This is a genomic window from Bifidobacterium sp. M3-N-101, assembly GCF_023656805.1.
GTDB classification, from domain to species: domain Bacteria; phylum Actinomycetota; class Actinomycetes; order Actinomycetales; family Bifidobacteriaceae; genus Bifidobacterium; species Bifidobacterium breve.
In genome coordinates, this window is sequence record NZ_JAMOKQ010000001.1 from 230,687 (window position 1) to 288,357 (window position 57,671).

Consider the following 57,671-nt stretch of genomic DNA (forward strand, 5'->3'; position numbering starts at 1 on the left):
CCAGTTCACTCTGGAACAGGGCATCACCCCGTGCCGGAACTACTTCGGCCTGACCGCCAGCGTGCGCGATGAAGGCAAAGGCCTCAAGGCGCTCGGCTCCGAAGAACTACATGACAGCGACTGGCAGAACCATCTCGATGACGTGGCCACCATGCGCGCCCTGATCAGCAAGCTGAGCATCGGCGAACGCCTGAAATGCGCGGTACTTGCCACGATTCGCTCCTGCGAAAATGTCGTATATGATAACCGCATTCACTCGATGAAGTAGAGCAATAGCCGAGCCAGCAAACCCTTATCATCAGCAAGCTAGGGCGCGCTGGCTTACCTTCCTATCGTCAACTATGACTAGTCCCAGCAGGAATACTGGCAACACCGGGAGCACATACCGTCCCTGTATTCCTTGGAACACTCCGAATCGACTCATCGATTCCAAGTCATTCCAAGTCATTCCCACAAAGAGCACGAACGCTGCTATCTCAGCAGCTGCAATCACTAGGGCCAAGATCAGGAACCGATACTTTCCCACCCATGCGGACGGTGCCATACGAACAGCCCCAGTTGTCTTCACCGTATACACCAACGCCGCAAGCCAAACCAGTACAAGCACAACCGACATCACGGTATACCAGACTGGAAGCTGAGTGAGGTGATAAGTCCCAAGAAATATCATGGAACGAACTATCTTGCCGATGGTGAGTATCGGATGGGACAGCGCAACGCTCATGTTATGCGATACATTCACTTGCGCCAACGAACTACTAAACAGCACGCTCCAGGGAAGGTACAACACCCCCATCAGCACCGCCGCAATGCCAACAAATTCCACTTTGCGCCGCACAGTCATTACCGCAGATGGCAGGAATAGCGCGGCACCCGCCACAAACGCATAGGACAGCTTCTCACATGCCAGAGCCCATGCCAGCACTCCCAATGCCACAGTGCATGGCAGAGAAATCACATGTTTGTTCCCTGCAATCGTAGCGATGGCCGCCACCATACAGGCCGAAAGCGCCACAATCATGCCGTCAATCATCAGACTCGATGCCACAAACGCCACCGGTGGAATAACTAATAGCAACGCCATCAGCGATTTCCAACGCGGCAACAGTGCAATAGCAAAGCATCCCATAATCGCATACAGTATGCTGTTGGATATTCGCGCCGCCTGCCACTGCGCATATGGCGACAGGTTCACCAGCATGGCTATTTTCATGCCAATGGCCTGAGGCAGATAATCAAGCGGGAAATATGCGTTGGACCGGTTGGATCGTGTCTCATTCGGAACAACAATCTGACTAGCTGGCATAATATCAGCGGATCGCTGCCCGTCTTGCAACGAATCACCACGCCAAGCTCGCTCCAATGCATCGAAAACCAATATATTCCCGGCACCGGGAATCATCAGCAAGCGATCATCACCCTTGAGGTACTGCTTTCTTATGGCATTACCATGTTTGTCCTTGCCCTTTACGGGAGGATTCAACGATTGACCGGTAGCCAACGCATACGTAGACAACGGATGCATGTCGGGATCTGGAATGGTAAGAGGACCGACCTGAACAACGAACATGCAGGCCTGCAGTGTGAACAACACCAGAAAAATCGCGATATTACAGGAAGACCCCTTTAACACATGCGCCACACGTTTCATGCCATCCCACCTTCCTGTTAGTCGTCCACAGTCTACCGCAAGCGTGCACCCCAACATCATCCGCCCAGTGTATCTTGAATGACTTTATCCCGGGCTTTTTATTACAATGCGCAAGTACGTTGTTTATAGAAATGAGCGAGCAGAGTGGACGACATCCAAAACGACCAGGAGCCCTCAGCGCCAGAAACTGGCACAGACTTGGAGAAAACCGGAGTCCCAGCTGTTCCCTCAAACCAGGATGGCGACCAGCAGAACAGCAAATTACCGCTGCCTTTCGCGTTGAATTTCAGCTTACTAATGGCCTCAAGGCCTATGTCCACGCTGGCCAAAGCCGTATCTCTCCTGTATGCCCTGCTAAAAAAGCGGCCCAAATGCCCCTATACGTTGTACGTAGTGGTACTGGCACTCATCGACTCCGCAGCAGTGCCGTTCATTCAGTGGGGAATGTACAAAGAGCCCACCTATGCTGACCCGGATGCCATAGACGCCAATACTAAACTCTTTGACAGCATTCCCGGCCAACTCACCAAGTTCGTATCCCAGATGTGGATGGAACAAAAGTATATATGGCTGCTCAACTTCCTAGTGTTGGGCATGGTGCACCTCGCACTGGTGTTCGTGCTAAATCGCTTCTGGGTGGCGACCGCCATATTCTCCATTGTCATGTCTGTATTCGCCGTGGCGAACAGCATCAAGGTTTCTCTTCGCAATGAGCCGGTTATCCCTTCTGATCTGGGATTTTTCTCCAGCGGCAATGGCGGAGAAATTACGTCATTCATTCCCAAGAACAGACAGTCTTTGGTCAACGGAACCATCACCATGCTCATTTGGCTGACCATTATTTGCTTGGCTCTGCAACTCATCGACGGTCGCCGTTGCGTGATTCCTTGCCATTGGTGGCGTCCATTTCGCAACGTAAAAACTATCATTGGCAACTGCATTCGCATCATCGCCGCAGTGCTCAGCGTTACCTTGTTATGGTCGTTCACATGGAATCTGGGAATCAATGATTCATGGTCCTATAACTGGGCCAAGAGCTTAGGAGATAACCCCAAACCGTGGAGCACGGTGGCCGATGCCACCGGCAACGGACCGACCATGAATTTTCTGCGATTAGCCCATACCAAAACCATGGATAAGCCCGAAGATTACAGTGAAGAGACCATGGCAGCGCTGGCCAAACGCTATAAGAAGAGCGCAAAAATCACCAACGAATCCCGCGCCAATAAACTCACTGATAACACCGTGATCATGATTCTTTCAGAATCGTTCTCCGATCCAACGCGAGTGCCGGGTATTACATTTACCGAAGACCCGATGCCCAATATTCGCGCGTTGAAAAACACGACCACCGCTGGTTTGATGCTTTCTCCAAGCATCAGTGGAGGCACCGCGAATATCGAACATCAGGCCTTAACCGGACTCAGTCTGGCATTGTTCGATAATTCCATGCAATCCCCCTACCAAGAGCTGGTTCCACATCAAAAGTCACCATACACATTCAATCAAATTTGGAATAGCGTATACGGCAAAAATGGTTCTGTGGCATTCCATCCTTTCTACAAGCACATGTATTTGCGTGATAGCGACTACAAGAAATTCGGTTTCAGCAAACTGTATACGTTGGACAGCAAACCAGAAATCACACATCAAGATCACCTCGGAACCTCACCTTATGTGAGCGATGCTGCCTCATACCAAAATGTCCTTGATGCGCTCGGCAACAGCGGCCACGCACAATTCATTCAGTTGGTCACTATGCAAAATCACACACCGTATGATGACTATTATCCTGACAATCAGTTCAGAGAAGCCGATGTTTCTGAACTTTCCGATGATGAAAAATGGGATATCGACAGTTATGCCAAAGGTGTTGATATCACAGATCAGGCTACTGAAGACTTTTTGAATCAGCTTAATTCGACGGATAAGCCAATCACTGTTATCTTCTACGGCGATCATCTACCCGGCGTTTACAATACTGCAGCAGCCGACGAAAACAATGCAATTCCGCTGCATGAAACTGATTACTTCATCTGGTCGAATCAGGCTTCCGTGTCCGCTGGCACCAAACTCGATTCACAGACTTCCAGCTACACATCATCAAACTATTTCATGGCCCTAGCCGCTGAACATCTCGACGCCAAAGTATCGCCCTATCTGGCAATGCTTACACAAGCGCAAACGCAAATTCCAGCGATTAGCCGTCTGGTTAGCTCTAATGCCTCATGGGGTGATGGTAGTACCGTTTACCTAGATGCCGAAGGCAATCACGTGACAAGCAAGAACCTCTCAAAAGAGGCAAAGCAGATGCTCCATGATTACCGTTTGGTGCAGTATGACATGACTAAGGGCAAAAACTACCTCAGCAATTACGGATTCTTCGACGTTCAATAGATCTTGAATAGTCTGACTGTATTTCGGACTTCCTATTACAATATTCAGGTACGTTATTGAAGAAATGAGTGAGCATAGTGGGCGATACCCAGGATAATCAGGAGTTCACAGTAGAAGAAGCCGACACAAACGGTACGACTTCGGCGGAAAGCAGCCAATCCTCTGCTCATTCAGACCGAGACGATAATTCTCAAGAGGCTCAAAAGAGTAAACCGTCGCTGCCTCCAATCTTCCAGCAGATCCGAGCACAGCTCAACACGTTGATGGCCTCTCAAACTATGACTGCGCTTTCCAAAGCCCTGACAGTCTTGCACTCCGTATTCAAGAAACGACCTCGATTCCCTTACCTCCTGTACATAATGGTGATGGCAATCGTCGATTCAGCCGCGGTGCTGTTCATTCAATGGGGAACCTATACGGAGCCGACCTATACCGCCCCGAGCACAGTGGACGAAACCACACGGCTGCTGAACAGCATCCGCGGTCAACTCACGCGCTTCGTCGCACAGATGTGGATGGAGCAAAAATACATCTGGCTGCTTAATTTCTGTGTTCTGGGCATGGTCTACCTGGTGCTGATTTTTGTGCTGAACCGATTCTGGGTGGCAACAGCCTTATTTGCGATTATCACGAGCGTATTCGCTGTGGCGAATCACATCAAAATCCAGTTGCGCAATGAACCGGTCATTCCCTCGGATTTGAGCTTCATTTCCAGCGGCAACGGAGGAGAAGTCGCATCATTTATCCCCAAAGACAGCCAGGCATTAGTAAACAACACCATCACCATGCTCGTCTGGCTTACGATTGCATGCCTGCTGCTTCAATTTATCGATGGTCGCCGTTGTGTGATTTCCTTCCACTGGCGTCGTCCATTACGCAACACAAAAACAATAATCGGTAACTGCACACGTATTGTTGCAGTCATTGTCAGCACATCCCTGCTGTGCTCGTTCACCTTGAACCTCAACACGGTAGGTTCATGGAGCCACAATTGGGCACAGGCGTTGGGTGATAGCCCTACCTTATGGGACGCTGCCGGCGATGCCAGTCTGAATGGCCCCACAATCAATTTCTTGCGCTTGGCGAATCCAAAAACCATGACGAAGCCAAGCGACTACAGTCAAGCGACCATGCAGGAAATCGCTCAACGATATAACAAGATAGCCGAAAAAACCAACCAGTCCCGCAGCAATAATCTCACGGACAATACCATGATCATGATTCTGTCGGAATCGTTCTCTGACCCAACGCGCGTTCCCGGCATCACCTTGTCGGAAGACCCGATGCCTGATATTCGAGCGCTCAAAAATACCACCACTTCCGGCCTAATGCTTTCGCCTGGGTACGGCGGAGGCACAGCCAACATCGAATACCAAGCTCTCACCGGCTGGGATTTGGCACTATTCGACAATTCAATGCAGGTGCCCTATCAGCAGCTCGTCCCACACCAGAAAGTCACAGAAACTTTCAATCAGCTCTGGAATGACCGATACGGTGCTAGCGGATCCATCGCTTTCCACCCGTATTACAAAAACATGTATTTGCGTGACATCGACTATAAGAAGTTCGGTTTCAGCCATTTTTATACGCTGGACAGTAATCCGCCAATCACGCATCATGATGGATTAGACAACTCTCCATATGCCAGCGACGCGGAAGCCTATCAAAATGTAGTTGATGAACTGCAGAACAGCAATCATCCGCAGTTCATCCAATTAGCGACGATGCAAAACCATCCTCCATACAGCGATTGGTATTCTGATAATCAGTTCAAGGATGCCGACACCACCAATTTGCCGGCCGATGAAAAAACAGGAGTCGATACATACATCAAGGGCGTCAGCATTACCGATCAAGCAACCACCGATTTCCTCAACCAGCTTGATGCAATTGACCAGCCGATTACCGTCATATTCTATGGAGACCATCTACCCGGCGTGTACACGACTGCACGCGCCAGCTCGAAAAATACCATTACCATGCAGGAGACAGATTATTTCATCTGGTCCAATGAGGCATCAGCGTCAGCCGGGACGAAACTCGATCCGGCAGCTGCCGCTACTAGCTACACCTCTCCAAACTATTTCATGGCCATGGCCAGCGACCATATGAACACCAAAGTATCTGCTTATATTGCGTTCCTCTCCGCAATGCGGGCTGAGATACCCGCCACGGAGCGACTCACGCTTGGTGTCAGCGGCGTCACCGACAATACACCAACTGTCTATTTAGACGCGAACGGCAACGTTGTAAGCAAGAAAGAACTGTCCTCACAGCAGAAGAAGCTACTCAACGATTATCGTCTTATTCAATACGACATGACTGCTGGGAAAAACTATCTCAGCAGCACAAAGTTCTTCGACGTGAAGTAAACCGGCAAGCCACACCACAAAATTGGTTATCTGCGTAGTGAATTCAAAATTGCCTTGATTTTGCGCGGTATAGCGGTAATCAGCAAACCAACCTTGAACGATGTCGACTCTTTTACGGACTGAATCTCCATGCTCTTGGAAGACAACGACTGTTCTAATAGCGCTTGATTCGAGCACAAAGAATTTATGCGCTCCTCATAACTCTTCGAGGATGCAATACGCGCATCAATCATCAAGTCAACCATCACATCATCATCGGCACTAGAGGCAGTTGAGGAACCCAGTGAATCGAATATTCCTCTCCACAGGCGCGCGAAATCATAATTGGACATACCCACCATGCTGTTGAAGGCAATATCCCCCAACTGCTTCATCTTTTCGGGGTTCTGCCACAAACCACAAATAGCAGATGCCGCTGCAGATCGGTTTCCTTGCCCCACCTGGATAACGCTCTCGTCTTGAACCAAAGTCAGATACGGCAAAGCGTATATAACGCTTGGAATGCCCACTGTTTTCGCTTCGGCCAGAGCAATACCGTAGCCCTCATATAGAGATGTATGAAGATACACACTGGCTTTCTGTAGGTAAGGAAGTACATTATCCTGAGCACCTACAAAACTCACAGCATCAGATAGATCAAGAGAATCTCGCAACTGACGAAGCTGTTGTTCCGTTGCATCATCTGCAAAAGGACCAACCATAATCAGATGTGCATCAGGACACTGTTTGACCACTTCAGCCATAACCCGCAATGCCTCATCCGGACGCTTATCGAATAATGACAGGCGCCCAACCCATACAATGTTATAAGAATCAAGCGCCGCGCGTTTCGACGAATCCGGCTCGATGGTTAATGGATTAATGGTCTGCCATACATGAGCATTGAATAGTTGCCAGAAACGTGTATTCACATCAGATAACGTTATGACGCCATCTGAGTATCGATACGTCAAAGCCAACTCGGCGCGCATACAATCTGCGTCGAACATGCAACGCATGACGCCATGAGTGTAGATGAGGAAAGATACGCCGCTCATCTTGCAGAGCAGCATATCCCAGGGAAGCGTTTGTCCAAGCCATTGCCCGTACACTAGAGCGTCAACTTGCTCCGCATTGAGGATATCCGCTAACGCTTTTGCCCGGTTCTCGTAGTTCTCCGCATTCGCTTTGCAGTAACTCGGAATAATGCGGCGCTCAACAATCTGGTTCACTTCGTACTCATATGCACTAGTGTCATCGTCGGTAATCAGCACTACCCGATATCCCATGCCGGCCCAAAGGTTGGCAAGGAATGCCGTCACGCGTTCAGCACCGCCGATGGATAGCCCCGAGTAATAGAGCGCAACTGTATGAACAGTCCTTTTTGGCTGTGCCAGGCCCGCTATCGGCCCTAATGCTCGCACGGCCTCTACCGAATTAATCCAGTATTTGGAAGCAACGGCAGATACGATTCCCGCGATCCCGTACTTATTGGAAGCTTCAACAAGTAAAGATTTTCGTAATGATGGCTCACCGCTCACCAATGCGTCAGCATATTCAGCAATATCCAATACATGCCTCTATCGAAGATAAGATCAATCGAGTCTATTAATCTGAATCGCTCGGCTGCTCAGCATGCCAGCCTCACCGTTGCGATCATTGCGAATAGCAAAATAACCGCTGTTCTCATCGTTCGTGAATGCGATCATTTGCGGATCATCGCCGGGTTTTTCAACAGATCGCAGAGTGGCATAAATCTTGAACTCACCATTGTTGAAGATATCAAGCGGCATTTCAAAACGCATAGTCCGGTGCCCACGCTGCGTGATGACCATGCCAAGATTGTCGGTCTGCGATCCCGCATCATAAGCATGTCCACTGCGACGAGAATCAAGCAATGCAATACCGATGTACGCTTCTCGGTCTTCATTAAACTCATATTCGATTTCAAATTCGAGCGGCTCAACACCATCAGCCACCGATGAACTCGATATATTGACCTTAAGGGTGGGCACTCGTTCACTAAGACCCGTAGGATACTCTTTATCGTCTGTTTCATTATTGGCATCATCACCAAGGGGACCTGCATTCTTCTTGAAGTTCTCCAGCGTGTAACGATCTGCTACATCGTCCTGGTTTCCGGACGCAATAATCTCTCCATCCTTTATGAGGATAGCCTTATTGCAATATTTCTTAACCGAATCCATGGAGTGAGTTACCAAAATAACTGTCTTCGTGGGATCTTGCTTCACTTCGGTGAAGAAATTATCACACTTACGTTGGAACGCTTCATCGCCCACAGCCAATACTTCATCCAAGACCAGTATGTCGCCCTTAGCCTTAATGGCGACCGCAAATGCCAAACGCACCTGCATACCACTGGAATAGTTCTTTAGCTTCTGGTCCATGAATTCGCTAAGCTCTGAAAACTCAACAATGTCGTCATACATTGCATCGATTTCTTCTTGGCTAAATCCTAAAAGGGCACCGTTAAGGTACACATTCTCTCGACCGGTCAGTTCAGGATTGAAACCAACGCCAAGCTCAATGAATGAGACCAGTTTCCCGTCAACAGAGATTGAACCTTGATCCGGCATATAAATGCCCGAAATCAACTTCAACAGTGTCGATTTTCCGCTTCCGTTTCGACCGACAACGCCAAAGAAATCCCCTTCTTTGACCTCAAAGTTGATATCGCGCAGCACATGCTGCATCTTGTATCCGCTAATTCCTTTAGTCCAGTTGATAACGGCCTGTTTCAGGCCTGACGCCTGCTCCGTCGGCAACCGAAATGATTTGGCTACGTGCTCAACTTTCAGTACAGTCTTACGATTGTCCATCGTGCCCTCTTGTGCGTTATTCATCACAGCACCTCCGCGAATTTCTGACTGTACTTACGGAATATATGAATACCCAACCATAGGATAAAGAAAGTCAAGGCAACAGGGATGAGACGAATACCCCAGTTGCTGATCTCTTTCCACACTGTTGGCGTGGTATCCGGCGCGATGAGGTTATGCCTAATATCCTGAATAATCTGGGCCGGCGGGCTCAGCAACATAATTTTCGCGAAAATAGGATTATTCGTTTTTTCAGTTACCAGCGACAGAGGATAGATAATAGGCGTTGCATAGAAGAACACCTGCATGAGCACTTCCCAAATATGCTGCATATCACGGAAATACACATTCAATGCGGCTAGCAACAGGGCCGTTCCCAAAGCAAGAGCATAGAATTCTATGAAATTAAGCGGGAGCCACAACACATTCCAGGTGAAGTGCACCTGATTAAAAATACAAAAAACCAGCACTACACACATGTTGATGGCCAAGCTGATTAAAGCGCCGACCGTTGCAGAGACGACAATAATGTAGTTGGGGAAATGAATCTTACGCAGAATGTCCCCTCTGCCTACGATAGCCGTCAATCCCATATTCGTCGCCTCAGCGAAGAAATTCCACAAGCTGATACCCAGCAGCAAGACCAGCGGGAAAGTCGGCGTGCCATCGGTAAACTTCAGGAATTTGACGAACACCACATACATCACACAGAACAGCATTAACGGCTTCAAGACCGACCACGCAATTCCTAGAAATGATCCCTGATAGCGCAGCTTAAAATCAGTTCTCACCATTTCTTTAAGCACAATGAACGAATAGCGGTAGCGCTCTTTTAGCTTTATCAGCATCGTATTCATATCCTCATTTGCCATCAACTATTATTTTTTAGGTGCACTTTTGTGCTTGAAATCACCACGAAGCACCGCCCTGATTTGTCCAATCACAAATCGTACCGCGGTAATTGGAGCCCATGCTGCAGTGTAGATGACGCTCTGTGCTGGCTTAGGAAGCTTAAGCACAGTTCGTGACGTGATCCATTGAAGTCCTAAATGTGTGCGATGCTTGGCTATTTTCAGTGTTCTCCAACGAGAAGTCGCCAAATTCAAACCACGCAAATTCGTCAGCAATGATTCTCCGCGACGTGCTTCTGCAGACGAGCCCATCATCATGGCAGCGGTATAGAACAACGAATCCACTTCAATGCGAGCATATCGATCTGAAAGCACCCATGACGGATAATATCCACGCGATTGACATATATATCCGTTGGCTCGTTCGATGGCATGCGAAATAGTACCGTCTTCGCCCATCTGTCCTTCGGGCAAGAAGTCTTCATACTTCCACCCATACTCGAACAACGGTTTTAATGCCTCAACACGGAACCAATAGCACGACCCCATCGCGGATGCAGTTGGCTTAGTGGGAGAGAGCGGCACATGAATGCCCAGCCTGTCTTCCAAAAGCTCCTTCGTGATCTCATAATTTGCGCCCCAATCGTGAGGAATGGTGTGCGCAAAGTACAAAGCGTGATATGGCGGCGGAGGCGCCACCTGACCAAGACGCGGGTTCTCCGCAAATAACGTCAGAATGTTCTTGACATATGCCTCACTGCCAAGCGTATTCTCCATAAGCTTGTACGCGAATCCTTGGCTCTCGGTGCCATGATGTCCATTTTCCTGATTCTGGCTGGATTTCTTATCATGAGCGAAACCAATGACGTCATATTTTCCGCTCAACACCACCGGGCAAGCGGCCACAAGCAGAGCCGAGACATCACGACCACGATTGATAACGGGGATGAATGTCGCCTGATGAGAAATCCCACGCTGTTGCATGTATTCCCGAATCTGGGGAATCTTATCTTCGGTAGAGGTGATGTATAGATCTGTTTCTTCCGGCAACGATGCAATGTAGTGGCAAGTGTCTTCTAGCAAATCCATGAAGTAGACGTGATAGATGAACGCCGAACGAGGATGATCATGCGTCTGTGGATTGATGGCCTGTGAGGGCAGCACATAATCAAGATGCATGGCCTTGCGGATATCGTCAATGTTGTAGGACGGCAAAATAGCATCCCAGATCATATCCACGTCATAGTCAGTATGATCTCGAAGGTACTCGTACAAATCCAGAGCTGGCTGACCGGCCGTCTGGTCGAAATAAGCACTGTAATCCACGAAGAAAGAACGGCGCTTGAAAATAGGGCATCGATCATCTCGCACGATTTGCATCGGCATGTACAGCAACGGATATGAAGAATATCCCTGATATTTTCGACAATCGATGTACGAGGCCCAGGTGAAGCCCAAATCAGCGAAATGCTTGGTGAAGGTCATCTCGTGTTTGCGGGTAACCTCTGCGTAGTCTTTCCACAAAGGCATGGTCTCCCAGTACTCGTGGAACGCCGGGGAAGACACTAAAGAGCGCCTGTACGCATGCCAATAGGCCTGAAGATGCGTTGGAATCTGCTCCTTATCAACTGTCTCACCCACATACGCAGTGATACCCCAAAAATCCACATCCTTGCGATCCATGCACGCAAACATTTCACGGAACGGATACACCGGTCCCATAACTGTGTCATTCAGGCAAATGACTTCATCATATGACTCAAGTTTTTCCCAACCGAGTGTGAGAATGGCCTGCTTGTACGCAGCGACGTCAAGTCCTTTATTCTCTCTAACGATGATCGTCTTCGTGTATTCAGAGAACAGTTGACGAGCCTGATCGCTAAGTTGCCCGTTTACAACTACGACTAGATCATCTAAGTTATCCATCAAATCATCAAGAAAGGTCTTGATAAAGGATGCAGCATGACCATACTTGTCATAGAAACAGTAGATACCCAGTCGCTGTTTATGCCCGCTATTAACGCTCATCTCCGTCCTTTCACGCACTACATCATTCTGCAAAATGCTATCTTTCCCTCTTCGCACGCTGTGCATGTGAGCGTATCACAGATACCAAATCTCGGTTCAGCGAACCTGCCGGCATGACTTTGTCAATCACGCGACGCATGAGTGTACCTTTTTTGAATCTCGCTTGCGCCTCTATCCGTTCTTGTTCTGCCTGCAGCGCCTGCTGCTCTTTCAATTGGATTTCCGCCACATGATGCTCTACAGCTTGTTCCAACTGCCGGTATTGATCATACCTAGGTAAATTCCGGCCGTCATCAACCAAAGGAATTATCTTGGCGAGAATCTGCCCCCACCGGTAAAACTCATCGTTCCCGGGAGGAATCGAATTCTTGCTCAACAAACTCTCACCACGTGCAATAAGGGGATCAAATAACATGATTGCTGCGTCAGCAGCACCCCATGTTTCAACGATAGCCGTATATCCTTTATCTTGATCCGCCGCTGGCAAACGAGTTACCCAGTCAGTAACAAGCATGAGAAGATATTGCCGTTTCATCCAAAGGCTTGTGCGACTGTAGAAATCGGTATCGTCTCGCTGAGAGTTGCAATACTCACACAGCAAAAGATACATTTCGTGCACTTCTCGTTGCCGTTTCGAGAACTCCTCTGCCGAATACAATCTTCGCCCGGATCTGCCCGCTCCAATACGGTACTTCAGGGCATGAAAATCAGCGTAATTCTGTAATGTCTGAGACTCATTTGCGATGACAAAAAATTCGTAGGTGTCTTCCATATACCCAAGACGCTTGGATGTCATCTTGGAAAAAGACTCTCTGATGGAATCACCTCGATAAGTGCATACCGTAACGCTCCATACGTCACGAGGGGAAATTATGTCGCTGAATGCAGTCTCTATAATTTCCCTAGAGGTCCTCATGCCTTGGGCATTATTAAAGACCGCTTCCACAGCTATTGCCGTGCCATCGTCCGCACCGCTTTCGGGAAAGGCATCCAATCCAAAGCGGATAATGTCAGGAGATGAGGCACGAGTCAGCATGGATACCTGTTCGCATAGTAAGGCACTTATACTGTCATCACCATCAACGAAGTACACATACTGTCCTTTGGTCGCCAACGCACCAGTTCGCCGGGCAAGGTGTGCACCTTCATTTTCCGATTTTGCGATTATATGGAACCGCTGATCATCCGCTACTTCACGAGTAATGCATTCCAGCGTACCGTCAGTACTCGCGTCATCTACTACGATGACCTCGAAATCATCCAAAGTTTGGGCCTTGACGCTTTGCAAACATTGAATAATGTAGGGCTGCACGTTATAGGCAATAACGACAAAAGATAGCAACGGCACAGCAACCACGACCCAACAACATCATCGAGCGTCGTGCGGCTTAACAATAATCTTGTTCTCCGCCACATCCTTCAGATGCTTGCCATACGGCGACTTACCGTACTTCACAGCGGCCTCCATCAGCTCATCACGAGTAATCCAACCGTTCTCAAAAGCGATTTCTTCGGCAACGGCGATCGGCAGGCCCTGAGCACGCTGCACGGTGCGCACGAATTCGCCTGCCTCATACAGGGAGTCCATGGTACCGGTATCCAGCCAGGCATAGCCGCGGCCAAGCGTCTGCACGTTGAGGGTGCCGTCTTCCAGATACATCTTGTTCAGATCGGTAATCTCCAGCTCGCCACGGGGGGACGGCTTGACCTGCTTGGCGAACTCGGTGACGCGTTCGTCGTAGAAGTACAGGCCGGTCACCGCATAGTTGCTGGCCGGGTGCTCCGGCTTCTCAACGATGGAGATGGCCTTCTTGTTCTCATCGAATTCGACCACGCCGTATCGCTCAGGATCGTCGACGTAGTAGCCGAACACTGTGGCACCATGTTCCACCGTGGCGGCCTTGCGCAGTGTCCTGCCCAAACCGTTGCCGTAGAAGATGTTGTCGCCGAGCACCAGCGCGCACGGCTCACCATCGATGAACTCCTCGCCGAGGATGAATGCCTGGGCCAGGCCATCCGGGGAAGGCTGCACCTTGTAAGAGAAGCTCACGCCATACTGGGAGCCGTCTCCCAACAAACGTTCGAAGTTCGGCAGATCCTTCGGCGTGGAGATGATCAGAATGTCACGGATGCCCGCCATCATCAGCACGCTCAACGGGTAGTAGATCATCGGCTTGTCATATACGGGAAGCAGCTGCTTCGAGGTCACCGTGGTCAGAGGGTACAGTCTCGTGCCCGAACCTCCAGCGAGAATAATGCCTTTCATGAAAAACCTGCTTTCCACAACGTTTTACTCATTATTCGTCTACAAACATATTCAGCTTAGCTAACTCTTATTCAAAATGAAAAACCGCGCAGAGAGCCTGCGCGGTTTTATCACTTGAGGTCAACTGTTATGAACAGCTATCAGCCGAGTTCCTTCTGCACGTAGGTCTTGAGGGTCTCCTCCCAGTCGGCGGGCACGTATCCGGCTTCACCGATCTTGGCAAGATCCAGTGCGGAGTTGACCGGACGCGGAGATACCGGGTTGGTCGCGTTCGCGAAGTACTCGGCGGTGCTGATGGGCTTGACTTTGCTGCCGTTGCCGTTCGTCAGGTCGAACACCTCGGCCGCGATATCAGCCCAGGACTTCACGGCGCCGGAGCCGGTCAGGTTGTAGGTGCCGTAGGGGGCATGGCTGTCGAGCAGGTGGAAGATCGCCTCAGCCATGTCGCGGGTGAAGGTCAGGCGACCGTACTGGTCGTCCACCACGGTGACCTGTTCCAGCTTGTCGGCCGGGTCGGCGACCTTGTTGGACAGCATCATCATGGTCTTCACGAAGTTGTGCCCCTCGCCGATCACCCAGCTGGAACGCAGGATGTAATGCTCAGGTGCGTTGGCCACGGCGATGTCGCCCGCAGCCTTGGTCTGGCCGTACACGCCAAGCGGGGCGAACGCCTCCGTCTCCGTGTGTTCCTTGGCGGTGCCGTCGAACACATAATCCGAACTCACGTGCACGAGGGTGATGTGGTGGTCCTTGGCCACCTTGGCCAGCAGAGCCGGACCCTGGGCATTCGCCTTCCACGCGGTCGGACGGCCTTCGGCGGTCTCGGCCTTGTCGACGGCCGTGTAGGCACCGGCGTTGATGATCGTGCCGTACAGGCTCCAATCGTATGCCTCGTATGCCTTCGGGTCGGAGAAGTCGAACTCGTCGATGTCCGTGTACTCGAAGCCCTCCAGACCATGCGCTTCCGCGTAGGCGCGGATCGCGTGGCCCAGCTGGCCGTTGCAGCCCGTCACCAGGGTGCGCTTGGGAGCCATGGGCTTGGCGTCCTTGAGCATCGGGTGGTGCAGGTCGGCCTCGCTGCGTTCGGACTCCTCCAGCGGAATCGGCCACTGGATGTTCAGTTCCGGATCCGCAAGGTTCACGAACGTGTAGGTCTTCTTCTGTTCGAGCGACCAGTGCGCGTTCACCAGATACGTGTACACCGTGCCGTCCTGCAGTGCCTGGAAGCTGTTGCCCACGCCGCGAGGCACGTAGATTGCCTTGGACGGATCCAAACGGGTCGTGTACACCTGGCCGAAGCTCTCGCCCGGGCGCAGGTCAACCCATGCGCCGAAGATCTCGCCGGCCGCGATGCTGATGTACTTGTCCCACGGCTCCGCGTGGATGCCACGGGTGACGCCCTTGGTGGCGTTGTAGCTGATGTTGTTCTGCACCGGGCCGAAGTCCGGCAGACCCAGGCCCATCATCTTGGCGCGCTGCCAGTTTTCCTTGAACCAGCCACGGTTGTCGCCATGCACCGGCAGGTCGAACACCAGAAGGCCCGGGATGTTCGTCTTCTCGACCTTCAGTTCCTTCTCGAATTCAAATGCCATGATCGGATCACTGTCCCTGCTGCTTGTACCTGGCCTCGGTGGCGGCCTTCGCCGGCTCCCACCAGGCACGGTTGTCCGTGTACCACTTGATGGTCTGCTCCAGGCCCTTCTGGAAGTCCGTGTGCGTCGGCTTCCAGCCGAGCTCGGTCCGCAGCTTGGTGGAGTCGATCGCGTAGCGGCGGTCATGGCCCGGACGGTCCTTCACCCAGTCGAACGCGTCCGGGTCCTGGCCCATCACGGTCAGGATGTCGCGCAGCACCGTGATGTTGTTGCGTTCCCCGTCCGCGCCGATCAGATACGTCTCGCCCAGACGGCCCTTGGTCAGGATGGTCCACACGCCCGTGGAGTGGTCGTCCGTATGGATCCAGTCGCGCACGTTCTCGCCGTTGCCGTACAGCTTCGGGCGCAGGCCCTCGAGGACGTTCGTGATCTGGCGCGGGATGAACTTCTCCACATGCTGGAAGGGGCCGTAGTTGTTCGAGCAGTTGCTGATCGTGGCGCGGATGCCGAACGTGCGGTGCCACGCGCGCACCAGCAGGTCCGAGCTCGCCTTCGTCGAGCTGTACGGGCTGGACGGATGGTACGGGGTCCGCTCCGTGAACTTGGCCGGATCGTCCAAAGCCAGGTCGCCGTACACCTCGTCCGTGCTCACGTGGTGGTAGCGCACGTCGTACTTGCGGGCCGCCTCCAACAGGCGGAACGTGCCCTCCACGTTCGTCTTCAGGAACGGCTCCGGGTTCGCGATCGAGTTGTCGTTATGCGACTCCGCCGCGTAATGCACGATCGCGTCATGACCCGGCACAATCCTGTCGAGCAGCTCGGCGTCGCAGATGTTGCCGTGCACGAACTCCACACGATCGCCCAGGATCGGACGGATGTTCTCCAAGTTGCCCGCATACGTCAACGCATCCAACACCGTCACATGAACATCGGGATGATTGTTATACACGTAATGCACGAAATTCGAACCAATGAAACCACAACCACCGGTCACAATGATGTTATGGGGAGTAAACAGTTCTTCAGCCATAACCTACAGCATACCGTCAGGCATACCGAGACGGCGAGAAAAGACATTGTTACTGGTGTTGAACAATTCGATATGGGGTTCGCCCATCAATCGTTTCGCCAATGCGCTCGAACGAATACCCATTGAACTGCATCGCATCCAGTTTCTGCGGAGAAAGCACATTGCTCACACCTAGCTTGCGCAATTGCTCCGGCGCGACATGCACGGTAAACGAATCAGGCGCGACTAATGTGAACACATCGGCCGACTCCTGTTCCACGACGTTCACAGAAACAAATGCATACCGATTGTAGATTTCTTCCCATTGTCCATTGGGATCAAGCTTCTTCCATGTGGCAAGATCAGGAGTGACTTCCAACGCATTCAATGTGTTTATTCCATTTGCCACTGCAAGATTCGCCAGCTGAGAGCCGAATGCGTCATCTATTGCCCACATTCCTGGATTCTCAGATTGCAGCGACTGCACTTGTTGTATCAGCGGCTGCTTAGTCACGGGCGCACTCCCATACTGCACAGGATTCACAGACAAACCTGATACCAACAGCCCAACGGACACAATTGGCGCCACAACTGTGCGAGCAATTACGCCGTTATTCAGAACAGCGAAACTGAGCAAACCCGCTATGGCAAAACACACCACGACCAGCAGCCGCCCAATGTACGAGAGATACATCGCATGATTAGCCCATGCCAATATCGCGGCAAACACAAAAGTCACCAGTAATGACTGCTTCCAAGAAAGTTCGCCATCGATAATGGCCGCCGCACGCACCAACACTGCGATATTCGCAACGCCCAAAACCACCACGCATCGGCCGCTAGTCACAGAAGTCAGCATCATTATCTTAGAAAGCCAAAGCGGCATACCCACGCAGGCAAATATTGAGAACAACGCTATGACTGTAATAAGCCAGGCACTAAGCACATCCACTTTTTTGCGCTTTATCATGCCGAATACGGCAAGAATTATTCCGAGCGGGAATAGATCTACGAAACGTGATGCCTCAACCATATTTGTTGTTACAGAGTCAACGACATAATCCTTGAACGGGAAAAAGAGAGTGCCCACGGATGATATCAGCGACAGAGGGGGCAGCCCTCCTCCGATGGATTGCCTTGCGCCCGGATATGCCGTGTGCAGCATGGATTGAATCGTGCCCCACGAAGTCACCACTGCAGAACCAAGAATCACACAGAATAAGGCAATTTCGCCCACAAAAATCAGGGCGTCTTTCCGTGAAATTCGAATATGTCCCCAATGCCGTATGACAATACAAAGAATCAGCACCGCAAGAAGATAACCCAGAGAGATTTGCCATGCGGGATACAAGGTCAGTGCAAACATCCCGGCGCATATCAGAATCACTGCGGCATATGCGGCCCTATGGCCAGACTCGGTATCGCCAAGATATCGATCAAAGCACACGATGGACACGAATATTGCGATAAGCATCTCAGGCAGTGCGTTGACCGCGAACCACCATTGCACCAACGGGGCACATGCAATGAGGATTGCACCAACGAACGCTACACCCTTGTGTTTCTCCTGCCGGCGATCATTGCTGATGCAGAGGAAGAACTCATATGCGGCCAAGAAAAGTACCACTAGGCGCGCAGACCAATAAAAAGCAAGTCCTCGGCTACTGCCGAAGAGGATATACCCCCAATGGAACGGCCTAAACAACTCGGCAAGAGCCAGCACAGGTGCATCCTTGACGATGAACATGTCCGCCGGTTTATTGCCAAACAAATCATTAAAGTAGCTATACCCGGAGTAGCTTTGCGAAAAAGCCAGAGGAGTGCCCACCACATATTCGTCGGTTCGTATTATGCGAGGGGTTCCCCATACCACGTCCGTAGACATGTCATGTCCCAGCCAGTAATTCCACATGCCTATGGATGAGCCGCTAATATTCAACAGCACGCAAGCCGCTATGACACTTGCTCCGAGCATGAAGCGATGGCGGTGCATCCACATACCCACCGGCTTCACGCCAAAAGCAATCATGGCGCCAATCACCAGCAGAGGCATCAATATCAGCAGGAACCGGATGCACAGCACCGGAACAGACTCCGTTGAAGCAACAGGAGCCAGCCGAAACAGACGTTCGCGAATGCTTGGATACGCCGACATAACCATGCTTGACGCCACTGCTGCGCATATGAATACCGCTATCAGGCGGATAAGAAAACCTCGGGCAGCAAGAGGTGATGGCTTAGAGTAACGCGTCCCTTGCAGTCGCTTTGTTGCCAAAATACTTCCTTAAGTGTCGTACACGGGTACTGGCCAACAAGTATAGTAACCACCATGTTCGAGAATAATCAGCCTTCCGTTGCGGTGCTTCTTCCTTGTTTTAACGAGGAGGTCACAATCGGCAAGGTGGTGCGCGACTTCAAGGCCGCGCTGCCGGATGCTACGGTCTACGTGTACGACAACAACTCCACCGACCACACCGCCGAGATTGCCGCAGCCGAAGGCGCCATCGTGCGCCGCGAGCCCCGCCAGGGCAAGGGCAACGTGATCCGCGCCATGTTCGAGGACATCGACGCGGACGTCTACGTCATGGCCGACGGCGACGACACCTACCCGGCCGACGCGTCCCCGGCCATGGTCGCCAAGGTGCTCGACGGATACGACATGGTCATCGGCGACCGGCTTTCCTCCACCTACTTCCAAGAGAACAAGCGGCCCTTCCACAACTTCGGCAACCGGCTGGTCCGCGGTTCCATCAACGGCCTGTTCAATGCGCATGTCACCGATATCATGACCGGATACCGGGCGTTCAGCTTCACGTTCGTCAAGACCTATCCCGTGCTCTCGCGCGGCTTCGAAGTCGAGACCGAGATGACCATCCACTCGCTGAACAACAACCTACGGCTCTATGAGATGCCCATCCAGTACCGGGACCGGCCCGCCGGATCGGTATCCAAGCTCGACACCGTGGGCGACGGCATCAAGGTCATGGGCACCATATTCCGCATGATCCGCGAATACAAGCCCCTGCCCTTCTTCGGTACCATCGGCCTTCTCATTGGCATCGTCGGCATCGCGCTCTGTGGAGGGGTGACCTACGAATTCGCCACGACCGGATTCGTGGCCCACTTCCCCACGCTCATCGGCGCCATCATGCTCGTCATTGTCGGTCTGCTGCTATTTGTTACTGGGATAATCCTTGACGTCATCGCGAAGAACAACCGCAAGACCTTCATCATTGACACCAATCAGTTTGCATACCTCAAGCGTCACTGAGTAACAATGCAGCAAAAATAGCAATCCTGTTCAGGAATAATCAGCTCCGCCAGGCGATACCCTCTTTTGTCCATCCCTGTGAGCCGCGAATATTATATTCGTTGCGATTTGATGTATAGAAGTGTTCATAGTTGGATCCGTTATACAAACGGTAAACAGCTGTACCCCCATTAGGGTTGCTGTACCAAGCGACACCTTCATATATCCATCCGCGTTGCTTGCTGAGCACATTCCTCTCATGCTGAGAAAGAGTGAAAACGTGCTGTTTAATACCCGGATGATAGAGACGGTACACAGGCTGTCCGGAAGTAGGGGTCTTGAACATGATTCCCTCATACACCCATCCACGCTGGTTCACGAGCACTGACATTTCATGCGCGTCAGCAGTGTAGTGATGCACACGAATACCAGGATGATACAAACGGTATACAGATCCAGTAGCCCCAACCGGAGCGGTTGAAGTCTTATTGCCGAACGCACTCAGATCCACGGTGCCGCTAATGCCATTCACACGGCCCTTGCTGGTGTACTGCCAACCGCGATCATTGGTGGGAAATGCAGTGTACTCCATTGAAGAACCGTACTGCGCTACCCAGCGGGTCTTGGAGTGAATATTGCTGCTGTTGAGTTCTTTGTTCAAATAAGAGGTGTACGAGTATACGGCAAGATTGGTGTATCCAGCAGACTTCAATTTGCTGTACCAAGCATTGACGATACCGTTGTACGTTCCAGGATTGTTCGGTACCTCATGGCCTGCCCATGTCCACTTTTCCAAGTCGTAATACACCGGATAGCCCAAATCGCTTGAGCTCACACCGGCTTTCTGCAGCAGGTTCACTAAACTGGATCCCTCAGCAGCACCGGTATTGGCGTCATAAGCGTACGAATAGAGGTATACGCCAAACGGAATACCCAAACGCCTGCACTCGCTGATATTGCGCAGTGCCTGATTATCGAAGCCGTTGTCCCATCCGTAAGCAATGCGGATGATTGCGCCTTCTACTCCCGAGTTCTTCACAGCTTGCCAGTCGATAGTACCTTGCCATGCAGAAACGTCAATCACGCCCTTGGCCTGCTGAACGAACAGGCTATTCGATGCATCAAAAAACGCTGCGGTACCGTTGTAGGAACCCCAGTGAGCGCCATATTCATTGTTCTGCAGTGCAGCAAGTCGCACAGAGCCCTCAGCAGTGGCCTTGGCCGTGCCACTCGTAGCGGCTGAACTGTCTGAAGTGTTACCAGAGTCAGGAACATCGCCGGAATTGGCGGCTTCATCTGAGTCAAAAGTTTCGCCGGAATTGAAAGCATTACCTGAATCCGACGGTGCTGGAGAATCAGACTGATTGGACTGGTCAGGCTGACTGGGCTGGTCATATTTGCTCGAATCATTAGGCCGGGTCTGCTCGGGCTGAGTATCAGACGTGTCTGGAGCGGTCTGCGCATCAGCCGCTCCCGCATTCGCGTCGCCGCCGTTGGCCGCAACCTTCTGTTTGACCTCATCGGCTTGTACCGGAATAAACGATTCACCGTCAGTCTTGGCAAGCGGATCAGGCTGAGAATCCTGCGTACCCACAAGCGCAGGATCAGTCACGGTCTCACCGGTGGTGATGTTCTTCAGTTCGCCGTCGGCGGTAACGGCATGATCTTCGGAGACCACAGTTGCATCGTCCGGAATCGCAGCAGAAACCTGATCCGGCAAGGCAGCGTCCGGGTTATCCGGCATGGCATCAGCAGCGGTGTCATCGGAGATTGTCTGTGTCCTGAACGGATCCGTCGACGCATTTGCACGCGCGTCCACGCTCACATCGCTCAATGCACTAGCCGGTGCTGCGCACACCGCACTTACCAGCGTCATTGACGCAAGTACCGCAACCGCACTCATCATTCTCTTCGCTGACATAAGCGTCCCTTACCGTTTCTTATTTCCGCACCGAGTATTTAGACATTCATACCAGCAATGCTCTATTTGCGTCCAGCAAGCACTTCGCTTGCCCGCACACCACAGTCAAGTCACCACCATGCCCGGCACGTTGCATAAAACAGAACCAGTGACCTTGCCTCAGCAAATTGCACGCAACTTTTCCCGCAATCGTTACGATTCGAGCGCGGCAAGCAAAGCACGGTGATCGGAACCTGAGGTTTGCCATGCGAGCTGTCAATAGTGTTAATAAGTGTTAGTAGGTCACGCCGCAGTAGGTCACTTCGATGTAACGGTTGTTCATACCGATGAACTGGCCAGTCACAGAACTGCGGATTGCTCCGGTCTCAGGATCGATGATGCCGCCGGTCTGGGCGTCAATCAAGGTACCGTCAGCCTGGGTGATCACGCCGATCTTTTCGTTGTAGGTGGAACTGTCGGTGACAGTTCCGTCAGCAGTGGTTCCATCGGCGGTCGCACCATCAGCGGTCGTACCGTCCGTAGTGGTAGTGCCATCAACGGTGGCCGCTGTCTCGGCCTTATCCACCAGCGGCTGCCCCTTGCGCAACTTCTCCCACACGGCATCTGCACCGTCGGCCAGCTGGCTGCGATTGGGATCTTCCACCCACGGGGTAATCGGAATCGTCATGGAATAAAGGTTATCCATGCTGAAGTTCTTCAAGCTAGTAGCCAGACCAGCCAATGTACCTACATTAGCCAGGCCTTCGCTCATCTGCACCGAGTCCAGCGCCGACTTTGCCAGCTGATACAGCTCGCTCGTCTGTGTGAAGTAGTTTTTAGACAATGCCGTCTTCACCAGCTGCCTGATCAGATACTGCTGCCTCGTGGTACGCATGGTGTCCGAGCCGTCCGTGCCCGTACCGTGGCGCATACGTGCATATTGTGTTGCCAGGCCACCGGTCAAATGCTGCATGCCTGGGGAAAGGTTCAATCCGGTGTAGACATCCGTCATCTGCGTAGGGATGCAGATATCCACACCTCCGATGGCATCAATCATGTTGACCAAGCCGCCGAAGTCAACCACCATGAAGTTCTGGATGTCCAGGCCGCTCAGATGGTTCACCTCGTTCATGGTGCAGCTGGCAGCCGAGGCCACGTCGCCGCCCTGCGAGTAGCCGTTGGCAAAAATGGAGTTGAACATCACCGAAGACTGCGCGGCAATCTCGCCGTTAGTGGTCTGGCAGCCCGGAGTGGAGACCATGAGATCGCGCGGTATCGATACCAGATTCATGCTCTTACGGTCTGCGGCGATCTGCAGAATCATCGTGGTATCGGAATTATGCAGATCCGCAACGTCGCTGCCGCTACCGCCAATCGCGGAGTTACCCGCACCATCACGCGTATCCTGACCAATCAACAGAATGTTGATTACCTTATTGGCATACGGATCCACCGGTGAGTCATCTACTTTCTTGGCACCCTTCTGCTGGATGACCTGCACCTTCTGGCTGCTGACCGCGCCAGACACATCGGCCCAAGTGGCAGCGGCGAACGTTCCCACAAACACCAGCACGGCAATAACAGCCATGGACACGGCTGCAGCGGCCTTGCGGCTCGTCCGGTATGCCATGATGTGATGGGGGCCGCGCACCTTCTGCCAACCAAAATTAGGCAGATTGTTCTGTGCGTGCCGGTTCGCCATATCCTTTGCCTCCCTGTTTCGCAAGACGGATGCATCAGGCATGTGCTGCAACCGTCCAAGACGAGCTATGCTCTTGCCGATATCGAGGCCGTTCCGCACTGCGCGGCAGCCTCACAAGAGCACGTCGACTCTGCGAATAATAGGTGTTATACGTCGTGGGTAAGTGTAACAGAATGCGATGAACCTATTCCTGATACGACGAATCGCAACAGAATTTCCATGTTCCGCGCGATTATGCGCAGTTTTTTGCATCGCTTTTACCCACATTGACCATGTTTGTTCCCAGCACATTCCCAGACTTCATTGAGGGGTATAACAGTATTGCGCAAGAAAACGGTCACGAAGCGCAACAATAGTAGAGCCGTATTGATTTGTTCGGCTTAGGAGAACGGGAGAGGTACACATGTTCGTCCTCAGCAACGCCTGGCGGGCTTTGATGCGTTCCAAGGGACGCACCACCCTAACCGCATTCATCACTCTGGCGGTCACGTTCGGCACGGTTGCCGGGCTGGCCATTGTGCAGGAAAACACCACCGCACACACCACCACATACAATTCGCAGAAAGCCAATATGGCGATTCGCCCGAGCGCGGCCACTTGGAAGAAGGTCTCCGCCACCGACTCGGCCACCACCAAGCATTACATGACCTGGTCGTCGTACACCGATTACGCCTCGGCTATTCAGACCGCCGGTACCACGCTCGACTTCACCGTTACCGGAACAGTGCCCGCCCGCGTGAGTGGCGATTTGAAAGCGCTCGATGGCGGCTCGCTCGGCTCCGCTTCCGACGATAAGACCGGCGGCCAGCTGGTTTGGCGCGCATTCTGGACCAAGGACGCGGCCAAAGCAAGCGATCTTGGCACCTTTGAAATCGTGGACGGCAAGGGCCTGAGCTATAACAACAAATCCGCCAACCCAGACACCACTGGCGCATTGGTCTCTGAAGCGTTTGCCAAGGCCAATAATCTTAAGGTGGGCGATACGTTCAAGGTAGCCACTGCCACCAGCGCATCAGACACCGCAGAGCTCAAGGTGCGCGGCATCTACAAGTACACCTCCGAATCCACCGTGGACAACCCGGTGGTTGCCGCCCGCAATCGCGAGAACGCGATCTTCACGAACTACCAGACCTTCTCCAAGGCCGGGCTCGACCCGCAGTACAGCAATGAAACCGCCTCCGGGTGGGAGCTGCCTGACCTGAACGTGGTGTTCAACGTCACGGATTCTGCTACATATGATTCTCTGCTGAAAACGCTGAAGAAAGCCAAGCTGCCGGCCAAGGGCTACACCATCTCTTCCCCCTCGCTCGAGGCTTACACCAAGTCGCTTGAGCCGTTGGATACCTTGGCTGCTCGTGCCAAGACCGGCGTGATCGTGCTGCTCACCGTGGGTGGCGTGCTGTTGCTTGCCCTAGTGCTGCTGGCCGTGTGGACGCCGAAGCGCAATGATGAAATCGGCATGGCGCTGGTTTCCGGCGTAACTCGCGGCCGCCTTGGCTGGCAATTCATGCTTGAGGTGTTCTTCGCCACCCTGCCGTTCTATGTGATCGGCCTGGTCGGTGGCGCCTTTGCGGCAAAGCCCATCGGCGCGGCATTGATCTCCGGCCACACTACCGCAGTCACCTCTAGCCTGATTTGGCAGATGGTCTGGGGCGGGCTCGGCGCCATTCTGGTGCTGGCTATTCTTGCGGCCTTGCGACTTGCATTCTTCAGCGCAGCCAAGCTCTTTGCCGCTGATGGCGACTGGGGCACAGTCAGCGAAATCGAGACCATTGAAGAAGCTGACGACGAGGTTGCCGAACTCGGCAAGGCTGTGACCACTACCACGACTACGACCAACGACGATGCGGAGGCGAAGGCATGAGCGAGAGGAACGAACAGGAACTCAGCAAGGACGAAGCCCTGAAGAACACGGCCGAATCGGCCATGGCATCCAAGGATGCCATCAAGCCCGCTCCGGCCGATTCCATCCAGTTCAGCGTCATCTTTGACGATGCGGATGGCCTTGACCCCGAGGGTGCGGATGACGTTGACGACAATGCCTCCGGTGATATCTACAGCATCATGGCCAGCGCCGAAAGCGCCGCGGATGTCACTGAGGCCTCAGACGCCACCGCCGAGGACAACGCGGGCGCAGAACTCAGCGAGGCAGAAGCGGACGCTCTGGCTTCCGCAGACACCTCCGCCGCAGCGACCAAGCGCAATGCGGACCGCGTCAACGAGACGCTGAACCTGGCTAAATCTGGCGGCAAAGACGAATTGGTCGAACACGCAGCGCCGGCGTCCAAGACCGCCGAACCGACCATGACGCTCGCCTCGCGCATCGACCGCGTGCTCGTGGGCGGCGGCGCGGATGACATCCTGCTCAAGACCTACCCGACCTTTGCGCTGAACAAAGTCACCGTTCCCGGCGCCAAAGGCAAAATCAACGTACTCGGCAGCGTGGAATTCGCCTGCTACGTGGGTCACGCCTACGCACTGCTCATCACCGACGACCCTGACTCGGGACTGACCGCAGACACCAAGCGCCGCGCGCTTATGGGCGTGATGAGCGGCCTTGTACAGCCGAAGTCCGGCACGGTGATGAATAAGAGCGCCAACATCGCCGAACTGGAGCCTGTGGATCTGCGTGGTCACCGTCTGGGCATCGTGCCGCAGCTGCACGCCGTGCAGCCCGATCTGGACGCCGAGCAGAACGTGCTCTATGCCATGAATGCTTCCAACCGTAACTTCCTGAAGCCCAAGCCGGTGATCGCTCGTGAACTGCTGGCCAAGGTCGGCTTCTCGGAGGCGACCAGCGGCGTTGCCGTGAGCAAGCTACCCGTGGTGCAGCAGCGCTTGGCGGCCATTGCCCGCGCCATCAGCACGGAAGCGGAAGTGCTGATTCTCGACGAACCGACCCGCGGCTTGAACGTGGACGACACAGTGACCGTGTTCGCCGCCCTTGCCAAGCTGGCGCATAGCGGCGACCCGAAGCACTGCATCATCGTGCTCACCGCCTCGCGCGAGATCGCCGAAGCCGCAGACCAGATGTTCGAGATCTGATTTCAAGTCGTCGAGAAGGCCTCTGCGATTCGGCAATATCGAATCGCAGAGGCCTTCTCGACTTCAAGGGGCTGATTCGCGCATCTCAGGAAGTCTACTTCCGTTTCGAGGGGCTGGTCATTCAGTCAAACGCATGTAGAAACGGCTTGGCGCAACGCCATTTCGCCATTGTCGGACATTGCCTGCCTAGACACCAGCCCCTCGAGACGCAAGTAGATCTCCGGAGAAGATCGAATCAGCCCCTCGAAACGCAAGTAGACGTCAAACAAGGCCCAAATCTGTTCCCACTGACATCAACGTGGCTTATTCCCGAGCTAATCTAGGGGTAATCCTGACCTTACGAAACGAAACTTGACGATCATGACCGGATATATTCCCACACTTGAGCAGATTGACGAGCTGCATCGCAAGATTGCGCCGTCCGAGGCGGCCTATGAGCTGGTTCACACGCATTGCGTGATTGTGGCAACCATCGGATGCCAGATTGTGCGACGGCAGAATGCACTGTTCACGCGTCGTTGCACGCTGTCGAAAGATGCACCCGAGCGGGGAAGCAATCGTCGCACAGAGAATACGGTAGATGCTGCTGTGTCGGCTACGCCCATGCCACCCACTGCGGGCGTCACGGGCGGCCAGGTGCCGCCACGCCTACTGGACGAGCATCTGGTGCTCATCGGCGGGCTGCTGCACGATATCGGCACGTATCGCGTATTCAAGCATGACGGCTCGGACGGCGAACCGCTCAAATTTAGCAAGAAACGATACATCCTGCACGGACTGAAGGGTTATGAGTATTTGCTCGATGAGGGTGTGGACGAGTACATCGCCCAGTTCTGCCGTAATCACACTGGCGTGGGTCTCACGCGTGAGGACATCATACGGCAAGAGCTTCCTCTGCCCCCGACCGACTATGTGCCGATGAATCTTGAGCAGGAAGTGGTGATGTACGCCGATAAGTTCCACAGCAAGTCGGTGCCGCCGAAGTTCTTGCAAGTCGAGGCGTATACGGCTCGAGCCGAACGATTTGGCGAGGATAATAAGCGGCGTTGGCTGGATCTGGTGGCCAAATATGGCGTACCGGATATTCCGGCGTTGGCTGAGAAGTACGGGATGCGAGTGATCTGAGCTCCCGCTGGCGGGGGCTGTCAGCGAAGCTGACTGGGGGTGGTTCGTTTCCACCAATCAGACCACCCTCAGTCTCGCTTCGCGAGCCAGCTCCCGTCAGCGGGAGTCGAGGAACGGTCGAGGAACGGTTCAGATGGAACGCAGACGGTAGGTACCGTTGCGGTTGGACGCGATGATCATCTGATCATTCTCCAGCACGTCCCAGCCTTCCTGCTCATAGCCAGAGGAAGACACCACTACACCGGCCGGATCGCCATTCTCGTCATTCAGCGCGCGGTAGCGCATCACACGGTAATCGGCGGCCTGCTTGCCGCGGCCATACTCGTCGTAGATCTCCACAATGCGTGGGCTGGTCTTCTCACGGCCGGCAGCGCACAAGGCAATCAGCTGATCCTCGGATTGAATCATGCAGTTGTAGCTGGATTTCGGGTAGGCCTGGCGAAGCTCGCGCACCGCCTGAGCCACAGCCTCGTCAAGCGGGAATCCGAAGCCGACGTACTCCAGAATCACCGCGAAGAAGATGGCGGAGTCGGAGCGTCCGCCGGTGGACAGAAACACGCTGTGATCCACGGGGTAGGAACGATTGGTCACAATGTTGCGGCCATTGGCATCGGAAATATCGCCATTGTGGATAAAGCTCAAACCGTTGGCATAGAACGGGTGCTGGTTCTCCATAATGAGCGGCAGATTGGAGCTGGCCAGACGCAGATGCCAAATGGCGCCGCGAGCCGGCTCGCTAGCCAAAGCTTCAAACGTGCTATCGGCGCGTGCGGCGATGGTGGACTTGTAGATTTTCGTGCCGGTTTCCGGAGTGGGTGCACCGCCGTCGCGCACGTACGGCGCCGACGTGGGATCAGCGAGCTGGGCCACACCCCAGCCATCGTTGTGGATCTCGGACAATTCGCGGAAATCCTCGACATTGCCCTGACCCAACACGGCGTTAAGGCTCAGGTTGAACCCCGCCGTCGCGTATCCCAATAATCTGCACATAGTCAGATAACTTACCCGAGCCATATTTCGACGTGCGGCCACCGTTATAGGCATTCTTTATAGAGCGCGTCAGCCTATACACGGCGGTAACTCAGTTGAAAGGGGTACATTGCGACTTCTGCAGAATGCTAACTGCTTTCAGCAGGGGTACCCGATATGGAAGAGCCCAAGTACAAACGGCAGAATAACGCCATTCATACTTGGGTTCTCAACACTTAGGCACCCCTCTGAGAGCAGTTATTATTCCGCAAGAGGGTTCAAGTACCCCTTTCAACCGAGATACCTACTTTTTCTCCTCTGCAGACATCGCGGCATCGAGCTCTTGGACCAAGCGACTCAGGCCGGCGGTGGTGTCCATGGGATCGGGAACGGCCGCAGGATCAGCCACACTTCGAGTCGGGGCCGGCGCAGGAACCGTCTTGGTCCCATCCGTGCGCTTCAGACGCGGCGGGCGGCGGGTGGAGACGAATAGCGGCTGCACTTCAATCAACGGGTTGTAGGGCGCCAAGCCGAACCACTTGACCGGAGAACCGGCCACATGGCGAATCGCGTACTTGGCTTGCAGCGAGAGCGCACCGCGAGCGGAGACCTTGGATTCCGGCATCAGCGCCTTGTGCACCAGCACGTAACGAACTGTGCCAATATCCGGGTCGGCGTCCACCTTGGGGTAGATCGACTTCTGCTTGGGCAGTTCTCCGGTCTTGGACAGGTCATGCATGATCTGGTGAATATACGCCGGAATGGACTGCGAGACCTTGAACCCCAGGCGGAACCGCACACGGAAGATGTAGTTGGTGCCGAAATTCTCCACCGAGTATTCGCGGGTGAACGGCTCATCGGTGGTCTCCACACTCACTGCCCACCATGCGCGGGCGCGCTTGGGGTGGTCGGCGAAGATGGAGAAGAAGATATCCGTATCGAGTCGCTTGGTCTCCGAATCGGAAGTCAGGTAGACGATGTTGTCCGCAAAGTAGGGGATGCGGAAGTCTCCGTGCAGCTTGTCGAGGGCGGGCAGGAAGTCCTTGGGCCGCATGTGGCGACGCTGCGCACGCTCCAGCTTGGTGCCTTCGTTCCACGTGTACATGACAAACAGAATCGCGATGGTGAGCAGGCAGGTGAACCAACCACCATGCAGGAACTTGGCCATGGAGGCGATGAAGAACATGATCTGGATGGCCAGGAACAGCACGGTGAACACGATGGCGCCCACGCGCTTGCGGTCATACCAGAGATACACGCCGAGCAGCACGGTGGTGGTGATCATGGTGATGGTCAGCGCCAAGCCGTATGCGGCGGAGATGTGCTCCGAATCCTTGAAGATGGCAAGCACGGCCAGAGTGGAGACGCACAGCACGCCGTTGACCACCGGAATGTACAGCTGGCCGCGTGTACGGGCCGGGTAACGCACCTGCAGATGCGGCATCCAGTTGAGGCGGGTGGCCTCGGAAACCATGGTGAATGCGCCGGTGATCAGGGCCTGGGAGGCAATCACGCCGGCCGTGACAGAGAGAATCACCGCCAGATAGCGCACGTTCGGCGTCATCATCTGGAAGAACGGGTTCAGCGACTTCATAGTGTTGAACTGCGGGTTGCGGGCGTTGTTCAGCATCCACGCGCCTTGGCCGAAGTAGTTGAGCACCAGCGCAATCTTGATGAATGGCCAGGTGAAGTAGATGTTGCCACGGCCCACATGACCCATGTCGGAGTAGAGCGCCTCGGCACCGGTGGTGGAGAGGAACACCGTGCCCATCAGTGCGATACCGGCCGCGTTATGCGGGCTGAACAGGAATTTGACACCGTACACCGGGTTGAGGGCGGCGAACACCGACCAGTCGTTGTTGAGATTCACCACGCCCACAACGGCGAGGAAGCTGAACCAGACCAGCACCATCGAGCCGAAGACCTTGCCGATGCTTTCGGTGCCACGAGACTGCACGGAGAACAGAATCACGATGATCACCACGGTGATCATGAGGGTCAGGCTCGGATTCTCGTCAAACAGCTGCTCGAGCGGCGGCAAAGTCTGCAGACCTTCGACTGCGGAGCTGATAGACACGGCCGGTGTGAGCACGGAATCGGCCAGGAAGGCCGCGCCGCCGAGCATGGCGGGAATGGCGAGCCAGGCTCCGTATTTGCGGATCAACGAGTAGAGTGCAAAGATGCCGCCTTCGCCGTTGTTGTCGATGCGCATGGCAATCAGCACATATTTGACGGTGGTAATCAGCGTGATCGACCAGAAGACCAGTGAGAGCATACCGAGCACGGCCTCGCGATCCACGTTGCCGAGGCCGCCTTGCCCGGCAAGGAAGGTCTGCGCGGTGTACAGAGGCGAAGTACCGATGTCGCCATAGACTACGCCAAGGGCCACGATCGCCATGCCCCACGTGACCTTATCTGGTCCGGATTGCAGGCGAGCCCACCAACGGCCAAGACGGCCTTTGGAAGAGGCGCTGGCGATTTTCTCGGCTTCTCGCGTCTCGGCCTCGCGCTGTTTGGCGATGGCCTCGCGCTCCTCCTTGGTAAGGGTGCGGCGGGAAACCTTGGGAGCGTTAGTGAAGGTGTCGGCCCTCAGCAGGGCTTCTTCTTCCTGCTTAGCCTTTGCCTTATTGGCACCAGCCTTGGCATTAGTTTTCTGGGCCTTTTGGGGCTTTGCCACTTTTTGGGCACGTTCAGCCTGTTTATCTGACTCAGCCATACGTTCAGTCCTCCATTGAGGTGGAGATCCTCCCCCTCGCTTATGTCAAGCAACATATCGTAGACCTCGTTGGCGATTCTTACAAATTCTGCTCAATTCCAAGTCAACACATCGCCACAAAAGGGGCAAATCAACACGTCATTGCCCACTTCTGCGGCCTGCGCGGCGCATCCCAAGGAATAATGGCAGCGAGCTCGCTCACACCCCGTAGACCACACGGGTGGTGTTGCGGGTGCCGCGGGCCACATCGGCAATGGGCAGGTCAAGCGTATCGGCCATGGCACGCAGTGTGTAAGGAATCATGTAGGGTGCATTGGTGCGGCCACGGTACGGCATAGGCGTGAGGTACGGCGCATCGGTTTCCACCATCGCGTGGTCCAGTCCCACAATGCGCAGCGATTCGCGGATGCCATCGTTGCCCTTATAACTCACTGTGCCGGAGAAGCTCAGGTACCATCCATGCTCGCGCGCGATCTCACCCATCTCGCGGTCGCCGGAGTAGGAGTGGAACACGGTACGCTCGGGAGCGCCGTCGGCCAGCAGAGTCTCGATGACTTCGCGATGAGAGTCGCGGTCATGAATCTGCATGGGCAGGTTCAGTTCCTTGGCCAAAGCGATATGCGCGCGGAAAGCCTCACGTTGCAGCTCCTTAGCCCCCTCGCCGGTACGGAACAGGTCCATGCCGGTCTCCCCGATGGCCACCACCTGTTCGGGGTACGTGGTGGCAAGACGATGCACTTCAGCGAGAGCGTCCTCAAAGCTGGTGTCGTGGTACGGCTTGTATTTGAGCGGCAGCCCATCCGGCCCCGGCACACCGCGATGACCGTGGAGCACGGATTCGTTGGGATGTATTGCGAGCGCCGCGTGCACATTACCTGGATGATCGAGGGCCATCTGGACGGCGGTCATCAGGTGCGGCAGCTCGCAACCGCAGTCGATAATACCCCCAATACCGACGGCTTGCGCCTGTGCAAGCAACTGGTCGACGTCGTACACCGGGACTTCGGGCTGCCCTTTTTCCTGCGCCTCGTGGCTCATGGCCCGCGCAAACGGTATGACGGAGGCCACGTGGGTGTGGTTGTCGATGGTCTGGGCGTCTTGCGGCAGCGGTTCAGGTGCCGGTGCCCAGCTACGGTCGCGATGGTGGTGCTTGCTCATAGCTCCCCAGTGTAGGCAGACACCCTACCGTGCCCATCACCACCTCGATGCCCTTCCCGAATATGTACCACTGACAACGTCGTAGCGTCACATATTCAGGAAACAACCCCACACCTCCCGAATATGTACCACTGACGATCGCTAGACGTCACAAATTCGGGAACATCCCCATCTCCCGAATTCGTACTACTCAGTAACGGCCAGCAGTACAAATTCGGGAGATTTGGGATATGGGGCAGCTACGGGTGGCCGAGCTACTCAGTAGCCCCGGTGGCCACGCGAATCATCGCGTATTGGGACTCGTAGAGGCGGTAGTACGCGCCCTTGGCCTCCAGCAGTTCGGCGTGCGTGCCGTGCTCCACGATCTGGCCGTGGTCGATGTAGAAGATCTGGTCCGCGTTCTCGATGGTGGACAGCCGGTGGGCGATGATGAAGCTCGTGCGACCCTTGAGCAGATGCCGCAAGCCGGCCTGCAACGCCTCCTCGGTGCGGGTGTCGATGTTCGAGGTCGCCTCGTCCAGAATCAGGATGCGCGGGTCGGCGAGCAGCACACGCGCGAACGCGATGAGCTGGCGCTGCCCGGCGGACAAGGTCGAGCCGCGCTCCTCCACCGTGGTGTCGTAGCCATCAGGCAGCTCCATGATGAACTCGTGCGCGTGCACGGCCTTCGCCGCCGCCTCGATCTCCTCGTCGGTGGCGTCGAGCTTGCCGTAGCGGATGTTGTCACGTACGTTGCCGGAGAAGATGAACGTGTCCTGCAGCATCACGCCCATCTGCCGGCGCAACGATTCAAGCGTCACGTCGCGCACGTCGTGGCCATCAATGGTCACCGAACCTTCCGACACGTCGTAGAACCGGGACAGCAGGCTCACGATGGTGGTCTTGCCGGCGCCGGTCGGGCCGACCAGGGCGATGGTCTTGCCCGGGGTGACGTGGAAGTCGACCAAGTTCAGGATGTTACGGCCGTCGTCCTCGTACCGGAACACGACGTCGTTGAAATCGACCTTGCCTTGAATGGCGGGCAGCTCGGTGGCACCCGGCTTGTTCGCGATCTCGGGCTTGACGTCCAGCGTCTCGAAGATGCGTTCGAGGTAGGCGGAGCAGGTGACCAGCTGGTTGTAGAAGTTGCCGATGTTGATCACCGGGTTCCAGAAGTTGTTCGCGTAGCCCACGAACGCGATAAGCATACCGGTGGTCACGCTCACGCCGCCGAAGCCGGTGATGCCCACGAAGTAGATGAACGCGATGGTCATCACGGAGATGGTCTGCACGCCCGGCCACATCAGGAATTCAATGTGCTTGGCGGCCATCCAGGCGGTACGTACGTCGTCTTGCTGCTGCTGGAAGGTGTCGAACTGCTCCTTCTCGCGGGCGAAGGTCTGCGTGGTCTTCACGCCGGCGATTGACTCGTGGATGAAGGCGTTCAGATTGCTCTGCTTGTTGGACAGCACCTGATAAGCCTTGCGCTGGAAGTACTGCAGCACACGCACCCAGATGATGAGCACCGGGAACAGTACGAGGCTCCACAATGCCAGCTGCCAGTCGATGGCGAACATGACGATCAGCGTCACGAAGAATGTGAAGATGTCGGAGAACACGTTGATCAGACCCGAGGAGAGCGTGTCCGAAAGGGTGTTCACATAGTTGACCACGCGGATCAGGATCTTGCCGTGCGGGCGCGAGTCAAAGTAGCTGAACGGCAGGGTCTGGATGTGTGTGAACAGATCGCGGCGCATGTCCTTGAGCATGAGCTGGCCCACGCGAGTAATGGCCACCGTGCGGTAGCGCAGCGCGAGTTCGTAGATCACGATCAGGCAGAACAGCCCGCCGGCCAGCATGGCCAGTTTGCCGAGATCCTTGTTCGGAATCGCGTCGTCAATCATAATCTTGGTCAGGTACGGGACGCTGACCACGATGCAGCTCATCGAGACCACGACCGCCAGGATGCGCACAATGCGCGAAATGTACGGTTTGAGATATTTGCCGACGCGAGCGATGTCGTGGAGGTTGATGGACTCCTCCAGCTCCTCATCCTCGCGGAATGTATTGCGTTGTGCCATAAGTCCTCTTCCCAAGCCCCCTCCGGCGAGGGGGCTGTCAGCGAAGCTGCCTGGGGGAGAGATATGTCGTCAAAATCTCTCCCCCGTCATCGCTTCCTTTATTTATTGCTCACCTATCGGTTCGCCCTCGCCTAAAAACAGCCCACAGGGCTGTTTTCTTCACGGCTCAGCCCTCGTCAGAGGGAGGTTGAACGACGGTTAAAACCCCTGTGCGGCGCCGGACTGGAGTCCGAGCTGCTTGTGGTAGATGCCCCAGTAGCGGCCGTGTGCGGCCACGAGTTCGGCGTGGGTGCCGCGTTCGACGATGCGTCCGTGTTCGAGCACCAGAATCAGGTCGGAATCCTTGACCGACGAGATGCGGTGGGCGATGGTGACGATGGTCTTGCCGCTGTCCATCTCCTTGAGGTGCTTCTGGATTTCCGCCTCGGTCTCCATATCGACGGCCGAGGTCGTATCATCCATAATCAGGATCGACGGATCATCCGCGAGCGCGCGGGCCAGCGACAGGCGCTGTTTCTGCCCGCCGGACAGGCCCACGCCGCGTTCGCCCACGACGGTGTCATAACCCTGCGGCATCGACCTGATGAAATTGTCCGCGCCGGCGATCTGGGCCATTTTCTGGATATATCGGTCGTCGCTATCATCGCTGGCACCAAAGCCGATATTGCCACCGATGGTGTCGGAGAACAGGAAGGTGTCCTGCGCCACGATGCACACCTGCGAGCGCAAGGTGGCCAGCGGCCAGTCGCGTGCGTCGATGCCGTCGATGAGCACATGGCCCACGGTTGGGTCGTAGAAGCGGGAGATGAGGCTGACGAGCGTGGACTTGCCGGCACCGGTCTCGCCGAGGATGCCGAGTTTGGAGCCGGCAGGCACGGTGAAGTCGAGGTCTTTGAGGATCGGGGTTTCCGGGTCGTCCGGGAAGGCGAAACTGACGTGGGCAAAGCGGATGTCGCCTTTGATGCGCAGCGGGCAGGACTTGCGTTCGGCGGACTGCTGGGCACCGGATGTTCCGGAAGCCCCGGGCGCTCCGGTAGCACCGGTAGCCTCATCATCGCGCTTGACCTGCTCGACGATTGTGACCGCCTGCTTGACGGCTTCGGCCGCGTCGGGCTTCTCCACGATGCGCGGCTGTTCGGTGAGCAGCTTGCGAATCTTGATACAGCTGGCGTTGAATCGCTGCCAGTCGTTGATGAGCCAGCCGGAGGCACGCACCGGGCCGTCGATCATCCACAGGAAGGAGTTGAAGCTCACTAAGTTGCCAAGGGTCATGTAGCCCTTGATGACCAGGAAGCCGCCGAGGCCGAGCGTGATGAGCTGCAGCGAAAAGCCGAGGCCGTCCAGCCAGGGCATGTACTTGCGCGAGTTGTAGGCCAGGGCCATGTTGCGCTGCATGTAGTCGTCGTTGTGTTCGTCGAACTTTTCGGTTTCGTACGGTTCGCGCACGAATGCCTTGACCACACGGTTGCCCTCGATGTTCTCCTCGACCATGGAGTTGAGGGAGGCCAGCGAGTTGCGGATGGCGAAGAACAGCGGGTGGGCGTGCGTGGACAGGCCGCGCGTGAGCACAAAAATGAACGGCGTGGCGCAGGCCAGGGCGAGCGCAAGTCGCCAGTCGATGGCAAACATCACACACAGGGCACCGATGAACATGACCACGCAGTCGGCGATCTGATAGCTCACCCAACTCAGGCAGTGGCGGATCGCGTCGGTGTCGGAGGTCAGGCGGCTCATGATGTCGCCGGTGCGTGTGTGGTTGAAGTACGTGAAGTCGAGCTCGTGCAGCTTCTCGTATTCGTCGGAGACGAGGCGGTAGACCGAGTTCTGGCCGAAACGCTCCATCCACATCTGGTAGCCGTATCGCGCGCCCACGCGGATGATGGTCATGAGGATCATCAGTCCGCACAGACGTGGCAGTTCGTCGGTATGCCCGCCGACGATGACACGGTCCACAATGATGCCGGACAGAATCGGAATGGTCAGGGCCATCGTGTTATTGACGATGAACAGTAGGAGCGCGCCTGCCACGCGGGGCAGGTCTGGTTTGCAGTATGGCAGCACCCATTTGAGGTTGCTTGCGCTGGTATTGATTCCCGGATCGACGTACATGTGAGGAGATCACCGTTTCTTGGGGATTGTTTGCTTGTGGTATGGTGCGGCATGCTCCTGCGCCGCACGCGGCAATCGCTGCCGCCACGATTCACGATCAGCCGTGCTTCGTACTGCGACAATCATTGGCGATTGGTCGCACGACCGGAGCTCTCCTTCACCGGTCGAAGCACGTTCGACTTTCGTAAACGCGTACTAGTCTAGGCGGCTTGCGTCCAATCGCAACAGCCCACAACCCTGCGTGTTCCCCGCATTCGCAACGATACGCGGCTCTCTAAGCGCAATATTCCCCGGAATGCGTCGCGAAACGTTGCGCATGCGGCAATGCACGCTCGAGACCTGTTGCATACCAGTCGACCAAATTATAGAATCATAATTAAGTAAATTACGATTCTATTCTGCGAATGCAAATGGCGCAGCATGCCATCCGGTCTGCAGCAGTTGGAAGTGCTGCGCAATCGCGCCAGACTGCTGCACCCCGAAACCAGCCATTACATGCTGTTCTCCAAATCAGGCTTCGACGAGCATGTCGCCGCCCGCGCGGCGCAAGACGGTACAGTGACGCTTGTCGATTTTGCGGATATGGATTAGTCGGCTCACTCCATTGCGGACGGTAAGGGTGAAGTAACAGACTGGGTCAATGGACCGAACCGCTAGGCCGGGCAACAGACCCAATCAGCGACACGTTCCCGGGAAAGTGGCGCATGTCATATCACGCTCAAACAACCCAGCATGTATATGGGCAGGTATTCGGTTCGTCCAACAGTCTCCACGTTGCCATCATGGAACACGTAGGCATGGGCAAACCGATAATTGTCGCTATCCAGTAGGTTGTTCATGGCCCGATGCCGCGTATAGTCCTTGCCCGATTTGATTTCAACCAGTGAAATATCATCCAGACCTTGCTGCACTACAAAATCAACTTCACCAATACGGTTCTGGTTGAAGTAATGCAGTTCCAATCCCTGTGCAAACAGTTCCTGAGCCGCTGCATTCTCGAAAATCGACCCGTAATTCATACTGGATCGGTGATTCACAATCTCTAAGTCCACACTGCGCATCAAACGGGAGGTCAGCAAACCGACATCGTTCATGTACAGTTTAAACGTGTTCTCGTCGGCATGCTCCGTCAGCGGGTATTCAGGGTCTTGCACGCGCGAAGTAGGCAAGGCGATACCTGCGTTCGCCAACCAATCGAACGCCGTCTGCATATGAGCGAACCTGATATTCTTGCCCAACTTGGAGAACTTGAGTCGTTTGTTTTCCGCATTGAGCTGACTTGGAATCGCCTCGTAAATGCTCTTGATATGACGACGTTCCACCAAATCGGAGACATATTTGGTGATGTCGTATTCATAGGTATCGAATATGGCTTGCTGAGTATTGCGGACCTTGACAATATCGGCAGAATCCACGAATGACTGCACTGCGTCGGGCATGCCACCAATCAGCAGATACTTGTACCACAGGTCGGTGAGCCGTTCATGTAGATAATCGGGGACCTCCCGTCGATCCACATAACATTCACGCAACGTATCGAGAGCGGGCTGAGGCAGCCGGCATGCAGCGCAGAACTCATAGAAATTGAGCGGATACATACGCATCGTCTGCAGGAAGCCCACCGGGATCGAACGCACATTGAACACATCAATGCCCAGCAGGGAGCCAGAAACGATGACGTCCAATCCTTTGGCGCCAGACAGGAATTTGGTCCACGTGAGCATGTCCTCACACGCTTGCATCTCGTCAAGAAACAGCAGAGTCTTGCCCGGCGTAATTTCCGTGCCGGAAAGTACCGATAACCGCAGTATCAGGTCTTCGGTGTCCTTGGCCTTGCTTACCGTTTCGACCGCCTGAGGCATTTCGATGAAATTCACCTTAGCCACATGCTCATAATGGTCTGCACCGAACTGCTCAATCAGCGTGGTCTTGCCCACCTGCCGGGCACCCGTGATCAGCAAGCCCTGCTTGGTTTTACGGTTCTTCCAATTCAGCAACTGGTCATATGCATAGCGCTTGAGCATATTCCCCTCCTCTTTTGTGGAGAATGACTGAAAACACTCAGGTCATCACACAATCACATACTGATATCATCTTAGCATTCACGTTTTTACATATGCAAAACACACTCTGAGTCACAAAAAACATAAGAATAGTGAGTGGTTCATTCACGTTTTACGTATTGTGCGACGGAATCGGCATCTCCCGCAACACGTGAGATATGCAAAAGTGCCGCACGCTGAATGGTGATCAGCGTACGGCACTGCGCGAAACGCGTGAAATCCGCAGAACGCACGAAACTCACGAAACAGATAAAACGTACAAAACGCAAGCAAGGCGAAGACAACGAACAGACAGAGACAGACAGCCTACAGGTCAGAACGCCAGCGAACGCACGTAGGAACCAACTTGCGGGCGGACGGGAACCAGCGAGCCGTCAGGATTGTAGTCAAGCGGCGCGAATACCACTTCGCGATGACAGCCATCGCCTCCAGCCCAGCGACCGGCCGGATTGTAGGCGAACCGGTGATACGCGATAATCCATTCGTCGGTGCCGGGAACGTTCACGATGTTGTGATGACCGGTGGCATACAGCTTGCGCGCCGGGTCTTGTTCAAGCAGCACGCACATATATCCTCATCGGCGAACAATGCAAAAATTCAACGCCGTCTGTTCAGCTACCGCGAATAAGCCGGACCCGTCAATCTACTACAGAGTGCAACACACCCATTAATCGTGCGCCTGCGCGGGCAGCAAGGTGGACAAATCGTTGCTGGGGTGGAATCGCGGCAAGTATGCAAAAACCTCCCGTTCGCGCGCGGCGCATAAGCGCGCAAACGGGAGGCTTCCCAACCGCAGCATCATATGCAGAAATAAGGAGTGTAAGGCATATGCTGCCGCGGTCACACCCCGCCGGGAACCGCTGCAGGCCGCGTCCGGCATCGAAAGCCATGCAGTCGATGCGTGCGGCCGACCGTTCCCGGCGCGGTGGCCATGTCAGTCAGACATCAGTCAGATGCCAATAGACATCCGATCAGACATCATCACTTCTGCCAGCCGATGTCCTGCGGCAGGTTGCCGGCGAAGCCGGACGGGCCGTAGTTGGCCAGGCCCTTCTTCGCACCGAGGTACGAAGCCGGGTTGGAGACCGGGATGGTGCCGTACAGCTTGAGGGCTTCCTTCTCGGCGGCGTTCACGGCCTTGGTCTGCTCGTCATAGTCGGAGAGGCTGCCAGCCTTCTTGACGAGCTCGTCGATCTTCTTGCTGCCCACGTAGGTGAAGTTGGACGGACCGTCGGAGGTGTACAGCTGCGGAGCGGACACCACGAAGGTCATGGCGCTCGGAGCCTGCCAAGCCATCGGCAGCACCTGGTAGTTGCCGGAAGACACGGTGTCGGAGAACTTGGACTCGGCCACGTTCACGACCTTGACCTTGATGCCGGCCTTCTTCATCATCGCCTGGTAGGCGTTGGCGAGGGCCTGCTGGGTGGCGTCGTCACCGAAGAAAGTGAAGGAGATCTCAAGGGTCTTGCCGCCCTTGGCGTAGTAGCCGTCCTTACCCATCTTGTAGCCGTCGGCCTCAAGGGTCTTCTTGGCGTTATCCACGTTGTACTTGGCTTCGGCGGGCAGGTTGTTCTCGTAACCCTTCTGGAACGGCAGCAGCAGCTCGGAGCCCGGCTGCTCGGCCTTCCAGTTCAGGCCTTGGAACTGCACGTTGTTGTAGGTGTTCACGTCGAAGGCCTGAGTGATGGCCTTACGCACCTGCAGGTCGTCAAGCGGCTTGGACTTGCCGTTGTACTCCAGCACGCGGGTCTTGGTGCTGTAGCCGATGCGCAGCTGGGCGTCCTTGACGGAACGGATGGCCTTGATGTCGTCCTTGGTGGAGGCCTCCACGGCGTCGATCTCGCCGTTCTGGAAGGCGTTGAGGGAGGCGGTGTCGGCCATCTGCTTGTAGACGATCTTGTCCAGCTTCGGCTTGTTGCCCCACCACTTCTCGTTCGGCACGAAGGTGACCTGGGAGTCGGAGAAGGAATCGACCTTGTACGGACCGGCGGTCCACTCGTTGTGCGGGTTCTTCACCCAGCCCTGGGTGAAGGTCTTCGGGTCGGCGGCCTTCGGGTTCACCAGAGCGCCGAAGACTTCCTGCCACGGGTAGTACGGGGTCTTGTAGGTCACCTTGACTTGCTTCGGGCTGTCGCCCTGCTCAACGCTAGCGATACGGTCGAAGCCGTCGGTGCTCGGCGGGTTGTAGTCCGGGTTGGAGCCGTTGTTGGCTTCCCACGTGGCCTTGAAGGCGGTCCAGTCGATGTCGGAGCCGTCGTTCCACTTGGCCTTCGGGTTGATGTCGTACTGCACGACCATCGGGTCCTTGCTCACGAGCTTCATGTCGGTCAGGAAGTCCGGGTTCACCTTAATCGGGGAGCCATTGACCTGGTCGGTCATGAGCAGGCTGGGCTGGTACCAGCTCCACAGCTCGGACATGTAGCCGGTGTTGCCGTCGGAAGACAGGTAGTTCCAGTTCGGGCCGATTTCGACGATGGACAGGGTCAGCGTGCCGCCGTCCTTGACGTTGTCACGGCTCTGGTGGTTGTCGTAACGCTCGGTGACCTTCGGCATGGGCAGGTCGCCGGTGTATGACGAATCGATGCCGGCCGGCGGTTCGACGGCGCTCGAGGCGTTGCTGGAACCGTTGCCATTGCCCGCGCCGCAGCCGGCAAGCAGCATGGCAAGCGCCGCAGTGGCCGCGGCAAGCGCGGTCAGCTTACGTGTCTTGTTCATTGTTATTTCCTCCTCTATATGGTTCCGACCGTCATGCGAAATGGCATGCAACCTGATGGCCGCTCGGTCGGGAAGTGTCATACGGCCGCAGCGCCGGGCGTTCGCCGCGGCAGCGGGCCTGTTGTTCGGCGCTCAGCTTGGGCATGAGCGGGCAGCGGCCCATGAACGGGCAGCCTTCGAACGTCTCGGTGGGGCTGGGCACCTCGCCCTGCAGCACGATGCGCTGGCGGGTGCGTTCCGCCTTCGGATCCGGCACCGGCACGGCGCTGATGAGCGCCTGGGTGTACGGGTGCAACGGGTGCTCGAACACGTCTTCGGTGTCGCCGGATTCCACGATGCGACCCAGGTACATCACCGCCACGCGGCTGGAGATGTGGCGCACCACCGACAGGTTGTGGGCCACGAACAGGTAGGCCACGCCCAGCTTGTTCTGCAGGTCCTCAAGCAGGTTGATCACGCCGGCCTGGATGGACACGTCCAGTGCGGAGACCGGCTCGTCGAGCAGCACGAGCTTCGGGTTGACCGACAGCGCACGCGCGATGGCGATGCGCTGGCGCTGACCGCCGGAGAACTGCGTGGGGAAGCGGTCCACCTGGTCGGGGTTCAGTTCCACCAGACGCATGAGTTCACCGATGCGTTCGCGGATCTGCTCTTTGGAGTAGTGCTGGACCTTCATCGGCTCGGCCAGGATGTCGTAGATCGGCAGGCGCGGGTCGAGCGAACTCATCGGGTCTTGGAAGACGTACTGCACGGCCGAACGCAGCTCGCGGCGCTTCTCGCGCGGAATCTTGTGTTCGAGCTTGGTGCCGAACATCTCGATCTCGCCGTCCTGCGGCTGCTTGAACTCCATGATCTCCATGAGCGTGGTGGACTTGCCCGAGCCGGACTCGCCCACGAGCGCCACGGTCTCGCCTTCGCGCACGTCCAGCGTCACGTCGTCCACGGCCTTGACCTCGCCGATCTTGCGACGCAGGAAGCCGCCGGCGGTCAGCGGGAAGGTCTTGCGCATGTGCTTGACGTCGAGCACCATCTTGCGTTCGTCGCGCGGGATGCCGGCGAACTTTGACCTGGCGGCCTCGGCCACCGTGTACACGTCGTGGAAGGTCAGGCCCTTGCTCACGATCTCCTGGGTGCGGTGGCAGGCCACGAACTGGCCCGGGCGGCCCGGCACCGGCTCCATGGCCGGCTCGGTGGTGTGGCATATGTCGGTGGCCAGCGGGCAGCGCGGCGCGAACGGGCAGCCCTTGGGCATGTTGACCAGGTTCATCGGGGAACCCGGAATCGGCACCAGACGGCTGTTACGTTCGCGGTCGGAACGCGGCACGGCACCCAGCAGGCCCATGGTGTACGGCATGGCCGGGTGGTCGAAGATGGAGTCGACGTCCGCCTTCTCGACCGGGCGGCCGGCGTACATGACGACGATGTCGTCGGCCACGCCGGCGATCACGCCCAAATCGTGGGTGATGAAGATGACGGCCGCGCCGGTCTCGCGCTGGGCCTTGCGCAGCACTTCGAGCACCTGGGCCTGAATCGTCACGTCCAGTGCGGTGGTCGGCTCGTCGGCGATGATCACGTCCGGGTCGTTGGCGATGGCCATGGCGATCATCACGCGCTGGCGCATGCCGCCGGAGAACTCGTGCGGGAAGGACTTCAGGCGGCCCTCCGGGTCCGGGATGCCGACCAGGTTCATGAGCTCGATGGAGCGGTCGTGAATCTGCTGTTCGGTCATCTTCGGATTGTGGGTGACCAGCGCTTCCTTGATCTGGTCGCCGATGGAGAACACCGGGGTCAGCGCGGAGAGCGGGTCCTGGAAGACCATGGCGATGCCCTTGCCGCGGATCTCGCTCATCTCAAAATCGGACTTGTTGAGCAGCTCCTCGCCGTGGTAGGTGATGGAGCCCTTGACGCTGGCGTTCTTGTCCAGCAGGCCCATGATGGCCATGGAGGTCACGGACTTGCCGGAGCCGGACTCGCCCACGATGCCGAGGGTCTTGCCGGGGTACAGGTCGAAGTTCATGCCGCGCACCGCGCGCACGGTGCCGGCTTCGGAAGCGAAGCTGACGGTGAGGTCGCGTACTGAAATCACCGGTTCGGATGCCATGCCTTGCGCTCCTGTGGTGTCGGGGTTGGTGTTGGTTGTTACGTTGCTTGCGTTGCGTTCGTCGCTCATGATGCCCGTCTCCCCTCTCACTCGGCCTTGCCGCCGGAGCGGGAGTACGGGTCGATGGCGTCGCGCAGGCCGTCGCCGATCAGCTGCACGGAGAAGGTCAGGACGATCAGCACCACGGACGGGAAGACCAGCACCCACGGCGAGGTCTGCACCACGGACTGGCCGGCGTTGAGCAGCGTACCGAGCGAGGTGTCGGGCGCCTTGATGCCCAGGCCCAGGAAGCTCAGCGAGGTCTCGCTGTTGACCGCGCCAATCACGCCGAGCACGGTGTTGATGACCAGCACCGACCCCAGGTTCGGCACCAGGTGGCGCACGATGATGGTGAAGGACGGCACGCCCATGAACTTCGCCGCGCGGATGTATTCGCGGTCGCGCAGGCTCAGGGTCAGCGTGCGCAGCGTACGGGCGTAGCCAATCCAACCGAATGCGGTCAGGCCGATGGCCAGCCACAGCCAGTCGCTGCCGCCGGCCGCCATGCCGACGATCAGGGCGATGAGCAGGAAGGACGGCACGACGAGCAGCATATCCAGCAGCCACATGCCCACGCGCTCGAACCAGCCTTCGAAGAAGGCCACGGCCGTGCCCACCAGGGCAGCGATAATCGTGGTGCCGAACGAGCTGAAGATACCGATGGTCAACGAACGGCCGAGGCCGCGGATGATCATCGCGTACATATCCGAGCCACCGACCGTGGTGCCCAGCCAGTGCTGGGCGGACGGCGGCGAGGCGAGGGCGGCGAAATCGGGCTCGTCGTAGCTCCACTGGGAGAATTTCGAGCCGAAAATCGCCAAAAGAATCAGCAGAATCAGCACTACCAGACCCACCACGGCCGAGGGGCGGCGCATGAAGCGGCGCACGTACAGCTGCATGCGGCCGGTGCGGTGGAAGTCGTCGGCGCTGGAAGCCTCCTGGGCATTCCTGGCGTCGGCGGACTGCGGTTCGCTGCCCTGCGGATCGGTGAGTTCCATATCCTGGGCGGCGGCGTCGGAGACCATGTTCTCGTTGTCGTTCATCATGTTAGATCGTCCTTTGCGCGGGGCTCAGCTCAGTCGGATACGCGGGTCAAGCCAGGCGGAGAAGATATCCGCCAGCAGCGCGCCGGTCAGCGTGCACACGCCACCGAACGCGGCCACGGCCACGGCACCGTTGATGTCGTTGTTGGCGATGGTCTGGGTGAAGTACATGCCCAAGCCGTTGATAGCGAACACGTTTTCGGTGATCACCGCGCCGGTGAACACACCGGCGATGGAGAAGGCCACATCCACGGCGGTCGGGATCAGCGAGGTGCGCAGTGCGTGGCGGCGAATGGCCGCGTTGAGCGTCAGGCCCTTGGCGCGGGCGGTGCGTACGTAGTCGGCGTTCATGGTGTCGAGCAGGTACGTGCGCTGGGTGAGGTGGTAGCCCACCATGCCCGGAATCGTCATCACGATGGTGGGCAGGATCAGGTGCTGCAGATAGTCAAACACCCAAAGCACCGGGTTGGAGCCTTGGTAGGAGTGCAGGCCGGTCACGTAGAACGCGCGGCTGCCCACGATGTTGTTGAAGTTGATGGCCAGCAGCACCACCATCAGGCCCATGACGGCGGCCGGGACCACCAGGAAGAACGTTGCGGTGGTGTTGAGCACGCGGTCCTGCCACTTGTACTGACGGATGGCCGTGTACACGCCGATGCTCACGCCGAAGAGGATGGAGAGCACGGTGGCGAGCGTCACCAGCTGCAGCGAAGCGGAGATACGGGAGGCGATGGCCGGCGCCACCGGCGACTGATCCGGGCTCAGGCCCCAGTTCCACTGGGTGAGGATGCCCTTGAGCCAGCGGAAATAGCGGATGACGACCGGCGTCTGGTCGTTGATGTTGGCCAGATCGAGCGACCGGTTAATCGACGCGATCGGCGGATGCGGATTGCGCGACATGTAGTTCGAACGCGGATCCATGAATGCGCTGGCCAGGAAATACGTCATCGATACTGCCACGAACAGCATGATCACGTAGTTCACAATGCGCTTGATGATGTACTTGAACACCCAACCACCTCCCAAATAACTGGAAAAGTGATACCCCCCCCCCGCTCAAAACCACAAATTAAGTTCAATATATGGAATATGGGTATTGACTTTTCCGACTTTTTCCTGTACGGAAAACCGCGAAAACACTTACTGCATATTGGGCAAACATCCGTTTGTTAATTTTGTATTTCCTGAGCCTTTGCTGGACATGCCTTATACTTTCGTGTCAGCAGTCCGCCGGCCCGGATGGTGACAGTCCCCGCCGCCGGCAACGGATTATCCATCAGCATCATCAGCATCAGACAGGGGCATCATGACGACAGACGCCAGCGCACGGGCCATCAAACCCGAACTTCTGCGTACGTACACCGAAGACTTCAACAAGGACCGCGCCAACCTGATCGCGGCGGACGCGGCGGTTTCAGCCGGCGTGCTCAAGGCGGCCACCGACTATCGCGGCGTACGTGCGCTGCCGCGCGACTTCTCCATCGAACTCAAGCAGGGTTCGATCACCAATCAGGAGCGTTCCGGCCGCTGCTGGATGTTCGCCTCCCTGAACACACTGCGTTACGAACTCATGCATCGCTGGAACCTTGAGGACTTCGAGTTCTCCGAGACCTACCTGTTCTTCTGGGATGCGATGGAGAAGTCGAACACCTACCTGGAGAACGTGCTGCGCACGCTCGACGAGCCCACCGACTCGCGCCTGTTCGAGGCCATCAACTGGGGACCGTCCGACGACGGCGGCTGGTGGCAAATGTTCGCCGCGCTGGTGAACAAGTACGGTCTGGTGCCCAAGAGCGCTTACCCGGAGTCCGAGAACTCCCGTAATTCCGACGATTTCAAGCAGTGCCTCAACTCCAAGCTGCGCGAGTTCGCGGCCGAGCTGCGCCGCCGTTCGGCTGCGGGCGCTGGCGAGGACGAGCTGCGCACGCTGAAGGACGAGTACATGGGCACCGTGTACCGCATCTGCGCCGTGTCGCTTGGCGAGCCGCCGGAGAAGTTCGACTTCTTCGCGCGCACCAAGGATGACGCCGAGGACGATAAGAAGTGCGACGGCAAGGCCTGCAAGTGCAAGGCCGACGCAGACGGCAAGGCCGAATCCTGCAAATGCGGCGACTCCTGCAAATGCGAGGGCAAATCCGACGCCAAGGCCTGCAAGTGCAATAAGGACAAGTCCGACAAGCCGAAAACCGGCAAGGACGAGCGCCCGCAGATTCGCGAGATCGGCATCACCCCGCTTGAGTTCTACAAGAAGTACGTGCCGGTGGACGTCAACGATTTCGCGACGCTGGCCAACGCCCCGCTCAAGAACCGTCCGTTCAACCAGCGCTACCGCATCCGCTTCAGCGCGAACGTGGCCGAGGCGGGCGATATGGAGTTCGTCAACGTGCCGCTGGACGTGTTCAAGAAGGCCGCGCTTGACCAGCTCACCGCCGGTCACCCAATCTGGTTCGCCTGCGACTGCACGCAGTTCGCGCTGCGCAAGGACGGCTTCTTCGACCAGTCCGTGGTGCGCGTCGACCAGCTGTTCGGCACCGAGTTCACCGGCGACAAGGCCCACGGCCTTGAATACGGCGACAGCCCGAGCAACCACGCCATGACTTTCACCGGCGTGAACCTCGGCGAGGACGGCAAGCCGAACCGCTGGAAGGTGGAGAACAGCTGGGGCAAGGACGCCGGCAAGGACGGCTACTACGTCATGTCCGACGCCTGGTTCGACCGCTACGTCACCGAGCTCATCATCCGCAAGGAATACCTCGACGACGCCACCCGCGCCCTGCTCACCGCCGAACCGGTCGAGCTCGACCCCTGGCAGCCACTCACCCGCCGCTGCCGCTGACGTTTTCTCTTAGCTCCCGCTGGCGGGAGCATATATTCGAATGCCCCTTCTCTCTGTTCAGAGAGGAGGGGCATTCACGTTTATTTACTGAGCTTTGGCGCCTCGTGCTTGGTGTAGCGGACCACGGCATCGGGAAATCCGGCGTGGATGTAGTCGGACAGCATCCGCAATAGTCGCTCGTCAAAGGTGTTCTGTTCATCGCTGCTGGCGTCGACCAGGATGAAATCCCATGAGTATTCGATGTCGCCGTCGTTGATGATGAGACCGCGGCCGGTGATCTTTGCGGCCAGCAACGCGGCAATCTGTATGGTGCCTCGCTTGACCAAGGCCGATTCCGCTTGAGTCAGGTTGCCCGGAAATGTGACGGTATACATGGTCTTCCCTTCGTTCAATGAACGCAACAGTTCCTCACCATAGGTAGAAGAAAACTCCGCCACAATTCGGGTCTCATCACGCAACCAGCAGTCAAAAAGAAGAAACCCGGCGGAGGGGGCCGCCGGGTGAGAGAGAAGAGAGAAGAAGGGTTCAGTTATGGGGTTCGGAAGAACCTCGCCACCGGTATGAACTTCATTCCGTTGACATGTTCTATATAACCGTCTCATTCTTGGGGATTCGATGTGCTTGTCTGGGAAAAGTCTTGGCAAACTGTGACGGGTTTGTAACGCTGCCCGACAACCGGCACAACTATGTCGGGTCTTACGCTCTGGGCATTCTCGTGTCCAAAGCCGAATGACACTATGAGCACAGGGGGCACCCCGCATCAAGAGCATGGACGCACAATGTGCCGGTCCTAATCGCACATAATGAAACGGGCCGCACCCCATCGCCACGCAATGCGGCGAAAGGAATGCGGCCCGTCAGCTATGGACTAACGACGTCGAATCACTCGGCGGCGAGCTTGGCCTTCTCGGCGGCCAGACGCTCGGCCTCGGCGGCGCGGCGAGCAGCCAACGCTTCATCGAAGCGAGCCAGCTCCTCTTTCACGGCCTCGGTCGGAATCTTGGCGAAGATCGGCGTGGGCTTAGGCACCACGGCGCCGACCTCGATCGCCTCGCTCTTCCACGGGTGCACGTTCACACCGAGCTCGTAGTTGCCGGTGATGATCGGGTACGTGAAGCCGGGCTTGTCGAGATCCTCGACTTCCTTGAGCTCGGGCAGCGGCGAGAACGTGCCGGCGCCGCCGAGCGCCTCCCACACTTTCTGCGCGGAATGCGGCAGGAACGGCGCGAGCAGATGGTTCGCGTCGGCCACGGCCTGAGCGGCCACGTGCAGCACGGTGCCGAGACGAGCCTGGTCGTCCTTAATCTTCCACGGTTCGGTGGCGGAAATGTACTTGTTGATGTCGCCGACCACGCGCATCGCCTCGGATAGGGCGTGCTTCTGGTGGTGGGTTTCGATGGAGGAGCCGACCACGTCGAACGCGGCGGAAGTCTCTTCCAGAAGGCCACGGTCTTCGTTGGTCATCGAATCCTCGTCCAGCGGCGGAATCTCGCCGAAGTTCTTGTTGATGAGGTTGGCCACGCGGTTGACCAGGTTGCCCCAGGAGGAAGCGAGCTCCTCGTTGTTGTGGCGCACGAACTCGGCCCAGGTGAAGTCGGAATCAGAGGATTCGGGGCCGGCCACGGAAATGTAGTAGCGCACGGCGTCCACGGGGTAGCGGGCGAGGATGTCCTTGACGTAGATCACGATGCCGCGGGAGGAGCTGAACTTCTTGCCTTCCATGGTCATGAACTCGCTGGCCACCACCTGCTCAGGCAGGTTGAGCGGACCCATCGGGCCGGTTTCGCCGCCCTTGGAGCCCTTGCCGTTGTATGCGAGCATTTCGGACGGCCAGATCTGGGAGTGGAAGGTGATGTTGTCCTTGCCCATGAAGTAGTAGGCCGGGCACTTCGGGTCGTTCCACCATTCGCGCCACTTCTCCGGGTCGCCTTGGCGGCGGGCCCATTCGATGGAGGCCGATAGGTAGCCGATCACGGCGTCGAACCACACGTACAGCTTCTTGTTCGGGTTGTCGATCCAACCCTTGACCGGCACCGGAATACCCCAGTCGATGTCGCGGGTGATGGCGCGCGGCTTGACTTCCTTGAACAGGCCAAGTGAGAAATTGATGACGTTGGTACGCCAGCCCTTGCGGGTCTCCAGCCAAGCCTTGTTGGCTTCGGCGAGCGCCGGCAGGTCGAGGAAGTAGTGTTCGGTCTGCTCAAAGCGCGGGGTTTCGCCGTTAATCTTGGAAACCGGGTTGATGAGATCGTCCGGGTCGAGTTCGTTGCCGCAGGCGTCGCACTGGTCGCCGCGCGCGCCTTCGGCATGACAGATCGGGCACTCGCCCTCGATGTAGCGGTCGGGCAGGGTACGGCCGGTGGAGGGGCTGATGGCCACCTGCTGGGTGCCCTTGTAGATGTAGCCGTTCTCCAAGCACTGCTTGAACATCTCCTGCACCACGTGCTCGTGATTGCCGGTGGTGGTGCGGGTGAACAGGTCGTAGCTCAGGCCGAGGTCGCACAGGTCCTTGGCGATCACACGGTTGTAGCGGTTGGCCAGCTCCTGGGCCGTGAGACCTTCCTTCTCCGCCTCAACGAGAATCGGGGTACCGTGCTCATCGGTGCCGGAGACCATGAGCACATCATTGCCTTTCATGCGCTCGTAACGCGCGTAAACGTCGGAGGGCACACCAAATCCTGCGACATGACCAATATGACGGGGGCCGTTAGCATACGGCCAAGCAACATTCACCAAAACATGACTCATAATGTTTGATTATCCGGCGCGGCGGGGACACGCCGGGCACACGCATAAGCAACGCGCGGAAAGCCCATCGAAATGCCGATGCACAGCACAAAGAGCATGCCTAAACATGTGGATTACCGACCATTGCGCAGCCCCTCAACAAACCGCCCACAGCATTGTCCACAATCTCGGCGCGGCAGTCGGAATTATCCACTTATCCACCGTTTTCGCCTATCCGGTAGCGCCCGAGCGCAAACTATGCGTATGGTCGGGCACATGAATGCACCAAATCGCTCGATGACGAGCACCATAGCCAACGCCGGCACCGCTCGGCACACCACCGTCAGCCCATCAGTGCCGCCCGTGCTGTTCACCAAAGATCTGCCCGGACCGCTCAGCTTAAGCCGGCTGGAAACATTCGGCACCATACGAAAGTTCGACGAATCCGCTGGCTACTGGAACGAACACGCCAGCACACTATATGGCCGCGCGATGATTGTCTCCACGGTCGCCCCGTTCGGAACCGTGGCGTGCGCGCTGACTGCCGCCTGGGTATGGCTTGGCGGTCCGGATTTTCCGAGAACCATTGACGTGATTTCCACTTCGCATTTTCGTTCGACTTCCGCAGGCCGCCGCATCCGCGTATTCAGGCGGGTCACGTCGCCAGAGCACATTATTCGACTGGGCAATCTTCCTGTCACCACACCGCAGCGTACAGCCTGTGATCTGGTGATGGGCATGGACGATGCGCCGGACCCGTCCGCCATCAATACGTTGGTATGCCGCTTGATGACCGCATACAGTTTCCGTGCCAGCGAATGCCTGCAAATCATCAAAGAGCACCGGCATCATAAGCATGCCGGTCGCGCACGGATATTTTTCGAATCATTACAACGGGAGTCCGAACCGGCCTTAGGGCAATGCGCATAACCGGCCGCCACGCTTCCCGGCGACTTGACCGTCTGCATCAAGCGCAGCGGCTACCGCGCGCTTCTGATATTCAATCGCATAGCCCACACGCGAGCGCTGCTGTCAATCATGATGCCCCACCATCGCCGCCAATCGCATTGACCCCATCCGTAGCCTGTTCGCCGGATACGCCAATCGAAGTGCTGTGGCATATCGCCCAGCATGCGCCCGAACTCAGGCGCTGGCTTATTGCCAATCCTCGGGCGGATGCGGCATTGTTGGAATTCATCTCGCAGGCGGGCGGACCAGGAGTGAAGCGGGCGCTGGCGGTTCTACTGGAATCGATGGAGGAGGAATAATGCTGCCGCAAGTCTCATCCCCCGGCAAATTACCGCGGAATCTCAATCATTACAGATGCCATCAATTATCCACGTCAATCGCAAGCGCCAACCAACGGCATCATGTAAATACGCGGATCCTACCCCTTAATCTCCAACACCGCCGCATACACTTGCTTGCGATTGGCCAGCGAACCATCGGCCAACGGATGCTCCTGCACCACCTGCGCGATGGCGTCCTTGATACGCAGGCCATCCTCCAACGCACGGTCGATAGCCAGCACGGCCATATCTTCCACGCTCAACGTGCTGGGCGCGGCGGCCTCGGACTCTTCACTGGAAGCGCCGCCGATGACCAGTACCATCTCGCCGCGCGGCGGATCGTCAATCACACTCTGGCGAATCTCTCCGATTGGACCTCGCCGGATTTGCTCATAATCCTTGGTGAGCTCCCGACACAGCGCCATCGGACGGTTCGGGCCGAATGCGTCAAGCAGATCATCCATCGAATCGGCGATGCGGTGAGGCGTCTCGTAAAACACAATGGTGCGGCGTTCGCCCAACAGTGTGCGTAGATATTGCACTCGTTCGGCATGCTTGCGCGGCAGGAATCCCTCGTAGCAGAAGCGATCGGTGGGCAGGCCGGAAAGGGCAAGCGCGTCAAGCACGGCAGAGGGGCCAGGCGCGCAGGTGACGGGCAGGCCGCGTTCAATGGCGCGGCGCACAATGGCCAGGCCTGGATCGTTGATGGTGGGCATGCCGGCGTCGGAAACGACGAGCACGGTCGCACCGGTTTCGACCTGATCAAGCAAACCGTCGGCCTTGTCTCGCTCGTTGTGATCGTGGTAGGCGACGACTCGACCGTTCACATAGACGCCGAGGCGGCGAGCCAGGTCGAACAGGCGGCGGGTGTCTTCTGCGGCTACGATGTCGGCGCGTTCCAAAAGAGCCACCAGACGAGCAGAAGCGTCGCCGACGTTGCCGATTGGGGTCGCAGCGAGTACCACAGTGCCAGCAGGAATAGTCACAGCCGACTCGCGAGTTTGGGAAGCGGCAGGTTCGCCGGCATCAATCCCATCGTTCCCATCGTTGCGTTCAAACACTTGTGCGACGCTCTGTTCAGCGTCACGCTGTTCATTCAACTCATCTGCGCTTGTCATACTCCCAGTATTGCCCAAGCCAAAGAGCAATCTACTGTGGGATCAGGAGCATTCTGCACTTCGAGGGGTTGATTTCACATGTTCCGGAGATCTACTTCCGTTTCGAGGGGCTCCCCAAACGTCAAAACGTGAGTAGGAACGGCCTGCTATCAATGATATTTCGCCGTTTTGGAGACATGTCTACTTAACGACCAGCCCCTTGAAACGGAGGTAGACCTCCAGCAAACACCAAATCAGCCCCTCGAAGTGCAGAATGACCCTTCACCAACGAGTTTTTTCTGCGCTTTGCATTTTTGAGGTCTACTTTCAAAATGAAAAGACCCTCTGCGGTGGAATGAATGCAGAGGGTCTCGTGGAGCTGACGGTAGTCGAAACCGCGACCTCTTCGATGCGAACGAAGCGCTCTACCAACTGAGCTACAGCCCCTTGGATGTTACTTTGCTCCGCAAAGCAACTCGCACAAATATAATACGGGGTGCAGTCAAACGCAATTCGGGCAGGGCGTCGGCAGACAGACTATTTTCCCAAAAATCTGGAAGAACGCACACTGAGCACACAGCAGTGCACATTTTCCAGACAAGAGCCGAAATAGTCTGAAAAACGTATGCCAGCTGGCTGGTCGAATCAATCAAGCCAATCCAGCCGCAACTGCACTATGCCTATGCCCCCAGCACGTGCAACACCTTCTTCTCGTTATAGAACGCGAACACAATGCCGCCCAATCCACACAGCACAGCCGCGCACACGGCGGCGATACGGTAGCCCGCGCCGGATGTCATGCCGATGGTGGACACTCCGGTGAACAGCAACATGGCCACGGACTGCCCCATTTTCATGGCAAAAGTACGAGCCGCGTAGAACATGCCCTGACGATCTTGGCCCGTGGTCTTGGAACTGGCATCGGCGATATTCGCCACGATGGCCTGCGGCAGGATGCCGAATGCAGCCATCGGAATCGCACCCACCACTGAAAGCGTCAGACCCTGGGCCATGGCCGGCATGAGGGCGAGTACACCGGAGCCGAGTGCACCGGCAAAGGCGAACGCGCAGGTGAAAATCACAAAAGCGATAAGCAACAAGCGCTTTTTGCCCACACGGTTAGCCAGGATATTGACCGGCAGATAGAACAGCACCGAGACGCCGGTCATGAGTACAAAGTAGATGGTCGTGGTGGTTTCCGGCAGTTTCAGCAGACTGGTCACGAAGAACGGCAGGCCGGTCTGGAACGTGGTGATGGCCACCCAGTAGACCACGTCGGAGCATACGAACTTGCGGAATTCACCGTCGGAAAAGGTCTGCTTCAGGGATTCAATGGTCGATTCGGAGGTGGGCTGCGAGTTGACGTAGTCCTTCTCACGAATGGCCAGCGGCGGCACAAGCATGCAGGCGAACGCCACGGCAGCCATGATGGTAAAGGTCACGCGGATGGCGGTGATGCGCCCCATCATCGGCACGAATGCGCCCCAAATCACCGGCGCCACATAGGCGATGGCGGTGCCGGCCACCCAGGTGAAGGAGATGGCGGTGGAGATGGTCAACTGCTGCTTGGAATCGTGACCGAGCTCGGCGATGAGCGCGTTGTACGGCGTGCAGTAGAACGTGAGGGCAATGTAGTAGCCGATAACAGTGACGAACAGGAATGCCGCGTTGACCCAACTGGTGCCGTTGATCGGACTCCAGAACACGAGTACGGTGACCACGGCGAGCGGCAGGGCCGCGAATTTCAGGAAGGGCATGCGGCGGCCGGCTTTGGAATCGCAGCGGTCGGACAGGGAGGCCACGGCCGGGTCCACGAAAGCATCAAAGAATCGGGCGAATGCGGTGATGCCTCCCACCACGGTTACTAGCCCAAGCACCACGAGACCCTGCGGCACGAACACGGTCTGGCCTTGGGAGATGGTCTCCTGATCGGGCTGGTAGAAGTAGACGAGCCAGTTGGAGATGATGCCGGAAAGCAGCGCCCAGCCGAACTGGCCGACCGCGAAGGCCCACACTTTGGCAATGGGCAAATCCTTGATAGTCGATTGCAACGAGCCACCGGACACATTCGTTGCACTTACCGCTGTTGCATTGTCCATTCTCATACCCTCCGAATCAACATTGACACAGTGTCAAGATTCAGTATACACCGCACAGCGCAGCGCCTTGCAGCCGCGCAGCCACACGCCCTACGATAGTAGGCATGACAGGCCTAACCGAGCAATTGCCGCACACCGCCGCATTCCCCAATGCCTTGGGAACCGGCCTGCTGTTGCATACCGCGAGCGCGCTGGGCGGTGACCTGCACCAGCACATCGAAGACCTCATTTCCGATTACGAAAACGTACTGTCTCGATTTAAAGGTGACTCGATTGTGGGTCAGATGCGCGTGGCCACGCACGGCGGCACATTCGATTTTCCTGACTGGACGCTGAATCTATTTGACCTGTATGACCACTTGTTTTCTGCTACCAATGGGGCGATTGACCCATGCGTGGGCGAAGATCTGATTCGGCTGGGATATGACAAATCATATTCATCTGTGAACGAACCCAATGCCGCTGAACACACAGGTGCGATTCATGGGCGGGCCACATGGGATCACGCCATCGAGCACCATGGCACAACGTTGGTTACGCATGGCCCGGTCGCACTCGACTTCGGCGCATGCGGCAAGGGCCATCTGGTGGATCTGATTGCGGAAAGGCTGGGGGTGGCCCAGAGCGACCTCCGATATGTCATCGACGCCGGCGGCGATTTGCTGGTGCACACGAGCGAACCAATCACCATCGCCCTTGAAGATCCCTCCGACCCGGCTAACGCCGTCGGTGTGGCAGAGATTAGCCAAGGCGCGTTCTGCGCAAGCTCCCCCAGCCGCCGACACTGGACCGATGCCGCCGGCCATCAACTCCACCATCTGCTCAACGCCATCGACGGTGTGCCGGTTAACAGCGTAGCCGCCACATGGGTTGCCGCTACGCCGCCATCTTTGGCTACCGCCCAAGCTGACGGCCTTGCCACCGCCCTCTTCACCACCCCGGCCGCCCAACTGCGCGCACACTTTCCATTCGAATGCGCCATCCTCACCGCCGACCGCTCCGCTGCCCAGTCTCCCGATTTTCCGGGCAGCTTTTTCATGCGATAGTTCAGCCGTCAGCCCGCCAACGCGAACTGGCTGTTGTATAAATCAGCGTAGAAGCCATCAGCAGCCAGCAACTCCTCATGCGTGCCGCGTTCGATCACATCGCCGTGATTCATGACGAGAATCATGTCGGCGTCGCGAATCGTGGAGAGGCGGTGCGCAATCACGAAGGAGGTACGGTCCACGGTCAACGCGTCCATGGCCTTCTGAATCAACTCTTCAGTACGGGTATCGACCGAAGATGTGGCCTCATCGAGGATCAGAATCGGTGCGTCCTGTACCATTGCGCGGGCAATGGTGAGCAGCTGCTTCTGGCCGGCGGACAGCGACGAATTCTCGTCGAGCACGGTGTCGTAGCCATTCGGCAGCGACATGATGTAGTGGTGCAATCCCACAGCTTTGCATGCGCTGATGATCTGCTCATCCGTAACGCCCGGCTTGGAGTAGGCGATGTTCTCGCGCACAGTGCCATTAAAGATCCAGGTATCCTGCAGCACCATGGAGAACTGGTCGTGCACATTCCAGCGCGGCACGGACTTGGTGTCCACGCCGTCGATGGCGATCGAGCCACCGGCAATCTCGTAGAAGCGCATAAGCAGGTTGACCATAGTGGTCTTACCGGCACCGGTCGGACCCACAATAGCAACCTTCTGACCGGAGGAGACAGAAGCGGAGAAGTCGTTGATAATCGGCTTGCCGGCCTCATATTCAAAGCGCACGTGACTGAATTCCACATCGCCGTGCACCTCATGGCCTTGAGCGCCAAGCAGCGCCTGCTTGCCGGATTCGTCAGCCATTTCCGACTCTTCGAGGAATCCGAATACGCGTTCGGATGCGGCGGCGCAACGCTGCAGGTTCTGGAACGCCTGCGCAAACTGCGAGAGCGGCTGCGTAAACAGGCGGATATACATCATGAACGCCACGATCACGCCGAATTCGATCTGGCCGTCCATGGCGAGCGCGGCACCCACCACGCACACCACCACATAGCCGAAATTACCGACGAAGTTCATCAGCGGCATCATCAGACCAGACAAGAACTGCGACTTCCAGCCGGAATCGTACAGATCCGCGTTGTAGCGCTCGAACCGACGAATAGAATCTGCCTCGCCGTTGTATGCCTTGACGATGGTGTGACCGGCGTACATCTCCTCCACATGGCCGTTCACATCACCCAACGCGACCTGCTGGCGGGTGAAGTACTTTTGCGAGACCTTCATAATGACCATCATGATGATCAGGCCGATGATGCTTGAACCGATTGCGCACAGCGCCATGATCCAGTTGTTGTAGAACATCATGACCAATGCGCCCACGAACAGCGTCGCGGATGTGATCAGCGATCCGAGCGACTGGCCCAGCGTCTGGCCGATAGCGTCCACATCGTTGGTGACGCGAGAAAGCACGTCGCCGTAGCTGACTTTGTCGAAGTAACTGAGCGGCAGCTTGTTGATCTTCTTGCTGATCGACTCACGCAACTCCTGCGCAGTGCGCTGCGTAACGGTGGCCATCATCCAGCTCTGAATGTAGCTGAGCAACGCGTAGCCCACATACAGCACCACAAGCAGCCAGCCGATACGAGCAACCGCGCCCATGTCGA

39 protein-coding genes, 1 tRNA gene and 1 pseudogene (2 of these 41 running past the window's edge) are annotated in these 57,671 nt (G+C 56.4%); 12 read left to right on the plus strand and 29 right to left on the minus strand.

The features are described 5' to 3' along the window. Positions 1 to 268, plus strand: partial view of a glycosyltransferase family 2 protein gene (locus NBH12_RS01085; RefSeq protein ID WP_052828784.1) — the 3' portion only. The gene continues 779 nt to the left of window position 1, outside the view; only the last 268 of its 1,047 coding nucleotides appear in the window; its start codon lies off the left edge, out of view; the stop codon is at positions 266 to 268. Between the two features lie 30 nt (positions 269 to 298). On the opposite strand, the gene NBH12_RS01090 is transcribed toward NBH12_RS01085, so the two are convergent. After that, positions 299 to 1,651, minus strand: a complete 1,353-nt coding sequence (locus NBH12_RS01090) for a DUF2142 domain-containing protein (protein WP_052828785.1) — start codon at positions 1,649 to 1,651, stop codon at positions 299 to 301. A gap of 144 nt (positions 1,652 to 1,795) precedes the next feature. On the opposite strand from NBH12_RS01090, the gene NBH12_RS01095 reads away from it, so the two are divergent. Together NBH12_RS01095 and NBH12_RS01100 are read left to right on the plus strand one after the other, a co-directional pair. Next, positions 1,796 to 4,048, plus strand: coding sequence for an LTA synthase family protein (locus NBH12_RS01095; protein ID WP_250819068.1), 2,253 nt, complete (start codon positions 1,796 to 1,798; stop codon positions 4,046 to 4,048). Between the two features lie 77 nt (positions 4,049 to 4,125). Beyond that, a complete protein-coding gene (locus tag NBH12_RS01100; RefSeq protein WP_041473459.1) occupies positions 4,126 to 6,420 on the plus strand; it encodes an LTA synthase family protein in 2,295 nt (764 codons plus the stop codon). A gap of 26 nt (positions 6,421 to 6,446) precedes the next feature. Here NBH12_RS01100 and NBH12_RS01105 read toward each other — a convergent pair whose 3' ends face one another. From NBH12_RS01105 to NBH12_RS01145, 9 genes are all read right to left on the minus strand, one after another. Continuing rightward, on the minus strand, positions 6,447 to 7,970 hold the full coding sequence (locus NBH12_RS01105; RefSeq protein WP_015439285.1) for a glycosyltransferase: 1,524 nt from the start codon (positions 7,968 to 7,970) through the stop codon (positions 6,447 to 6,449). Between the two features lie 24 nt (positions 7,971 to 7,994). Then, complete coding sequence (locus NBH12_RS01110; RefSeq protein WP_015512077.1) at positions 7,995 to 9,263, minus strand: ABC transporter ATP-binding protein; 1,269 nt, start codon at positions 9,261 to 9,263, stop codon at positions 7,995 to 7,997. Continuing rightward, positions 9,263 to 10,096 (minus strand): ABC transporter permease, encoded by an 834-nt coding sequence (locus tag NBH12_RS01115; protein WP_015439287.1) that lies wholly within the window; start codon positions 10,094 to 10,096, stop codon positions 9,263 to 9,265. Before NBH12_RS01115 ends, NBH12_RS01110 begins: the two co-directional genes overlap by 1 nt. 21 nt (positions 10,097 to 10,117) lie before the next feature. Next, the gene (locus NBH12_RS01120) at positions 10,118 to 12,118 is read right to left on the minus strand and encodes a rhamnan synthesis F family protein (RefSeq protein WP_052787478.1); all 2,001 of its coding nucleotides are present in this window, start codon (positions 12,116 to 12,118) and stop codon (positions 10,118 to 10,120) included. 37 nt (positions 12,119 to 12,155) lie between these two features. Beyond that, positions 12,156 to 13,475 (minus strand): glycosyltransferase family 2 protein, encoded by a 1,320-nt coding sequence (locus tag NBH12_RS01125; protein ID WP_052787477.1) that lies wholly within the window; start codon positions 13,473 to 13,475, stop codon positions 12,156 to 12,158. Positions 13,476 to 13,487: 12 nt separating this feature from the next. Beyond that, a complete protein-coding gene (rfbA, locus tag NBH12_RS01130) occupies positions 13,488 to 14,384 on the minus strand; it encodes a glucose-1-phosphate thymidylyltransferase RfbA (RefSeq protein ID WP_052787476.1) in 897 nt (298 codons plus the stop codon). 140 nt (positions 14,385 to 14,524) lie between these two features. Continuing rightward, positions 14,525 to 15,976 (minus strand): sugar nucleotide-binding protein, encoded by a 1,452-nt coding sequence (locus NBH12_RS01135; protein WP_052787475.1) that lies wholly within the window; start codon positions 15,974 to 15,976, stop codon positions 14,525 to 14,527. Positions 15,977 to 15,983: 7 nt separating this feature from the next. Beyond that, the gene (rfbB, locus tag NBH12_RS01140) at positions 15,984 to 17,006 is read right to left on the minus strand and encodes a dTDP-glucose 4,6-dehydratase (RefSeq protein WP_052787474.1); all 1,023 of its coding nucleotides are present in this window, start codon (positions 17,004 to 17,006) and stop codon (positions 15,984 to 15,986) included. Positions 17,007 to 17,055: 49 nt separating this feature from the next. After that, a complete protein-coding gene (locus NBH12_RS01145; RefSeq protein ID WP_250819069.1) occupies positions 17,056 to 19,146 on the minus strand; it encodes a DUF7657 domain-containing protein in 2,091 nt (696 codons plus the stop codon). A 168-nt stretch (positions 19,147 to 19,314) separates the two neighbouring features. Here NBH12_RS01145 and NBH12_RS01150 point away from each other — a divergent pair, with 168 nt between their 5' ends. Beyond that, positions 19,315 to 20,256, plus strand: coding sequence for a glycosyltransferase family 2 protein (locus NBH12_RS01150; RefSeq protein ID WP_250819070.1), 942 nt, complete (start codon positions 19,315 to 19,317; stop codon positions 20,254 to 20,256). A gap of 40 nt (positions 20,257 to 20,296) precedes the next feature. Here NBH12_RS01150 and NBH12_RS01155 read toward each other — a convergent pair whose 3' ends face one another. After that, the gene (locus NBH12_RS01155) at positions 20,297 to 22,156 is read right to left on the minus strand and encodes a glycoside hydrolase family 25 protein (protein ID WP_052787472.1); all 1,860 of its coding nucleotides are present in this window, start codon (positions 22,154 to 22,156) and stop codon (positions 20,297 to 20,299) included. A 274-nt stretch (positions 22,157 to 22,430) separates the two neighbouring features. Continuing rightward, a complete protein-coding gene (locus NBH12_RS01160; RefSeq protein ID WP_025300093.1) occupies positions 22,431 to 23,837 on the minus strand; it encodes an LCP family protein in 1,407 nt (468 codons plus the stop codon). 403 nt (positions 23,838 to 24,240) lie between these two features. On the opposite strand from NBH12_RS01160, the gene NBH12_RS01165 reads away from it, so the two are divergent. From NBH12_RS01165 to NBH12_RS01175, 3 genes are all read left to right on the plus strand, one after another. Continuing rightward, positions 24,241 to 25,701: an ABC transporter permease gene (locus NBH12_RS01165; protein WP_025332512.1), complete on the plus strand. Its 1,461-nt coding sequence runs from the start codon at positions 24,241 to 24,243 to the stop codon at positions 25,699 to 25,701. Next, positions 25,698 to 26,882 (plus strand): ATP-binding cassette domain-containing protein, encoded by a 1,185-nt coding sequence (locus tag NBH12_RS01170; RefSeq protein WP_250819071.1) that lies wholly within the window; start codon positions 25,698 to 25,700, stop codon positions 26,880 to 26,882. Before NBH12_RS01165 ends, NBH12_RS01170 begins: the two co-directional genes overlap by 4 nt. Before the next feature lie 360 nt (positions 26,883 to 27,242). Continuing rightward, on the plus strand, positions 27,243 to 28,007 hold the full coding sequence (locus tag NBH12_RS01175; RefSeq protein ID WP_065507177.1) for an HD domain-containing protein: 765 nt from the start codon (positions 27,243 to 27,245) through the stop codon (positions 28,005 to 28,007). Positions 28,008 to 28,136: 129 nt separating this feature from the next. Here the strand turns inward: NBH12_RS01175 and NBH12_RS01180 are convergent, their stop codons facing one another. The 5 genes from NBH12_RS01180 to NBH12_RS01200 all read right to left on the minus strand — a co-directional run bounded on the left by NBH12_RS01180 (position 28,137) and on the right by NBH12_RS01200 (position 37,019). Next, positions 28,137 to 28,997, minus strand: a complete 861-nt coding sequence (locus NBH12_RS01180; RefSeq protein ID WP_025300095.1) for a class II glutamine amidotransferase — start codon at positions 28,995 to 28,997, stop codon at positions 28,137 to 28,139. A gap of 283 nt (positions 28,998 to 29,280) precedes the next feature. Continuing rightward, a complete protein-coding gene (locus NBH12_RS01185; RefSeq protein ID WP_065504658.1) occupies positions 29,281 to 31,692 on the minus strand; it encodes a KUP/HAK/KT family potassium transporter in 2,412 nt (803 codons plus the stop codon). A gap of 198 nt (positions 31,693 to 31,890) precedes the next feature. Further along, positions 31,891 to 32,850 carry a TatD family hydrolase gene (locus tag NBH12_RS01190; protein ID WP_003832348.1) on the minus strand — a complete coding sequence of 320 codons (960 nt, stop codon included), beginning with the start codon at positions 32,848 to 32,850 and terminating at the stop codon, positions 31,891 to 31,893. Between the two features lie 254 nt (positions 32,851 to 33,104). Next, a complete protein-coding gene (locus NBH12_RS01195) occupies positions 33,105 to 34,910 on the minus strand; it encodes an ABC transporter ATP-binding protein (protein ID WP_003832351.1) in 1,806 nt (601 codons plus the stop codon). 198 nt (positions 34,911 to 35,108) lie between these two features. Continuing rightward, entirely contained in the window at positions 35,109 to 37,019 is a 1,911-nt protein-coding gene (locus tag NBH12_RS01200; protein WP_019727576.1) for an ABC transporter ATP-binding protein, read from the minus strand. A 420-nt stretch (positions 37,020 to 37,439) separates the two neighbouring features. Between NBH12_RS01200 and NBH12_RS01205 the strand changes: the two genes are divergently transcribed. Then, on the plus strand, positions 37,440 to 37,610 hold the full coding sequence (locus NBH12_RS01205; RefSeq protein WP_003829636.1) for a hypothetical protein: 171 nt from the start codon (positions 37,440 to 37,442) through the stop codon (positions 37,608 to 37,610). A 116-nt stretch (positions 37,611 to 37,726) separates the two neighbouring features. Here the strand turns inward: NBH12_RS01205 and NBH12_RS01210 are convergent, their stop codons facing one another. The 6 genes and pseudogenes from NBH12_RS01210 to NBH12_RS01235 all read right to left on the minus strand — a co-directional run bounded on the left by NBH12_RS01210 (position 37,727) and on the right by NBH12_RS01235 (position 45,991). After that, positions 37,727 to 39,043 (minus strand): ATP-binding protein, encoded by a 1,317-nt coding sequence (locus NBH12_RS01210; RefSeq protein WP_250819072.1) that lies wholly within the window; start codon positions 39,041 to 39,043, stop codon positions 37,727 to 37,729. Between the two features lie 352 nt (positions 39,044 to 39,395). Next, a pseudogene (locus NBH12_RS01215) lies at positions 39,396 to 39,644 on the minus strand (family 43 glycosylhydrolase); the annotation flags it as partial. A 419-nt stretch (positions 39,645 to 40,063) separates the two neighbouring features. Next, a complete protein-coding gene (locus NBH12_RS01220) occupies positions 40,064 to 41,797 on the minus strand; it encodes an ABC transporter family substrate-binding protein (protein WP_250819073.1) in 1,734 nt (577 codons plus the stop codon). 31 nt (positions 41,798 to 41,828) lie between these two features. After that, positions 41,829 to 43,898, minus strand: coding sequence for a dipeptide ABC transporter ATP-binding protein (locus NBH12_RS01225; protein WP_250819085.1), 2,070 nt, complete (start codon positions 43,896 to 43,898; stop codon positions 41,829 to 41,831). An 86-nt stretch (positions 43,899 to 43,984) separates the two neighbouring features. Continuing rightward, positions 43,985 to 44,983 carry an ABC transporter permease gene (locus NBH12_RS01230; protein ID WP_250819074.1) on the minus strand — a complete coding sequence of 333 codons (999 nt, stop codon included), beginning with the start codon at positions 44,981 to 44,983 and terminating at the stop codon, positions 43,985 to 43,987. Positions 44,984 to 45,007: 24 nt separating this feature from the next. Then, complete coding sequence (locus NBH12_RS01235) at positions 45,008 to 45,991, minus strand: ABC transporter permease (protein WP_013141449.1); 984 nt, start codon at positions 45,989 to 45,991, stop codon at positions 45,008 to 45,010. A 295-nt stretch (positions 45,992 to 46,286) separates the two neighbouring features. Between NBH12_RS01235 and NBH12_RS01240 the strand changes: the two genes are divergently transcribed. Then, the gene (locus tag NBH12_RS01240; RefSeq protein WP_250819075.1) at positions 46,287 to 47,816 is read left to right on the plus strand and encodes a C1 family peptidase; all 1,530 of its coding nucleotides are present in this window, start codon (positions 46,287 to 46,289) and stop codon (positions 47,814 to 47,816) included. Positions 47,817 to 47,896: 80 nt separating this feature from the next. On the opposite strand, the gene NBH12_RS01245 is transcribed toward NBH12_RS01240, so the two are convergent. Both NBH12_RS01245 and metG read right to left on the minus strand, forming a co-directional pair. Further along, positions 47,897 to 48,190 (minus strand): hypothetical protein, encoded by a 294-nt coding sequence (locus NBH12_RS01245; RefSeq protein WP_054321871.1) that lies wholly within the window; start codon positions 48,188 to 48,190, stop codon positions 47,897 to 47,899. Positions 48,191 to 48,698: 508 nt separating this feature from the next. Continuing rightward, a complete protein-coding gene (gene metG, locus NBH12_RS01250) occupies positions 48,699 to 50,564 on the minus strand; it encodes a methionine--tRNA ligase (RefSeq protein ID WP_015439308.1) in 1,866 nt (621 codons plus the stop codon). 276 nt (positions 50,565 to 50,840) lie between these two features. Here metG and NBH12_RS01255 point away from each other — a divergent pair, with 276 nt between their 5' ends. Both NBH12_RS01255 and NBH12_RS01260 read left to right on the plus strand, forming a co-directional pair. Further along, on the plus strand, positions 50,841 to 51,473 hold the full coding sequence (locus NBH12_RS01255; RefSeq protein WP_014484400.1) for a hypothetical protein: 633 nt from the start codon (positions 50,841 to 50,843) through the stop codon (positions 51,471 to 51,473). A gap of 137 nt (positions 51,474 to 51,610) precedes the next feature. Continuing rightward, positions 51,611 to 51,811 (plus strand): variant leucine-rich repeat-containing protein, encoded by a 201-nt coding sequence (locus tag NBH12_RS01260; RefSeq protein WP_225851453.1) that lies wholly within the window; start codon positions 51,611 to 51,613, stop codon positions 51,809 to 51,811. Positions 51,812 to 51,930: 119 nt separating this feature from the next. Here the strand turns inward: NBH12_RS01260 and rsmI are convergent, their stop codons facing one another. The 3 genes from rsmI to NBH12_RS01275 all read right to left on the minus strand — a co-directional run bounded on the left by rsmI (position 51,931) and on the right by NBH12_RS01275 (position 55,028). Then, positions 51,931 to 52,950, minus strand: coding sequence for a 16S rRNA (cytidine(1402)-2'-O)-methyltransferase (gene rsmI, locus NBH12_RS01265; RefSeq protein ID WP_198553962.1), 1,020 nt, complete (start codon positions 52,948 to 52,950; stop codon positions 51,931 to 51,933). Positions 52,951 to 53,303: 353 nt separating this feature from the next. Continuing rightward, positions 53,304 to 53,376 (minus strand) — tRNA-Ala (locus tag NBH12_RS01270). Between the two features lie 233 nt (positions 53,377 to 53,609). Continuing rightward, positions 53,610 to 55,028 (minus strand): MFS transporter, encoded by a 1,419-nt coding sequence (locus NBH12_RS01275; RefSeq protein WP_250819076.1) that lies wholly within the window; start codon positions 55,026 to 55,028, stop codon positions 53,610 to 53,612. A gap of 104 nt (positions 55,029 to 55,132) precedes the next feature. Here NBH12_RS01275 and NBH12_RS01280 point away from each other — a divergent pair, with 104 nt between their 5' ends. Further along, positions 55,133 to 56,074: an FAD:protein FMN transferase gene (locus tag NBH12_RS01280; protein ID WP_250819077.1), complete on the plus strand. Its 942-nt coding sequence runs from the start codon at positions 55,133 to 55,135 to the stop codon at positions 56,072 to 56,074. A gap of 8 nt (positions 56,075 to 56,082) precedes the next feature. On the opposite strand, the gene NBH12_RS01285 is transcribed toward NBH12_RS01280, so the two are convergent. After that, a protein-coding gene (locus tag NBH12_RS01285; protein ID WP_250819078.1) for an ABC transporter ATP-binding protein crosses the window boundary here: on the minus strand, positions 56,083 to 57,671 show its 3' portion. The gene runs 241 nt beyond the window's last position; 1,589 of the gene's 1,830 nt are visible here — the last part of the coding sequence; its start codon lies off the right edge, out of view; its stop codon occupies positions 56,083 to 56,085.

Bases quoted from the DNA above. Each gene is read 5' to 3' on its own strand.
- NBH12_RS01280 (WP_250819077.1), top strand. From the start codon at position 55,133: ATGACAGGCCTAACCGAGCAATTGCCGCACACCGCCGCATTCCCCAAT.
- rfbA (WP_052787476.1), bottom strand. From the start codon at position 14,384: ATGAAAGGCATTATTCTCGCTGGAGGTTCGGGCACGAGACTGTACCCT.
- NBH12_RS01175 (WP_065507177.1), top strand. From the start codon at position 27,243: ATGACCGGATATATTCCCACACTTGAGCAGATTGACGAGCTGCATCGC.
- NBH12_RS01190 (WP_003832348.1), bottom strand. From the start codon at position 32,850: ATGAGCAAGCACCACCATCGCGACCGTAGCTGGGCACCGGCACCTGAA.
- NBH12_RS01120 (WP_052787478.1), bottom strand. From the start codon at position 12,118: ATGAGCGTTAATAGCGGGCATAAACAGCGACTGGGTATCTACTGTTTC.
- NBH12_RS01205 (WP_003829636.1), top strand. From the start codon at position 37,440: ATGCCATCCGGTCTGCAGCAGTTGGAAGTGCTGCGCAATCGCGCCAGA.
- NBH12_RS01165 (WP_025332512.1), top strand. From the start codon at position 24,241: ATGTTCGTCCTCAGCAACGCCTGGCGGGCTTTGATGCGTTCCAAGGGA.
- NBH12_RS01255 (WP_014484400.1), top strand. From the start codon at position 50,841: ATGACGAGCACCATAGCCAACGCCGGCACCGCTCGGCACACCACCGTC.
- NBH12_RS01115 (WP_015439287.1), bottom strand. From the start codon at position 10,096: ATGAATACGATGCTGATAAAGCTAAAAGAGCGCTACCGCTATTCGTTC.
- NBH12_RS01210 (WP_250819072.1), bottom strand. From the start codon at position 39,043: ATGCTCAAGCGCTATGCATATGACCAGTTGCTGAATTGGAAGAACCGT.
- NBH12_RS01155 (WP_052787472.1), bottom strand. From the start codon at position 22,156: ATGTCAGCGAAGAGAATGATGAGTGCGGTTGCGGTACTTGCGTCAATG.
- NBH12_RS01135 (WP_052787475.1), bottom strand. From the start codon at position 15,976: ATGGCATTTGAATTCGAGAAGGAACTGAAGGTCGAGAAGACGAACATC.
- NBH12_RS01225 (WP_250819085.1), bottom strand. From the start codon at position 43,898: ATGGCATCCGAACCGGTGATTTCAGTACGCGACCTCACCGTCAGCTTC.
- NBH12_RS01245 (WP_054321871.1), bottom strand. From the start codon at position 48,190: ATGTATACCGTCACATTTCCGGGCAACCTGACTCAAGCGGAATCGGCC.
- rfbB (WP_052787474.1), bottom strand. From the start codon at position 17,006: ATGGCTGAAGAACTGTTTACTCCCCATAACATCATTGTGACCGGTGGT.
- metG (WP_015439308.1), bottom strand. From the start codon at position 50,564: ATGAGTCATGTTTTGGTGAATGTTGCTTGGCCGTATGCTAACGGCCCC.
- NBH12_RS01160 (WP_025300093.1), bottom strand. From the start codon at position 23,837: ATGGCGAACCGGCACGCACAGAACAATCTGCCTAATTTTGGTTGGCAG.
- NBH12_RS01275 (WP_250819076.1), bottom strand. From the start codon at position 55,028: ATGGACAATGCAACAGCGGTAAGTGCAACGAATGTGTCCGGTGGCTCG.
- rsmI (WP_198553962.1), bottom strand. From the start codon at position 52,950: ATGACAAGCGCAGATGAGTTGAATGAACAGCGTGACGCTGAACAGAGC.
- NBH12_RS01200 (WP_019727576.1), bottom strand. From the start codon at position 37,019: ATGTACGTCGATCCGGGAATCAATACCAGCGCAAGCAACCTCAAATGG.
- NBH12_RS01180 (WP_025300095.1), bottom strand. From the start codon at position 28,997: ATGTGCAGATTATTGGGATACGCGACGGCGGGGTTCAACCTGAGCCTT.
- NBH12_RS01170 (WP_250819071.1), top strand. From the start codon at position 25,698: ATGAGCGAGAGGAACGAACAGGAACTCAGCAAGGACGAAGCCCTGAAG.
- NBH12_RS01230 (WP_250819074.1), bottom strand. From the start codon at position 44,983: ATGATGAACGACAACGAGAACATGGTCTCCGACGCCGCCGCCCAGGAT.
- NBH12_RS01090 (WP_052828785.1), bottom strand. From the start codon at position 1,651: ATGAAACGTGTGGCGCATGTGTTAAAGGGGTCTTCCTGTAATATCGCG.
- NBH12_RS01150 (WP_250819070.1), top strand. From the start codon at position 19,315: ATGTTCGAGAATAATCAGCCTTCCGTTGCGGTGCTTCTTCCTTGTTTT.
- NBH12_RS01240 (WP_250819075.1), top strand. From the start codon at position 46,287: ATGACGACAGACGCCAGCGCACGGGCCATCAAACCCGAACTTCTGCGT.
- NBH12_RS01185 (WP_065504658.1), bottom strand. From the start codon at position 31,692: ATGGCTGAGTCAGATAAACAGGCTGAACGTGCCCAAAAAGTGGCAAAG.
- NBH12_RS01220 (WP_250819073.1), bottom strand. From the start codon at position 41,797: ATGAACAAGACACGTAAGCTGACCGCGCTTGCCGCGGCCACTGCGGCG.
- NBH12_RS01195 (WP_003832351.1), bottom strand. From the start codon at position 34,910: ATGGCACAACGCAATACATTCCGCGAGGATGAGGAGCTGGAGGAGTCC.
- NBH12_RS01145 (WP_250819069.1), bottom strand. From the start codon at position 19,146: ATGGTTATGTCGGCGTATCCAAGCATTCGCGAACGTCTGTTTCGGCTG.
- NBH12_RS01110 (WP_015512077.1), bottom strand. From the start codon at position 9,263: ATGAATAACGCACAAGAGGGCACGATGGACAATCGTAAGACTGTACTG.